62 protein-coding genes (1 of these 62 only partly in view) are annotated in these 54,498 nt (G+C 56.2%); 39 read left to right on the top strand and 23 right to left on the bottom strand.

Annotated elements, in window-relative coordinates:
• Window positions 1-632, top strand: the 3' end of a protein-coding gene (gene glpK, locus FJW00_RS11110) for a glycerol kinase GlpK (protein ID WP_009088036.1). 880 nt of this gene lie to the left of the window's left edge; the window shows 632 of its 1,512 coding nt (coding positions 881-1,512); its start codon lies beyond the left edge, outside the window; it ends in the stop codon at window positions 630-632.
• Between the two features lie 96 nt (window positions 633-728).
• Window positions 729-1,739, top strand: a complete 1,011-nt coding sequence (gene glpX, locus FJW00_RS11105) for a class II fructose-bisphosphatase (RefSeq protein WP_009088038.1) — start codon at window positions 729-731, stop codon at window positions 1,737-1,739.
• On the opposite strand, the gene emrD is transcribed toward glpX, so the two are convergent.
• On the bottom strand, window positions 1,729-2,922 hold the full coding sequence (gene emrD, locus FJW00_RS11100) for a multidrug efflux MFS transporter EmrD (RefSeq protein WP_082668189.1): 1,194 nt from the start codon (window positions 2,920-2,922) through the stop codon (window positions 1,729-1,731). The two genes, glpX and emrD, sit on opposite strands and share 11 nt — an antisense overlap.
• Window positions 2,923-3,195: 273 nt before the next feature.
• On the opposite strand from emrD, the gene fpr reads away from it, so the two are divergent.
• The gene (gene fpr, locus FJW00_RS11095) at window positions 3,196-3,942 is read left to right on the top strand and encodes a ferredoxin--NADP(+) reductase (protein WP_140924095.1); all 747 of its coding nucleotides are present in this window, start codon (window positions 3,196-3,198) and stop codon (window positions 3,940-3,942) included.
• Here fpr and FJW00_RS11090 read toward each other — a convergent pair.
• The gene (locus FJW00_RS11090; RefSeq protein ID WP_009088044.1) at window positions 3,933-4,367 is read right to left on the bottom strand and encodes a DUF805 domain-containing protein; all 435 of its coding nucleotides are present in this window, start codon (window positions 4,365-4,367) and stop codon (window positions 3,933-3,935) included. The genes fpr and FJW00_RS11090 overlap by 10 nt on opposite strands.
• Before the next feature lie 96 nt (window positions 4,368-4,463).
• Here FJW00_RS11090 and FJW00_RS11085 point away from each other — a divergent pair, with 96 nt between their 5' ends.
• Both FJW00_RS11085 and tpiA read left to right on the top strand, forming a co-directional pair.
• Window positions 4,464-5,054 (top strand): DUF1454 family protein, encoded by a 591-nt coding sequence (locus FJW00_RS11085; protein WP_009088047.1) that lies wholly within the window; start codon window positions 4,464-4,466, stop codon window positions 5,052-5,054.
• A gap of 120 nt (window positions 5,055-5,174) precedes the next feature.
• Complete coding sequence (gene tpiA, locus FJW00_RS11080; RefSeq protein ID WP_009088051.1) at window positions 5,175-5,942, top strand: triose-phosphate isomerase; 768 nt, start codon at window positions 5,175-5,177, stop codon at window positions 5,940-5,942.
• Between the two features lie 26 nt (window positions 5,943-5,968).
• Here tpiA and FJW00_RS11075 read toward each other — a convergent pair whose 3' ends face one another.
• The 6 genes from FJW00_RS11075 to cpxP all read right to left on the bottom strand — a co-directional run bounded on the left by FJW00_RS11075 (window position 5,969) and on the right by cpxP (window position 11,457).
• Complete coding sequence (locus FJW00_RS11075) at window positions 5,969-6,742, bottom strand: CDP-diacylglycerol diphosphatase (protein ID WP_009088053.1); 774 nt, start codon at window positions 6,740-6,742, stop codon at window positions 5,969-5,971.
• A gap of 151 nt (window positions 6,743-6,893) precedes the next feature.
• Entirely contained in the window at window positions 6,894-7,883 is a 990-nt protein-coding gene (locus FJW00_RS11070; protein WP_009088055.1) for a sulfate ABC transporter substrate-binding protein, read from the bottom strand.
• Window positions 7,884-8,026: 143 nt separating this feature from the next.
• The gene (gene pfkA, locus FJW00_RS11065; RefSeq protein ID WP_009088057.1) at window positions 8,027-8,989 is read right to left on the bottom strand and encodes a 6-phosphofructokinase; all 963 of its coding nucleotides are present in this window, start codon (window positions 8,987-8,989) and stop codon (window positions 8,027-8,029) included.
• A 205-nt stretch (window positions 8,990-9,194) separates the two neighbouring features.
• Window positions 9,195-10,097 carry a CDF family cation-efflux transporter FieF gene (fieF, locus tag FJW00_RS11060; RefSeq protein WP_140924093.1) on the bottom strand — a complete coding sequence of 301 codons (903 nt, stop codon included), beginning with the start codon at window positions 10,095-10,097 and terminating at the stop codon, window positions 9,195-9,197.
• A 240-nt stretch (window positions 10,098-10,337) separates the two neighbouring features.
• Complete coding sequence (locus tag FJW00_RS11055; RefSeq protein WP_003851267.1) at window positions 10,338-10,493, bottom strand: con-10 family general stress protein; 156 nt, start codon at window positions 10,491-10,493, stop codon at window positions 10,338-10,340.
• 454 nt (window positions 10,494-10,947) lie between these two features.
• Window positions 10,948-11,457 carry a cell-envelope stress modulator CpxP gene (cpxP, locus tag FJW00_RS11050; RefSeq protein WP_046100843.1) on the bottom strand — a complete coding sequence of 170 codons (510 nt, stop codon included), beginning with the start codon at window positions 11,455-11,457 and terminating at the stop codon, window positions 10,948-10,950.
• A 148-nt stretch (window positions 11,458-11,605) separates the two neighbouring features.
• Between cpxP and cpxR the strand changes: the two genes are divergently transcribed.
• The 3 genes from cpxR to trmL are packed head-to-tail and all read left to right on the top strand — an operon-like array spanning window position 11,606 to window position 14,190.
• Window positions 11,606-12,304 (top strand): envelope stress response regulator transcription factor CpxR, encoded by a 699-nt coding sequence (cpxR, locus tag FJW00_RS11045; RefSeq protein WP_009088062.1) that lies wholly within the window; start codon window positions 11,606-11,608, stop codon window positions 12,302-12,304.
• Entirely contained in the window at window positions 12,301-13,680 is a 1,380-nt protein-coding gene (cpxA, locus tag FJW00_RS11040) for an envelope stress sensor histidine kinase CpxA (RefSeq protein ID WP_009088064.1), read from the top strand. Before cpxR ends, cpxA begins: the two co-directional genes overlap by 4 nt.
• Window positions 13,681-13,716: 36 nt before the next feature.
• A complete protein-coding gene (gene trmL, locus FJW00_RS11035; protein ID WP_009088065.1) occupies window positions 13,717-14,190 on the top strand; it encodes a tRNA (uridine(34)/cytosine(34)/5-carboxymethylaminomethyluridine(34)-2'-O)-methyltransferase TrmL in 474 nt (157 codons plus the stop codon).
• Here the strand turns inward: trmL and cysE are convergent.
• The 5 genes from cysE to FJW00_RS11010 form a co-directional block, all read right to left on the bottom strand.
• Window positions 14,187-15,008, bottom strand: coding sequence for a serine O-acetyltransferase (gene cysE, locus FJW00_RS11030; protein ID WP_009088067.1), 822 nt, complete (start codon window positions 15,006-15,008; stop codon window positions 14,187-14,189). The two genes, trmL and cysE, sit on opposite strands and share 4 nt — an antisense overlap.
• A gap of 68 nt (window positions 15,009-15,076) precedes the next feature.
• On the bottom strand, window positions 15,077-16,093 hold the full coding sequence (gene gpsA / locus FJW00_RS11025; protein WP_181405375.1) for an NAD(P)H-dependent glycerol-3-phosphate dehydrogenase: 1,017 nt from the start codon (window positions 16,091-16,093) through the stop codon (window positions 15,077-15,079).
• Complete coding sequence (gene secB / locus FJW00_RS11020) at window positions 16,093-16,563, bottom strand: protein-export chaperone SecB (RefSeq protein ID WP_009088070.1); 471 nt, start codon at window positions 16,561-16,563, stop codon at window positions 16,093-16,095. Before secB ends, gpsA begins: the two co-directional genes overlap by 1 nt.
• Before the next feature lie 38 nt (window positions 16,564-16,601).
• Window positions 16,602-16,856, bottom strand: coding sequence for a glutaredoxin 3 (grxC, locus tag FJW00_RS11015; RefSeq protein ID WP_008926942.1), 255 nt, complete (start codon window positions 16,854-16,856; stop codon window positions 16,602-16,604).
• A gap of 26 nt (window positions 16,857-16,882) precedes the next feature.
• The gene (locus FJW00_RS11010; protein WP_140029944.1) at window positions 16,883-17,314 is read right to left on the bottom strand and encodes a rhodanese-like domain-containing protein; all 432 of its coding nucleotides are present in this window, start codon (window positions 17,312-17,314) and stop codon (window positions 16,883-16,885) included.
• A 252-nt stretch (window positions 17,315-17,566) separates the two neighbouring features.
• Here FJW00_RS11010 and envC point away from each other — a divergent pair, with 252 nt between their 5' ends.
• From envC to FJW00_RS10990, 4 genes are all read left to right on the top strand, one after another.
• Window positions 17,567-18,868, top strand: coding sequence for a murein hydrolase activator EnvC (gene envC / locus FJW00_RS11005; protein ID WP_140924088.1), 1,302 nt, complete (start codon window positions 17,567-17,569; stop codon window positions 18,866-18,868).
• A 3-nt stretch (window positions 18,869-18,871) separates the two neighbouring features.
• On the top strand, window positions 18,872-19,774 hold the full coding sequence (locus FJW00_RS11000; protein WP_058957365.1) for a divergent polysaccharide deacetylase family protein: 903 nt from the start codon (window positions 18,872-18,874) through the stop codon (window positions 19,772-19,774).
• Between the two features lie 103 nt (window positions 19,775-19,877).
• Window positions 19,878-21,107 carry a glycosyltransferase gene (locus FJW00_RS10995; protein WP_140924086.1) on the top strand — a complete coding sequence of 410 codons (1,230 nt, stop codon included), beginning with the start codon at window positions 19,878-19,880 and terminating at the stop codon, window positions 21,105-21,107.
• Complete coding sequence (locus FJW00_RS10990; RefSeq protein ID WP_140924084.1) at window positions 21,100-22,011, top strand: hypothetical protein; 912 nt, start codon at window positions 21,100-21,102, stop codon at window positions 22,009-22,011. The genes FJW00_RS10995 and FJW00_RS10990 overlap by 8 nt, the downstream gene beginning before the upstream one ends.
• 28 nt (window positions 22,012-22,039) lie before the next feature.
• Here FJW00_RS10990 and tdh read toward each other — a convergent pair whose 3' ends face one another.
• Together tdh and FJW00_RS10980 are read right to left on the bottom strand one after the other, a co-directional pair.
• Window positions 22,040-23,068, bottom strand: a complete 1,029-nt coding sequence (gene tdh / locus FJW00_RS10985) for an L-threonine 3-dehydrogenase (RefSeq protein WP_140924082.1) — start codon at window positions 23,066-23,068, stop codon at window positions 22,040-22,042.
• 10 nt (window positions 23,069-23,078) lie between these two features.
• Window positions 23,079-24,275 carry a glycine C-acetyltransferase gene (locus FJW00_RS10980; RefSeq protein ID WP_140924080.1) on the bottom strand — a complete coding sequence of 399 codons (1,197 nt, stop codon included), beginning with the start codon at window positions 24,273-24,275 and terminating at the stop codon, window positions 23,079-23,081.
• 230 nt (window positions 24,276-24,505) lie between these two features.
• Between FJW00_RS10980 and rfaD the strand changes: the two genes are divergently transcribed.
• The 11 genes from rfaD to coaD all read left to right on the top strand — a co-directional run bounded on the left by rfaD (window position 24,506) and on the right by coaD (window position 35,755).
• Window positions 24,506-25,438: an ADP-glyceromanno-heptose 6-epimerase gene (rfaD, locus tag FJW00_RS10975; protein WP_009088090.1), complete on the top strand. Its 933-nt coding sequence runs from the start codon at window positions 24,506-24,508 to the stop codon at window positions 25,436-25,438.
• Window positions 25,439-25,455: 17 nt separating this feature from the next.
• Complete coding sequence (gene rfaF / locus FJW00_RS10970; RefSeq protein ID WP_140924077.1) at window positions 25,456-26,511, top strand: ADP-heptose--LPS heptosyltransferase RfaF; 1,056 nt, start codon at window positions 25,456-25,458, stop codon at window positions 26,509-26,511.
• On the top strand, window positions 26,499-27,476 hold the full coding sequence (gene rfaC, locus FJW00_RS10965; RefSeq protein WP_140924075.1) for a lipopolysaccharide heptosyltransferase RfaC: 978 nt from the start codon (window positions 26,499-26,501) through the stop codon (window positions 27,474-27,476). Before rfaF ends, rfaC begins: the two co-directional genes overlap by 13 nt.
• Entirely contained in the window at window positions 27,473-28,549 is a 1,077-nt protein-coding gene (locus FJW00_RS10960; RefSeq protein WP_140924073.1) for a glycosyltransferase family 9 protein, read from the top strand. The genes rfaC and FJW00_RS10960 overlap by 4 nt, the downstream gene beginning before the upstream one ends.
• Before the next feature lie 9 nt (window positions 28,550-28,558).
• Complete coding sequence (locus FJW00_RS10955) at window positions 28,559-29,548, top strand: glycosyltransferase family 8 protein (protein ID WP_140924071.1); 990 nt, start codon at window positions 28,559-28,561, stop codon at window positions 29,546-29,548.
• A gap of 325 nt (window positions 29,549-29,873) precedes the next feature.
• Window positions 29,874-30,860 (top strand): glycosyltransferase, encoded by a 987-nt coding sequence (locus FJW00_RS10950; RefSeq protein ID WP_223812786.1) that lies wholly within the window; start codon window positions 29,874-29,876, stop codon window positions 30,858-30,860.
• 73 nt (window positions 30,861-30,933) lie between these two features.
• Complete coding sequence (rfaQ, locus tag FJW00_RS10945) at window positions 30,934-32,010, top strand: putative lipopolysaccharide heptosyltransferase III (protein WP_009088099.1); 1,077 nt, start codon at window positions 30,934-30,936, stop codon at window positions 32,008-32,010.
• Window positions 32,003-33,136 (top strand): glycosyltransferase family 4 protein, encoded by a 1,134-nt coding sequence (locus FJW00_RS10940; RefSeq protein WP_140924069.1) that lies wholly within the window; start codon window positions 32,003-32,005, stop codon window positions 33,134-33,136. Before rfaQ ends, FJW00_RS10940 begins: the two co-directional genes overlap by 8 nt.
• Window positions 33,137-33,228: 92 nt before the next feature.
• Window positions 33,229-34,503: a lipid IV(A) 3-deoxy-D-manno-octulosonic acid transferase gene (gene waaA / locus FJW00_RS10935; protein ID WP_009088102.1), complete on the top strand. Its 1,275-nt coding sequence runs from the start codon at window positions 33,229-33,231 to the stop codon at window positions 34,501-34,503.
• A complete protein-coding gene (locus FJW00_RS10930; RefSeq protein WP_140924067.1) occupies window positions 34,503-35,279 on the top strand; it encodes a glycosyltransferase family 2 protein in 777 nt (258 codons plus the stop codon). The genes waaA and FJW00_RS10930 overlap by 1 nt, the downstream gene beginning before the upstream one ends.
• Window positions 35,276-35,755 carry a pantetheine-phosphate adenylyltransferase gene (gene coaD / locus FJW00_RS10925; protein WP_046100859.1) on the top strand — a complete coding sequence of 160 codons (480 nt, stop codon included), beginning with the start codon at window positions 35,276-35,278 and terminating at the stop codon, window positions 35,753-35,755. Before FJW00_RS10930 ends, coaD begins: the two co-directional genes overlap by 4 nt.
• Here the strand turns inward: coaD and mutM are convergent.
• From mutM to radC, 4 genes are all read right to left on the bottom strand, one after another.
• Complete coding sequence (gene mutM / locus FJW00_RS10920) at window positions 35,752-36,561, bottom strand: bifunctional DNA-formamidopyrimidine glycosylase/DNA-(apurinic or apyrimidinic site) lyase (protein ID WP_009088108.1); 810 nt, start codon at window positions 36,559-36,561, stop codon at window positions 35,752-35,754. The genes coaD and mutM overlap by 4 nt on opposite strands.
• A 69-nt stretch (window positions 36,562-36,630) precedes the next feature.
• On the bottom strand, window positions 36,631-36,798 hold the full coding sequence (gene rpmG / locus FJW00_RS10915) for a 50S ribosomal protein L33 (RefSeq protein WP_001051798.1): 168 nt from the start codon (window positions 36,796-36,798) through the stop codon (window positions 36,631-36,633).
• Between the two features lie 20 nt (window positions 36,799-36,818).
• Window positions 36,819-37,055, bottom strand: a complete 237-nt coding sequence (rpmB, locus tag FJW00_RS10910; protein WP_006121249.1) for a 50S ribosomal protein L28 — start codon at window positions 37,053-37,055, stop codon at window positions 36,819-36,821.
• Between the two features lie 240 nt (window positions 37,056-37,295).
• Window positions 37,296-37,952 (bottom strand): RadC family protein, encoded by a 657-nt coding sequence (radC, locus tag FJW00_RS10905; RefSeq protein WP_140924065.1) that lies wholly within the window; start codon window positions 37,950-37,952, stop codon window positions 37,296-37,298.
• Between the two features lie 180 nt (window positions 37,953-38,132).
• Here radC and coaBC point away from each other — a divergent pair, with 180 nt between their 5' ends.
• From coaBC to slmA, 3 genes are all read left to right on the top strand, one after another.
• Window positions 38,133-39,353 carry a bifunctional phosphopantothenoylcysteine decarboxylase/phosphopantothenate--cysteine ligase CoaBC gene (gene coaBC, locus FJW00_RS10900; RefSeq protein ID WP_033736105.1) on the top strand — a complete coding sequence of 407 codons (1,221 nt, stop codon included), beginning with the start codon at window positions 38,133-38,135 and terminating at the stop codon, window positions 39,351-39,353.
• Window positions 39,331-39,789, top strand: coding sequence for a dUTP diphosphatase (gene dut, locus FJW00_RS10895; protein ID WP_140924063.1), 459 nt, complete (start codon window positions 39,331-39,333; stop codon window positions 39,787-39,789). The genes coaBC and dut overlap by 23 nt, the downstream gene beginning before the upstream one ends.
• Window positions 39,790-39,907: 118 nt before the next feature.
• Window positions 39,908-40,504, top strand: a complete 597-nt coding sequence (slmA, locus tag FJW00_RS10890) for a nucleoid occlusion factor SlmA (protein ID WP_140924061.1) — start codon at window positions 39,908-39,910, stop codon at window positions 40,502-40,504.
• A 28-nt stretch (window positions 40,505-40,532) separates the two neighbouring features.
• On the opposite strand, the gene pyrE is transcribed toward slmA, so the two are convergent.
• Window positions 40,533-41,174: an orotate phosphoribosyltransferase gene (gene pyrE / locus FJW00_RS10885; protein WP_009088114.1), complete on the bottom strand. Its 642-nt coding sequence runs from the start codon at window positions 41,172-41,174 to the stop codon at window positions 40,533-40,535.
• A gap of 49 nt (window positions 41,175-41,223) precedes the next feature.
• Complete coding sequence (rph, locus tag FJW00_RS10880; protein ID WP_009088115.1) at window positions 41,224-41,940, bottom strand: ribonuclease PH; 717 nt, start codon at window positions 41,938-41,940, stop codon at window positions 41,224-41,226.
• 150 nt (window positions 41,941-42,090) lie between these two features.
• Here rph and FJW00_RS10875 point away from each other — a divergent pair, with 150 nt between their 5' ends.
• Window positions 42,091-43,275, top strand: a complete 1,185-nt coding sequence (locus FJW00_RS10875; protein WP_140924059.1) for a NupC/NupG family nucleoside CNT transporter — start codon at window positions 42,091-42,093, stop codon at window positions 43,273-43,275.
• A 35-nt stretch (window positions 43,276-43,310) separates the two neighbouring features.
• Here the strand turns inward: FJW00_RS10875 and FJW00_RS10870 are convergent, their stop codons facing one another.
• Window positions 43,311-43,736: a DUF3574 domain-containing protein gene (locus FJW00_RS10870; RefSeq protein WP_140029957.1), complete on the bottom strand. Its 426-nt coding sequence runs from the start codon at window positions 43,734-43,736 to the stop codon at window positions 43,311-43,313.
• Window positions 43,737-43,893: 157 nt separating this feature from the next.
• On the opposite strand from FJW00_RS10870, the gene FJW00_RS10865 reads away from it, so the two are divergent.
• The 4 genes from FJW00_RS10865 to FJW00_RS10850 all read left to right on the top strand — a co-directional run bounded on the left by FJW00_RS10865 (window position 43,894) and on the right by FJW00_RS10850 (window position 47,438).
• Window positions 43,894-44,757, top strand: coding sequence for a YicC/YloC family endoribonuclease (locus FJW00_RS10865; RefSeq protein WP_140924057.1), 864 nt, complete (start codon window positions 43,894-43,896; stop codon window positions 44,755-44,757).
• A 168-nt stretch (window positions 44,758-44,925) separates the two neighbouring features.
• Window positions 44,926-46,146 carry a tyrosine-type recombinase/integrase gene (locus FJW00_RS10860; protein WP_140924055.1) on the top strand — a complete coding sequence of 407 codons (1,221 nt, stop codon included), beginning with the start codon at window positions 44,926-44,928 and terminating at the stop codon, window positions 46,144-46,146.
• Window positions 46,146-46,859, top strand: a complete 714-nt coding sequence (locus FJW00_RS10855) for a hypothetical protein (RefSeq protein WP_140924053.1) — start codon at window positions 46,146-46,148, stop codon at window positions 46,857-46,859. The genes FJW00_RS10860 and FJW00_RS10855 overlap by 1 nt, the downstream gene beginning before the upstream one ends.
• A gap of 372 nt (window positions 46,860-47,231) precedes the next feature.
• Window positions 47,232-47,438 (top strand): helix-turn-helix transcriptional regulator, encoded by a 207-nt coding sequence (locus tag FJW00_RS10850; protein ID WP_096072318.1) that lies wholly within the window; start codon window positions 47,232-47,234, stop codon window positions 47,436-47,438.
• A 30-nt stretch (window positions 47,439-47,468) separates the two neighbouring features.
• Here FJW00_RS10850 and FJW00_RS10845 read toward each other — a convergent pair whose 3' ends face one another.
• Window positions 47,469-47,657 (bottom strand): toxin-antitoxin system HicB family antitoxin, encoded by a 189-nt coding sequence (locus FJW00_RS10845; RefSeq protein ID WP_140924051.1) that lies wholly within the window; start codon window positions 47,655-47,657, stop codon window positions 47,469-47,471.
• A gap of 135 nt (window positions 47,658-47,792) precedes the next feature.
• Between FJW00_RS10845 and FJW00_RS10840 the strand changes: the two genes are divergently transcribed.
• The 8 genes from FJW00_RS10840 to FJW00_RS10800 form a co-directional block, all read left to right on the top strand.
• Window positions 47,793-47,972, top strand: a complete 180-nt coding sequence (locus FJW00_RS10840; protein ID WP_115764400.1) for a host cell division inhibitor Icd-like protein — start codon at window positions 47,793-47,795, stop codon at window positions 47,970-47,972.
• On the top strand, window positions 47,965-48,321 hold the full coding sequence (locus FJW00_RS10835; protein ID WP_140924049.1) for a hypothetical protein: 357 nt from the start codon (window positions 47,965-47,967) through the stop codon (window positions 48,319-48,321). The genes FJW00_RS10840 and FJW00_RS10835 overlap by 8 nt, the downstream gene beginning before the upstream one ends.
• Before the next feature lie 28 nt (window positions 48,322-48,349).
• Complete coding sequence (locus FJW00_RS10830) at window positions 48,350-48,631, top strand: hypothetical protein (protein WP_140924047.1); 282 nt, start codon at window positions 48,350-48,352, stop codon at window positions 48,629-48,631.
• The gene (locus FJW00_RS10825) at window positions 48,628-49,005 is read left to right on the top strand and encodes a DUF5375 family protein (protein WP_140924045.1); all 378 of its coding nucleotides are present in this window, start codon (window positions 48,628-48,630) and stop codon (window positions 49,003-49,005) included. The genes FJW00_RS10830 and FJW00_RS10825 overlap by 4 nt, the downstream gene beginning before the upstream one ends.
• Window positions 49,006-49,014: 9 nt before the next feature.
• Window positions 49,015-51,687 (top strand): TOPRIM and DUF927 domain-containing protein, encoded by a 2,673-nt coding sequence (locus FJW00_RS10820; RefSeq protein ID WP_140924042.1) that lies wholly within the window; start codon window positions 49,015-49,017, stop codon window positions 51,685-51,687.
• Window positions 51,688-52,053: 366 nt separating this feature from the next.
• Window positions 52,054-52,329, top strand: coding sequence for an ogr/Delta-like zinc finger family protein (locus FJW00_RS10815; protein ID WP_094121039.1), 276 nt, complete (start codon window positions 52,054-52,056; stop codon window positions 52,327-52,329).
• A 17-nt stretch (window positions 52,330-52,346) separates the two neighbouring features.
• A complete protein-coding gene (locus FJW00_RS10810; protein WP_140924040.1) occupies window positions 52,347-53,159 on the top strand; it encodes a phage polarity suppression protein in 813 nt (270 codons plus the stop codon).
• Between the two features lie 530 nt (window positions 53,160-53,689).
• Window positions 53,690-54,498 (top strand): RNA-directed DNA polymerase (locus FJW00_RS10800; RefSeq protein WP_140924036.1); only part of this gene is annotated, 809 nt, incomplete at its 3' end.

Here is a 54,498-nt window from a genome sequence, read left to right as displayed (position 1 = left end):
CCTGTGGCCCGCGTGGTGAAGTGAACTATGCGCTGGAAGGGGCGGTGTTCATCGGGGGCGCCTCGATTCAGTGGCTGCGCGATGAGATGAAGCTGATCAGCGATGCCGCTGACTCTGAATACTTTGCGATGAAAGTGAAAGATACCAACGGCGTCTACATGGTGCCGGCATTCACCGGTCTGGGCGCACCTTACTGGGACCCGTATGCCCGTGGCGCGATCTTCGGTCTGACGCGCGGTGCGAACGCTAACCACATCATCCGCGCCACGCTGGAGTCGATTGCTTATCAGACCCGCGACGTTCTGGAAGCGATGCAGAACGATGCGAACACCCGTCTGCAGGCGCTGCGTGTGGATGGGGGCGCGGTGGCCAACAACTTCCTGATGCAGTTCCAGTCTGACATCCTCGGCACCCGTGTTGAGCGTCCGGAAGTGCGTGAAGTTACGGCGCTGGGTTCAGCATATCTGGCGGGTCTGGCCGTCGGCTTCTGGCAGGATCTGGATGAAGTCCGTGCAAAATCGGTGATTGAGCGTGAGTTCCGTCCAAGCCTGGAGACCACCGAACGTAACTTCCGCTATGCCGGCTGGAAAAAAGCCGTCGCCCGCGCGCAGGCGTGGGAAGAAGAAGAGTAATACCGGGGCCCGCGACGGTCTGCGTCGCGGGCCTTTTCCCCGCCCCACTCTCCCGCTGTGTTACACTGCCTGTCTGTTTTTTGTCAGGCAGAGACCATGAAACGAGAACTTGCCATTGAATTTTCCCGCGTAACCGAAGCTGCCGCTCTGGCGGGCTATCACTGGTTAGGGCGCGGCGACAAAAATGCGGCCGATGGCGCGGCTGTTCATGCCATGCGTCACGTCCTCAACTCCATTGAGATCGACGGCCAGATTGTGATCGGCGAAGGCGAAATCGACGAAGCCCCGATGCTCTATATCGGTGAAAAAGTCGGCACCGGTCGCGGCGACGCGGTCGATATTGCGGTCGATCCGATTGAAGGCACCCGCATGACGGCGCTGGGTCAGGCTAACGCGCTGGCCGTCATGGCCGTGGGCGACAAGGGCAGTTTTCTCCATGCACCCGATATGTACATGGAGAAGCTGATTGTGGGACCGGCCGCCCACGGGGCAATCGATCTCGACCTGCCGCTGGAAACCAACCTGCGTAATATCGCTATCGCGATGAACAAGCCGCTGTCGCAGTTAACCGTGTCGATTCTGGCAAAACCCCGCCATGACGCGGTGATTGATCAGCTGCAGCAGCTGGGTGTGCGGGTCTTCACCTTCCCGGATGGCGACGTGGCCGCCTCCATTCTGACCTGCATGCCGGACAGCGAAGTGGATGTGATGTATGGCATCGGCGGTGCGCCGGAAGGCGTGGTCTCTGCGGCCGTCATCCGGGCGCTGGACGGCGATATGCAGGGCCGGCTGCTGGCGCGTCATCACGTTAAGGGCGACAGCGCGGAAAACCGTCTGCTCGGCGAGCAGGAGCTGCAGCGCTGTGCAGAGATGGGGATTGAGGCGGGGAAAAAGCTGACGCTGAGTGAGATGGCGCGCAACGACAACGTGGTCTTTGCCGCCACCGGCATTACCAGTGGCGAGCTGCTGAAAGGCATTACGCGTCAGGGCAATATCGCCACCAGCGAAACCCTGCTGATTCGCGGTAAATCACGCACCATCCGCCGTATCCAGTCGATTCACTATCTTGACCGCAAGGATCCGGCGCTTCATCCGTTTATCCTGTAACCGCCTGGTTGCCGCGCTCCGGCTGACGTGAGAGCGGCAACCAGCAGAGCAGCATCACCAGCGCCGTGAAGAACATCAGCATCCCCAGGCTGAACTGGTCGCGCTGCGGCATCATCGCTGACAGCCAGGCGACCAGACCCGATCCGAGGTTCATCAGCCCGCCAATCAGCGCGCCCGCGCTACCCGCCAGCCAGGCATAAGGCTCCATAGCGCCAGAGGTTGCCAGCGGAAAGAGCATACCGGCACCAAAAAAGAAGAGCGCGGCCGGCACCAGCAGGGTCCAGATATTCATCACGCCGAACCACGCCGGGATCCACATCAGAATGCCCGCCAGCAGGCAGCTGTTCACGCCCCACCACATCAGGCTATGCCAAGAGCCCTGCTCGCGTCCGGCAAACCAGGCGCCAAAGAAGGCCGCCGGAATCGGCAGAATAAACAGGATACTGACAGTCAGGCTGTGCAGGCCCAGCACGCCGCCCAGTAATACACCGCAGCTCGACTCAAATACCGCAATTCCGGCGAGCGCACCAATCAGCAGCACGATATAGCGGACGAAATTCGCGTCGCTGAGCAGACGGACATAGCGTTTAAAGAAGGGCGTCACTTCCGCACTCTGCGGCCGGGTCTCCGGCAGCCAGCGCGCCATCGCGCCGGTTACCGTCAGGCAGAGCAGCAGCAGGAAGGCAAAGCAGGCATGCCAGCCAAAGAGCTGGGTCAGCAGCGCGCCAATCACCGGTGCCAGCAGCGGGCTGACCAGAATGCCCATATTCAGCAGGCTGTTAGCACGGCGCAGCGCGTGACCCTCATAGAGATCGCGCGGCATGGTGCGGGCCATCACGCCAGCCACGCCGGTTCCCAGCCCCTGCACGGCGCTGCCAAGCACCAGCATATCCAGCGAGGTCGCCATCAGCGCGGTCACCGCCCCGATCATAAAGATCAGCATGCCTGCCAGGATCACCGGGCGCCGCCCCACGCTGTCCGACAGCGGGCCGTAGATCAGTTGCGATCCGCCATAGGTCATCAGATAGGCCGCCATCACGCGTTGCAGCGCGCCATCCCGCACGTTCAGCGCATCGGCCATTACCGCCATGGCCGGAACATAAATGGTCTGCGCCATCTGACCCACGGCCACCAGCACAATGAGCATCACCAGCAGCGGGCGATTTTCCAGTTTCGTCATCATGGTTATACAAAATATCTTTCTGTGAAAGGAGGTTAAAACAGCGGTTCACCCGCCGGACATCTTATTATGGCGGGCAAAATATCAGGATTAGGTGACAAAGCGAGAGGCAGACGAAAAGGTCCTGGCTTGCGTCTGTCAAGTTTATGCACCAGCCTGTAAAGGGAATGCAACAGTTTGTCGATTCGAGCCTTTGCGAGGGCGCAGGCTGGCAATCGCGCCGGGCAGCCGCGAAAATAGTGACCTGCCTGAATCATCAACAACCAGGGAGTGAGTATGGCTGAGTGGGTCAATGCTGAAGTTAAGGAAGTCAAAAACTGGACGGATGCGCTGTTCAGTCTGCGGGTGACGGCACCGGTCGATCCCTTTATCGCCGGGCAATTTGCCAAACTGGCGCTGGAAATTGAGGGGGAACGCGTGCAGCGCGCTTACTCCTACGTCAACGCGCCGAAAGATGATCTGCTGGAGTTCTATCTGGTTACGGTGCCAGAGGGCAAGCTCAGCCCGCATCTGCAGGCCCTTCAGCCAGGCGATCAGGTGATGGTCACCAAAGAAGCCGCGGGCTTCTTTGTGCTGGATGAGGTTCCGCCCTGCAGGACGCTGTGGATGCTGGCGACCGGCACCGCTATTGGTCCTTACCTGTCGATGCTGCAGCAGGGCGAAGGACTGGAACGCTTTGAAAATATCGTGCTGGTACATGCCGCACGTTATGCGGCCGACCTGAGTTTTTTACCGCTGATGCAGCAGCTGCAGCAGCGTTATCGGGGCCAGCTACAGATTCAGACGGTGGTAAGTCGCGAAGAGATTGCCGGGTCGCTGACTGGCCGGGTGCCTGCGCTGATTGAGAATGGCGAGCTGGAGCGGGCCACCGGTCTGACACTGGATGCAGAGAGCAGCCATGTGATGCTGTGCGGTAACCCGCAGATGGTGCGTGATACTCAGCAACTCCTGAAAGAGACACGTGAGATGCGCAAACACCTTAAGCGTAAGCCGGGACATATCACCAGCGAACATTACTGGTGAGCCGTTGAGCGGTATCGCACCGGCTGGGTCGCCGGGCCAAACCGGTTAGCGCCGGGGGAGCCGCGAAAAACGCCGAGGTCGAGCAGCAGGCCCGCCAGTAAAACAAAGGGAATGGCGCGTCCCAGCAGCCAGGGCAGGATGCCCGCCAGCATGCTCCAGTTCCCCACCACCAGCAGCCAGGCCACGATTACCAGCAACCCCCAGTAGCCGGGACGATCGCGATCGTGCAGCCGTTTGACGATCACTGCGCTGGCAGGCCACAGCAGGCAGACCACGCCAAAGGCCGCCATCTGGGTATCGAGCCAGTCGTTAGCCGCCAGCACGAAGAGCAGTGTCGTTGTCAGCAGCCAGACCGCCTGCCAGATCCAGAAATCACGTCGTCCCAGCCGGCCGCGCCAGGAAAAACACCATTGTTGTAACGTCATGCTTTATCATCCGGAAAAGAGAGCTGCCGCGCTTTTGACCTCGCGGATAAAAACCGTTTTAATTTGCGCCTGAGTTTACGGGACAGGATCGACAAAATGAAGAATTTGCCTGGCGCACTGCTGTTATCGTTTGCGCTGACGGTTCCGGTCTTTGCCGCCGATCCGCCACCGCAGGAGCGAACCGATGCGCTGCCTCCCGCCCCCTATCTGCTGGCGGGTGCGCCCACCTTTGATATGACTATCGGCCAGTTTCGCGAAAAGTATAATCTGGCCAATGCCGCGCTCATCCTGCCGGAGTATCGCGCTATTGATAATCGCGGTGACAAAAGCAACCTGACGCGGGCTGCCAGCAAAATCAATGAGACGCTCTACGCCTCTACGGCGCTGGAGCCCGGCACCGGCAAAATCAAAACGTTGCAGATTACCTGGCTGCCGTTACCTGGCCCGGATCAGAGCGCCTCGCAGCAAAAGGCGCTGGCCTACATGACCGCCCTGCTGCGCTTCTTTGTGCCGGGATTAAGTGCCGAAGAGGGGCGTAAAAAGCTGGAGGCGTTGCTGAATGCCGGCAAGGATTCACCCTACTATGCGCAGGTCGACGGCGCGCTGCGATTTGTCGTCTCTGACAGCGGTGACAAGGGGCTGACCTTTGCGATTGAGCCGGTCAAACTGGCGCTCGCCAGCCCCTGATGATGTGGCCGAAAATGACGAAAAGCAAAGCCATCGCAACATTTGATCTCTATACTGTCTGGCAGACAACGCTGCCGGCTGGCAGCGATTTTTCATGTATCGCGTTATGCGGAGGATAGAATGCGACATCCACTGGTTATGGGTAACTGGAAGTTGAATGGCAGCAAGCAGATCACAGCTGAACTGATCGCCGGTCTGCGCAAGGAACTGTCTGGCGTTGACGGTTGTGGCGTTGCCATTGCACCGCCGGCACTCTATCTCGAGCAGGCAAAACACGCCCTCTCCGGTAGTCACATTGCACTGGGTGCACAGAACGCAGACGTTAACCTGTCTGGTGCCTTCACCGGTGAAGTTTCCGCAGAGATGCTGAAAGATATCGGCGCGAAATATATCATTATCGGCCACTCAGAGCGTCGTACTTACCACAAAGAGAGCGACGAGTTCATCGCTAAGAAATTCGCGGTGCTGAAGTCAGTGGGTCTGGTTCCCGTGCTCTGCATCGGTGAAACCGAAGCAGAAAACGAAGCGGGTAAAACCGAAGAAGTCTGCGCTCGTCAGCTGGATGCCGTGCTGGAAACCCAGGGCGCTGAAGCGTTCAACGGTGCGGTCATCGCCTATGAGCCCGTCTGGGCTATCGGTACCGGTAAATCGGCGACCCCAGCGCAGGCTCAGGCCGTGCACAAATTCATCCGTGACCACATCGCGAAGAAAGATGCGGCAGTCGCGGAGCAGGTCATCATTCAGTACGGCGGCTCCGTTAACGACAAAAATGCGGCAGAGCTGTTCACCCAGCCTGACATCGATGGTGCGCTGGTTGGCGGTGCGTCACTGAAAGCTGACGCGTTTGCAGTCATCGTGAAAGCGGCGGCGGCGGCAAAAAGCGCCTAAGCGTTGATGCACAGATTAAAGGCGGCTTAAGCCGCCTTTTTTATGGGCGCAATCAGCTGGCAGCTATGATCCTGCACCTCCTCCGCCGACCCGCTATTCAGCAGCAGCCAGTTTCGCTCTACCGCCATCAGCACCAGTCGCCCGTCGCTTAACTGCGCCAGCGCCAGTCCATATTTCCCCATCTCTGTGCGCGCCTGTGGCCGCTCACTGGCCAGACGGATAAAAGCACTCTGCTGCGCCAGTTCGGCTGGCGTCAGGGCACGCAGCCAGTAGTGATGCTGACGCAGCGTGCTGCGCTGCCACTGGCCGTTAAGCTGCGGCGTCAGCGTATCAAGTTGCCGACGCACATCGGGGCGCAGGCAGGAAAGATGAATATGAAGCTGGTTCTGGGTGCGGCCATACTCTGAATTAATAGCCAGCGACAGAACCCGGTCGTCAATCGGCGAGCCATGCCGCTGGGCTAACAGATAGCGTTCATGCCAGGCAAAGGCAAAATAGTTGGGTGTGGCGGGCTGAAGTAAGCGCGGGCTTTCTATGCCCGTGATCCTGTCGAGCGGAATCAGCAGAAACTGCAATGGCCCATGGATATCTTTCAGCATGGCATAACGATGTGGCCGATCGACACGCTGACAGGGCGCAGGGTTGCCACTGCTCTGCTGGTGGGGCACACATTTCTCGCTGACGATCTGCCACAGCGCATCACTGTTCTTTTTAAAATGCAGTGCGGCCGCCAGCATCCCCGCAATGACCAGCACCAGCAGGATCGCCATCCCGCGGGCTGCATGACGGTGTATCGGCATAACAACGCTTCCTGAGTGGCTTCGCAGCCTGCATCCTCGCCTGGCGGGAAAAGAATGTCACGGGGAATTCTGGCTGATAGCGCAGCAGGGGTGGAGAAGAGAGAGGTGTCGCGTTAAGCGGTCAGCGCAGAGATGCGCTGACCGCCATGCCTTACGGTTTCATGACCTGGTCATAGCTGCCGCCATCGGCGAAGTGGGCTTTCTGAGCCTGTGTCCAGCCACCAAACTTGTCCTGAATGGTGAACAGTTTCACGGGCGCAAAGGTGCTGGAAAATTTCTTCGCAATCTCAGCATCACGCGGACGGTAGTAGTTCTGCGCAGCAATCGTCTGGCCTTCCGGCGAATAGAGGTATTTCAGATAGGCGTCCGCAACCTTACGCGTACCCTTTTCGTCCACCACCTTATCGACTACCGACACGGTCGGCTCAGCCAGAATAGATTCACTCGGCGTCACAATCTCGAACTTATCTTTGCCCAGCTTGTTCACCGCCAGATAGGCTTCGTTTTCCCAGGCGATGAGGACGTCACCAATGCCGCGCTCAACGAAGGTGTTGGTCGCGCCACGCGCACCGGAGTCCTGCACCTCAACGTTTTTAAACAGCGCTCTGACGTAAGCCAGCGCTTTAGCCTGATCGCCATTGTTGTGATCCAGCGCCCAGCCCCAGGCCGCCAGATAGTTCCAGCGTGCCCCGCCGGAGGTTTTCGGGTTAGGGGTGATGACAGAGACACCTGGTTTGATCAGGTCGCTCCAGTCATGAATGCCTTTGGGATTGCCTTTGCGTACCAGGAAGACAATGGTCGAGGTGTAAGGAGCGGAGTTGTCCGGCAGGCGCTGAAGCCAGTTTTTATCAATACGCCCGCGTTCTGCAATGGCATCGACATCGGATTGCAGGGCCAGCGTCACCACATCCGCCCGGATGCCGTTAATTACGGAGGTTGCCTGCTTGCCGGAGCCGCCATGGGACTGACGCACCACGACGTTGTCGCCGGTTTCCTGTTTATAGTGCGCACTGAACGCTTTGTTGTACTGTTCGTACAGCTCACGCGTTGGATCGTAGGACACGTTAAGCAGCTGAATGTCTTTTGCCAGAACGCTGGTTGAGGCCAGCAACAGGGTAACGCCGATACTCCACTTGTTCATTACGCACTCTCCCAATGTCGTTATGGGCGTAGCGTGACATAAACCAATACAGAGCTTAAAGAATTAAAAATAAGTGGTTATAACTGTGGGGAATATAGGCTGGCGATGCCGGGGCGTGCGGTAACGCACACCCCGCAGGGGGATCAGTAGAGTTTTTTCGCGGTGTCGAGCCAGTCGCGCTTAAACGGACGCTTCATGTTTTCAATCGCGTCGATGATGTCGTGATGCACCATCTTCTCATTCTGAATACCAACACAACGACCGCCGTAGCCCTGCATCAGCAGCTCAATGGAGTAAGCGCCCATGCGTGACGCCAGAATACGGTCATAGGCACAGGGCGCGCCACCACGCTGAATATGGCCCAGCACGGTGGAACGGGTTTCGCGTTTGGTTTCTGTTTCGATAAAGCGCGCCAGATCGTCGATATCGCAGATATGTTCGGTAATCGCCACGATAGCGTGCTTTTTCCCTTTGGCGATGCCCGCTTTGATTTCCGCAACCAGCTCTTCACGGGTATAAGGGAATTCCGGCAGCACGATGAACTCACAGCCACCCGCAATGGCCGCCGCCAGCGTCAGATCGCCGCAGTAGCGGCCCATCACTTCAACGATGGAGATACGCTGATGCGACGAAGAGGTATCACGCAGGCGGTCAATGGCCTCCACCACGGTTTCCAGCGCCGTAAAGTAACCGATGGTGTAATCCGTTCCGGCAACGTCGTTGTCGATGGTGCCCGGTAAGCCGATGCAGGGGAAGCCCATTTCGGTCAGACGTTTCGCCCCCATGTAGGAGCCATCGCCGCCGATCACCACCAGCGCGTCAATGCCGCGCTTTTTCATGTTCTCGATGGCCACCTGGCGAATATCTTCATTACGGAATTCAGGAAAGCGCGCAGAGCCCAGGAAGGTGCCGCCGCGGTTGATCATGTCGGAGACGCTGTAGCGATCGAGATTGATCATGCGGTCTTCGTACAATCCCAGATAGCCATCATAGATCCCAAAAACTTCCAGTCCTTCACTCAGCGCGGAACGCACGACTCCACGAATAGCTGCGTTCATGCCTGGGGCGTCACCGCCGCTGGTTAATACACCAATTTTTTTGATCATGACAACCTCTGGATTTTTAAAACGAAGGGTTAATCCTGCCTGTCGATCGCTGCTGAACATCATTAAAGGCCAGCGCGACATGTGATGGCAGATAGTATATCAAAGGCTTGCTGCTGAATTGATTCAGGTCAGACAACTTTTCACTATTTTTTGCAGCAATGTTAGCGTTACGTCGTCCCTTACGTATCAAATTGATTCGTTTAGGTTAAAAACCTGGAGAATCCTCCTTCTCGAACGGTACCACAGAACAGGGGTCCTGATGGATAATTACGTCTGACCCGGGAAATGCGTCGCGTAACGCCCTCTCAACCTGATCGGCCACACGGTGCGCCTGCACCAGGGGCAGCTGGTCTTCAAGCTCCAGATGCAGCTGAATAAATTTTGTCGGGCCGGACTGGCGGGTACGCAGATCGTGCACCCCCTGCACCTGGGGCCAGTTCGTCGCCAGCGTCAGAATCTGCTGACGCTCCTCTTCCGGCAATGCGCGATCCAGCAGGGACTGCACTGCGTCGTAGCCCATACGCAACGCGCTGTAGAGAATAAAAATGCCGATTCCCAGCGCGAACAGGGCATCTGCCCTTGCAAAACCATAGCTGCTCAGCACCAGCGCGATCAGAATCGCGCCATTCATAATGACATCGGACTGATAGTGCAGCATGTCAGCCCGAATGGCCTGACTGCGGGTTTTCCGCACCACCCAGCGCTGAAAGGCCACCAGTAACAGGGTTGAACTCAGCGCGACAATCGTCACCACAATCCCGACACCGGGAGCCCGCAGAACATCCGGCGACGCCAGATGTTGCAGGCCGGTCAGGAACAGAAACAGCGCCGAGCCCGAAATAAACATGCTCTGAGCCAGTGCCGCCAGCGATTCCGCTTTACCATGCCCGAACGTATGATCTTCATCGGCGGGCTGCAGCGCATAACGCACCACCAGCAGATTCGTGAGTGACGCGGCAATATCAACCAGCGAGTCCACCAGCGAAGCGAGCAGACTCACCGAACCGGTGTACCACCAGGCAAAGATTTTCACGATCAACAGCACCGACGCGAGAAGGGTAGCGGCCAGCGCAGCACGCTTTACCAGTCGGCCATAAGAGGGTTGCATGCCGGATCCCCTGCACCCCATCATCAGATGAGGCGTATTCAGATGGAAGAAAGGCTGAAGTTTAACACCCTGAGGCGGGCAGTGCTTAAGGAGGCGCAACGGAGAGAGGTTCTTTACGGCGGGGGCAACCGATAAAAACAAGCCCCGGCCTTTGAAAAGGACGGGGCAGCGTGTTATACACATCAGTTACATCAGTGCCAGACCCTCAGTTTCTGGTCTGTTCAGGAAACGTTGCAGCTGTTACTTTTTGCCGCCTTTCTTACCGGCTTCTGATGCTTTTTCACGATCGTTTTTAAAGTTTCCGCCGCCGCTGTTCTGGCCGCCTTTTTTACCGGCTTCAGAGGCCTTTTGCGGATTATCTGCGAAATTACCTGAACCACCACGATGCTCTGCCATAATTTACTCCGTTAATAGATTCATTCGGGATTACATAATGTGGTTGTTGCTCCCTGAGACTTCGCGAAATCACTTCACTTCCCTGCAGTGACAGGATTAAGTGTAGATAAAGCCAGGGCGCCAGCAAGCGCAACGGTAAAATCCCTATCTTACTGAAAAATAGTATTTATTTTTCCGAACAGCCGAATAAATATACTCTTTTCAACGGGTTAAAATATTTTTTCCCTGTTTTGCCTTGCCGGTGCGCTTAAACGCAACCAGAACCCCGGTCAGTTCATCTTTCAGCAACTAAAAGCCGGTAAAGGGCCAATAGCGCTAACAAAACCGGGGTTTTGTTGTGCGGTGATGATTCGGGTCAAAACAGAAAAAGTGAAAAAAAGATAAAAAAAACCCCCGCCATCATGGCGGGGGAAGACAGGGATGTGTCTATGGCAAGGAAAACAGGGATACTATGTTACTGGTTACTGCTGGTACTACTCACTGCCTGCAGCGATGAGGCCGACTGCAAATTCGAAAACTGGCGCAGCTCGTTCAGCCGCCGCTGGTAGTTCTTCTGTAACGTGGCCTGCTGGGCCGGCGTTAACAGCTGAAACATCTGATTCTGTACGCGTGCCATCTCAACCTGCTGTTCAACCTGAACTCTGGCGATAATTTCCGCTCTGTTGCGGATGGCCGCTTCGTTAAACTGGTCTGCAGTCACTAACTCATGAAGTGCTGCGATATCGTCAATATGAACCACCGGGCGATCATGTCGGGCCTGTTGCATCAGGTCACGCATCTGCTGACGTTGCTCTTCAGTCAGCTCAATGCCATCGAACATGTGGCTTTGCGGATTTTGCGTCATACTGCCTGTCGGAAATCCGCCATGATGCATCTCGTCAATCGTCGTCGCATCTTTAGCACCTGCACTGGCGATACTCAGGGTCATCGCTGAGGCAAGGACGACGGCGGTTAATTTGCGCATCGTGTACTCCAGTTCGTTCCGTTTTGCGATTCAACGAGAGCCAGTGTACGGCGACAGCTGCAAACATCCGTCAGGGGGTGTAAAACTACGTAAAGCGATGGATAGGTGCGCCAGGAACACGGTATTTTGCCTGCGGAGGGCTACAAAAATGAATAAAATCCTGTTGGTAGATGACGACCGCGAATTAACTTCGCTTTTGAAAGAACTGTTAGAAATGGAAGGGTTTGAAGTGGTAGTGGCCAGCGATGGTGAACAAGCGCTGAACCTGCTCGACAACTCTATTGATCTGCTTTTACTGGATGTCATGATGCCGAAGAAAAACGGTATCGACACCCTGAAAGAACTGCGACAGCAACATCAGACTCCCGTCATCATGCTGACCGCGCGCGGCAGCGAGCTGGATCGCGTGCTGGGCCTCGAACTGGGTGCAGATGACTATCTGCCTAAGCCGTTTAACGATCGTGAACTGGTGGCCCGTATCCGCGCGATTCTGCGGCGTTCGAACTGGAGTGAACAGCAACAGCAACACGATAACAGCTCACCGACGCTGGAAGTGGACTGCCTGCGTCTCAATCCCGGTCGTCAGGAGGCCAGCTTTGATGATGTGACGCTGGATCTGACCGGCACGGAATTTACCCTGCTCTATCTGCTGGCGCAGCATCTGGGCCAGGTGGTCTCACGCGAACACCTGAGTCAGGAAGTGCTGGGCAAGCGTCTGACGCCGTTTGACCGCGCCATTGATATGCATATCTCCAATCTGCGTCGCAAGCTGCCTGAGCGCCGTGATGGTCATCCCTGGTTTAAAACGTTACGCGGCCGCGGCTATCTGATGGTTTCGGCATCATGATTGGCAGTCTGACCACCCGCATCTTCGCTATCTTCTGGTTAACCCTGGCGCTGGTGCTGATGCTGGTGCTCATGGTGCCCAAACTCGATTCACGTCAGATGACCTCGCTGCTGGAAAGTGAACAGCGGCAGGGCATCATGATTGAGCAGCACGTCGAAGCCGAACTGTCACAGGATCCCCCTAACGATCTGATGTGGTGGCGTCGTCTGTTTCGTGCTGTCGAAAAATGGGCACCGCCAGGTCAGCGGCTGCTGTTAGTCACCAGCGAAGGTCGGGTGATTGGCGCGCAACATAACGAAATGCAGGTGATCCGTAACTTTATCGGCCAGTCTGACAATGCCGATCATCCGCAGAAAAAGAAATATGGTCGGGTGGAGCTGGTCGGGCCTTTCTCCGTGCAGGATGGCGAAGACAACTACCAGCTTTACATGATCCGTCCCGCCAACAGCTCCCAGCTCGATTTTGTCAATCTGCTGTTTGACCGCCCGTTACTGCTGCTTATCGTGACGATGCTGATCAGCTCCCCGCTGCTGCTGTGGCTGGCCTGGAGCCTGGCGCGCCCGGCGCGTAAGCTGAAATATGCCGCCGATGAGGTGGCGAGCGGAAACCTGCGCCAGCATCCGGAACTGGAGTCAGGCCCGCAGGAGTTTCTGGCCGCCGGATCGAGCTTCAACCAGATGGTGAGTGCGCTGGAGCGGATGATGACCGGTCAGCAGCGCCTGCTATCGGACATCAGTCATGAACTTCGTACGCCGCTGACCCGCCTGCAACTGGCAACCGCACTGCTGCGTCGTCGCCAGGGTGAAAGTAAAGAGCTGGGACGCATTGAGATGGAGGCGCAACGCCTTGATGGCATGATCAACGACCTGCTGGTGCTCTCGCGCACACAGCACAAGAATGCGCTGGTCAGCGAAGCGATGAAGGCCAATCAGTTGTGGAATGGGGTGCTGGAAGATGCCCGTTTCGAAGCTGAGCAGATGGGCAAGAAGATGGATATCCCCTATCCTCCGGGCCCGTGGCCGCTCTATGGCAATCCGCACGCTCTGGAGAGTGCGCTCGAAAATATCGTGCGCAATGCGCTGCGCTATTCACACACTCACATCAGCGTCAGCTTCTCCGTCGATATTTCCGGTATCACGGTTCACGTCGATGATGATGGTCCTGGCGTAAGCCCGGAAGATCGGGAACAGATTTTCCGTCCCTTCTACCGGACCGATGAAGCGCGCGATCGCGAATCGGGCGGCACCGGGCTGGGCCTGGCCATTGTCGACACGGCCGTGCAGCAGCATCGCGGCTGGGTGAAAGCCGATGACAGCCCACTGGGCGGTCTGAGACTGACCCTCTGGTTACCGCTCTACTCCTCCGGTCGTCAATAATTTGTTATGCTTCGGCCCCTGTCATCGGGGGCCTTAATGCTTAACATTGTCTTGTTTGAACCAGAAATTCCGCCGAATACCGGCAATATCATCCGCCTGTGCGCCAACAGTGGCTTTCAGCTTCACCTGATCCAGCCGCTTGGCTTCGCCTGGGATGACAAGCGCTTACGCCGCGCCGGGCTGGATTACCATGAATTTACGGCCATCAGATTCCATGCGGATTATGCGGCGTTTCTCGCCTCAGAGGCACCAGAACGTCTGTTTGCGCTGACGACCAAAGGCACGCCTGCACACAGTGCTGTGACGTATCAGGCGGGCGATTATCTGCTGTTCGGACCGGAGAGCCGTGGACTGCCGGCTGAGATCCTGGCGGCGTTACCCGCGCAGCAGAAAATCCGCATCCCGATGCGGGCAGAAAGCCGCAGCATGAACCTGTCGAACGCCGTTTCGGTAGTGGTGTATGAAGCGTGGCGCCAGCTGGATTATGCCGGCGCGCTGATTAAGGACTAGATGCCGTCGCCGAACTGAAAACCCGCCAGGCTGCCGTTGAAGTGCTGATCCATATCCATTGATGGCTTATCGCTGCCTGGCTTGCCGACGATACGGGCGGGTACGCCTGCTGCCGTGGTGTGCGGCGGCACAGGCTGCAACACCACTGAACCGGCACCGATTTTTGCCCCCCGGCCCACTTCAATGTTGCCGAGCACTTTCGCACCGGCTCCAATCATGACCCCTTCACGGATTTTAGGATGACGGTCGCCGCTGGTCTTACCGGTGCCGCCCAGCGTCACCGACTGCAGGATAGAGACATCGTTCTCCACGACTGCAGTTTCACCAATCACGATGCCTGTGGCGTGGTCGAGCATGATACCGTGACCAATGCTGGCAGCGGGATGAATGTCGACTGCAAACGAGACGGAGATTTCATTCTGCAGATAAACCGCCAGCGCACGACGGCCCTCATTCCACAACCAGTGGCCGATGCGGTACGCCTGCAGGGCGTGAAACCCTTTAAGGTAGAGCAGCGGGGTGGAGTATTTATCGACTGCCGGGTCGCGCTGACGCACCGCCTGAATATCGTAAGCCGCTGACAGTATCATCGACGGGTCTTCACGGTAGGCTTCTTCGACGATTTCGCGGATGGCGATGGCGGGCATAATCGGATTTGCCAGCTTGTTAGCCAGCATATAACTCAGTGCGCTACCGAGATTTTCATGCTTAAGCAATGTCGCGTGAAAGAAGCTGGCCAGCATCGGCTCACAATCAGCCAGGGCTCGCGCTTCTGCTTTGATATTATTCCAGACCAGTTCTAACTCATCAGACGACATTGCTGCTTTCTCCCGATAAAAAAAGCGCCTGAATGGGCGCTGCAGGTGATGATGCTACGCGTCCTGCGTTAGCCAGTGCTGTTTTCGTCCTTCCTTGTTCGTCCCAGCAGGCTCAATGCTGCATCTCTCGCCGGTTTTTCGCAATACAGCACCTGATAAATCTGCTCGGTAATCGGCATTTCCACGCCGAATCTTGAAGCCAACGCTTTGACTTCTTTGGTGTTTCTGTAGCCTTCTACAACTTGTCCGATAATGCGTTGCGCGCTATCTACATCTTCGCCCTGGCCCAGCATCATGCCAAACCGGCGGTTACGCGACTGATTGTCCGTGCAGGTCAGGACCAGATCGCCCAGGCCCGCCATCCCCATAAAGGTGGTGGGATCGGCACCCAGTGCAGCACCAAGCCGGCTCATCTCAGCCAGTCCACGGGTGATTAGTGCGGTTCGCGCGTTGGCGCCAAATCCGATACCGTCAGAGATCCCGGCTCCGATAGCAATCACGTTTTTCACCGCGCCGCCCAGCTGGACACCGACAAAATCGGGGTTGTTATAAACGCGGAAACTTTTACCGCAGTGCAGCTTCAGCTGCAGATCGTCAGCAAACTGCGCATCCGTTGCGGCCAGGGCAATGGCCGTCGGTAAGCCTGCGGCCAGCTCTTTGGCGAAGGTCGGCCCGGAGATCACGGCCAGCGGGATGGAGTCGCCCAGAATCTCACGCGCCACATCCTGCAGCAGGCGCCCGGTCTCTTTTTCCAGCCCTTTGGTCGCCCAGACAATCCGCGAGTCAGACCGCAGATGAGGCTTAATCTGTTGCAGTACGTCGCCAAAGACATGGCTCGGCACCACGATCAATATGTCGCGGCTGGCTGCAATGGCTTTTTGCAGGTCGGGTTCAGGAGAGAGGTTATCGGGAAACGGAACGTCAGGAAGGAAAGCCGTGTTGCAGCGGTCGGTCTGAAGCTGCGCCAGATGTGCCGGGTTATGTCCCCACAACAGTACCGGATGGCCATTACGGGCCAGCGTAATCGCCAGAGCGGTGCCGTAGGAGCCGGCACCGATGACGCTAATCGAAGCGTGAGTGGTCATCAGGCATCCTGATGTTGTTGAGCACCTTCTTCACCCTGCTGCTGCTGCAGATAGTTCATGAACAGTGCATCAAAGTTGACCGGTGCCAGGTTCAGCTGCGGGAAGGTGCCACGTGATACCAGGCTGGTAATGCATTCACGGGCATACGGGAACAGGATGTTCGGGCAGTAAGCCCCCAGGCAATGTGCCATCTGCGTTCCTTCGATACCGCTGATGGTGAAGATACCGGCCTGCTGAACTTCACACAGGAAAGCGGTCTCTTCACCCACGTTGGCGGTTACAGTCACACGAAGTACCACTTCGTAAACATCGTCAGCCAGCTGAGAAGATGCAGTATCCAGATCCAGTTTGACGTCCGGTTCCCACTCTTTCTGGAAAACCTGCGGGGCATTAGGCGCTTCAAAAGAGATGTCTTTCGTGAAGACGCGCTGAATCTGGAATTGCATTTCGTTCGTGTTATGTTCTGACATGTGACCAAATCCTATGTATGAGATTGTCCGGCGTAAACTTACGCCTGCAGTAAGGGATCTAAACCTTCGCGATTATCGAGTGCGAATAAGTCATCGCAGCCGCCAATGTGCTGCGCATCAATAAAAATCTGAGGCACGGTGGTGCGGCCACTACGCTTGATCATCTCTTCGCGTTTCGCCATGTCTCCATCAATGGGGATCTCCTGGAACGACACGCCTTTTTGCGTTAACAGCGCTTTCGCCCGATGGCAGTAAGGACAGGTGGCCTTGGTATACATTTCAACATTTGCCATGCTACGCACCTCTGTCAGGTTACAGGTTATTTACCGCGAACTAACGGCAGATTTTCGCCGCTCCAGCCGCTGATGCCATCTTTCAGAACAAAGACCTGCGGGAAGCCAGCAGCACTCAGATGTGCAGCGGAATCAGACGCGCTTTGTCCGGTTGCACATACCACAATTATGGGCTGCGCTTTGTGCTTTTCCAGTTCGTCTGCGTTGCCTTTTTTAATCTCAGCGGCTGCCACATTCAGCGCACCTGAAATATGCCCTCTGCGAAAATCGTCGCGCGAACGCACGTCGACAACCACCGCGTCCTCTTTGTTAATCAGGCGGGTCGCTTCACCGCGGCTGATCGTTTTTACCTTAGAGAACATTCCTTTAACGGTAGTCACAATCACCAGAATGAGTAAAACGACCCATGCGAGACTCAGGATGGGGTGATTGCTTGCAAACTGCATAATTTCTTGCATGAGGGGTAACGACTCCAGACCGGGCTAATAAGCTAAAACAAGGGTTCTGAGTATACCTGCGCCACTTCGCATGTACAGATGCTATGCGGCGAGAGTATCGATTTGTGCGCCATTTTCCAAAAAAAGTGGCTGAATAGCAAAAATGGCGTAAGGCTTAATCCATCTCATTGTGAAAGCGGACATAACTGGTAAAGCAAATGCCGGTGGGGAGCACTGGTAAGCGGCGATTCATCGTGGAATAATCATTGGCCTATGAAGGGAAAAACTACCGTTTTGCACACAAGGACCCGTTCCAGCGGCGAAAATCGGCCGTTGTTCACACCGTTGTCCACCCTCTCCCTCAGCCTGCTTTGCGCGGGAGCCCTGTTGTTGCCAGCTGTGGCACAGAGTGCGGAAAACAGTAAATCTCAGCTGCAATCTATTCAGCAGAACATTGCTGAAAAAGAGAAAAGCGTTAAGGCGCAGAAAGTGCAGCGCAGCAAATTACTGGATCAGTTGCAGAGTCAGGAAAAAATCATCGCCCAGGCGAGCCGTCAGTTGCGCGAAACCCGCAACAGCCTCACCGCCCTGAATAACGATATTAAACAGCTCACCACCTCCATCGCCCGGCTTGAGAAGCAGCAAAGCCAGCAGGAAAGCCTGCTGTCGCAACAGCTTGATGCCGCATTTCGTCAGGGCCAGCACAACGGTATACAGCTGTTGATGGGCGGAGAAGAGAGCCAGCGCAGCGAGCGTATTCTGGCCTATTTTGGCTATCTGAACGCGGCGCGCCAGAAAAGTATCGCCTCACTGCAACAGACACGTCAGGACCTGGATCAGCAACGCGCCACGCTGGAGCAGAAGCAACAGCAGCAGAAAGCACTATTAGCTCAGCAGCAGGGCCAGCAGCAGAAGCTGCAACAGGCGAGCGACGCGCGCAGGAAAACCCTTACGTCGCTGGAAAGCGCGCTGGAAAAAGATCAGGCCGATCTGGTCGAGATGCGTCAGAACGAAAGCCGTCTGCAGGATAAGATCGCCCGGGCAGAACGGGAAGCGCGTGAGCGCGCGGCGCGCGAAGCCCGTGAGGCAGAAAAAGTGCGTCAGCGCCAGGCGCAGGCCAAAGCCAAAGGCTCCAGCTATCAGCCGACCCAGAGCGAACGCGAACTGGTTGCCCGTACCGGAGGACTCGGTCGCGCGGGCGGACAGGCGTTGTGGCCGGTGCGCGGACGCATCGAACATCGCTTTGGTGAACAGCTGCAGGGGGAACTGCGCTGGAAAGGCCTGGTGATTGATGCGCGGGAAGGCACCGAGGTGAAAGCCATTGCCGACGGGCGGGTTCTGATGGCCGACTGGTTGCAGGGTTACGGTCTGGTCGTAGTGCTGGAGCACGGTAAAGGCGACATGAGCCTCTATGGCTACAACCAGAGTGCACTGGTGAGCGTGGGTACACAGGTGAAGGCAGGACAGCCTATCGCCCTGGTGGGCACCAGCGGGGGGCGCGGTACCCCGTCGCTCTATTTTGAAATCCGACGTCAGGGACAGGCTGTCAATCCACTCCCGTGGTTAGGAAAATAAGTTTTGCTGCAACGTCGAAAAATCTCCGTTTTATTCAGCGCGCTGCTGTTCAGCTTCGCGGCGCAGGCAGGCAAGCTGGCTATTGTTATCGATGATGTGGGCTACCGGCCTGCCGAAGAGAACAAAGTTCTGCAGATGCCGCAGGCGATTTCAGTGGCTGTTCTGCCCAACGCACCCCATGCACGGGAGATGGCTACCAGAGCCCATCAGGGTGGACACGAAGTATTGATCCATCTGCCGATGGCGCCACTCAGCAAACAGCCACTGGAAAAAGATACGCTGACCCCGGAGATGAGCAGCGAAGAGATCACCCGCATTATGCGCAATGCGGTCAGCAACGTGCCTTACGCAGTCGGCCTGAACAACCACATGGGCAGCAGGATGACCTCGAGCCTTTCCGGTATGCAGAAGGTAATGCAGGCGCTGAATCACTATAACCTCTACTTCCTGGATAGCATGACCATCGCCAATAGCCAGGCGATTCCTGCCGCACAGGGCACTCAGGTCAAAGTTCTGAAACGCCGGGTGTTCCTGGATGACAGTCAGGATATTAATGCTATCCGCCAGCAGTTCAGCCGGGCGGTGAAGCTGGCACAGCGCGACGGGTATGCCATTGCTATCGGTCATCCCCACCCCAACACCGTTCGGGTGCTGCAGCAGATGCTGCCCTCGCTGCCCGCAGACATTACGCTGGTTCGCCCCAGCCAGTTGCTGAACGAAACACGCCACAGCGGCTCACGGACGCCAGCGGTTCCGGTGAAACCGGCGAAACCGCGCTTCCAGCCAGCAGAACTGTGTAAAGTGAAACAGCCGCTGGCGCCGGTTCCGGCGACCCGGGCGTTAACGGTGGTAGGCGAAAGCGTGAGTCACAGCCCGCTGTTTAGCACCCTGAAAAGTCTGTTCTGAATTTGCCATGAATGCTAAGTGCTAAGCTTAAAGTTCAATTGCAGGTAAAAATTACTATAATCCCGGTCGGGCGATAACATGCGGTGCGGGAATAGTAAGACGGATGACGATTAATAAACAAAAAATCCTGCTGCTGGATAACGGCAGAGAGTGGGGAGGCGGCACCAACAGTATGCTGGAGCTGCTGAAACGTATCGATCGTCAGAAATTTGATATTACCTGCTGCTTCTATCACAACTACAGCCGTGGCAACGACGAAACCATTGAGGCCACGCTTAACGCGCTGGCCATTCCGGTCTTTTTTATCCCGCAGATCAGGCAGCCGCGCTGGGCAAAATTTGTCAAAGAGGCCGTGCGGGCGCTGCTGTTTTTTAATAAAAAGCTGAAGAAGCGGGCTATCGATGAGATCGATACACGCTGGCGCATCATGCCTAACGCCAGCAAAATCAACTCCCTTCTCCAGCTGGGAAAATTCGACACGCTCTACATGAATAACCAGCCCAGCACCAATGTGGAGGGCTATCTGGCCGCGCGCAGCCTGGATGTGGCGGTGGTGCAGCATTGCCGTATCGACCCGGTGCTGGAACCACGACTGGTCAGCATGGTGAACCAGGACTGCCAGGCGATTATTGCCGTGTCGCAGGGGGTAAATAAGACGCTGATCAGCCACGGTGTTGATGCGGAACGCTGTTTTACCGTCAACAATGCGATCGACATCCACCAGCCTTTACCTGACCGCCTCGACGTTCGCCAGCGTTTTAAACTCTCCCCGACCACCTTTGTGTTTGGCACCATCGGCTCACTGATATTACGTAAATCCAATCATCACATTCTGCAGGCGCTGGGCCGTTTCAAACGGGCTCATCCCGACGCGGACTGGCGGATGGTGATTGTTGGTGCCGGCCCGGAACTCCAGCACCTGCTGCAACTCGCAACGGCGGAGAATATCCAGCAGCATGTGGTCTTTACGGGCTTTCAGAACAATGCGCTGGATTACCTCACCGCCTTTGATGCGTTTATTCTTGCCTCACGCAGTGAGGGCTTACCTCGGGTCGTGCTGGAGGCGATGCTGGTGAATACCGCCGTCATCGGTTCCCGTGTGGTCGGTACTGCCGAATTGATTAGTCATGACGAAACCGGGTTGCTGTTCGATTATGGCAACGTGGTGCAGCTGACCCAGCACTTAACCGCGCTGTGGCAGGATGCCGGCTTACGTCAGCGCCTGATCAATGCGGCAGCGAAACGCGTTCGTGAACAGTACGCCATTGAAACCTACATCAGCGGCGTTGAAAATATTCTGCAAAGTGTCGCTAATAAGAAACCTCATGCTTAATTTTTTAAATCCCCGTTATCGCCATATCCGGGCGAGCCATAACCTGCCTTATTCGCTAAAAGAAGTTCAGGGCTCGGTACCGGTTACCTCTGTTGTGATCCCCTGCACGGGCGCGGACTATATCGAAGAGGCGCTGCTCAGTGCCGATTTTGCGGCGCGCTTTGCCACGCAGGCAGAGGAGATTGTGATTGTTAGCGATCAGCCTGCCGACGCCTTTGGCAGCCTGCCCGCTAAAACCCGCGTGGCCACGCTGGATGTACCGCATCGCGAAGAGCACTATCGCTACAAGCAGATCTATCGCAGTCGCTTAATCAAACTGCAGGCCCCGTTGCAGGCAAAAGGCGACGGCATTCTGATGATCGATTCCGACCTCAATCTGCTAAAGATGCCGGAGATCATGATGAAACCTAGCCATCTCTACTCCAGCTTTCGTCAGGGGAAAATGATTGCCAAGCTGGCTGATGCGCCGCAGGAGGCGATTCCTGCCTACTACCCGCACAGTATCCGGCCTTATCTGGTGGATCACGTTAACGGTGCCTATCTGGCGGCGACCCGTGAGGTCTGGCAGCGTATTTCACCGCTGTGGCTGACGCTGTTCAATGACACCTGGCATCTGATGAACGACAGTCAGCCGCCGACCGATCAGCTGCCGCTCGCGGTGCTGCTGGATATGCTGGACATTAAAACCGTCAATCTGGGCGAATGGGCTAACTGGCCGGTCTCCAAGAAAATCGGCGGTCAGTCTGCGGTGATCCCGGCGGAAGTGGTCGGCGCACACGGCGGCTTTCCGCTGTCGGAATGGCAAAAATATCTGGCCGATCCGCAACAGCCGCTCCACTTTAAAGGCCAGGATTACACGCGCAAGGTGCGCTACCTGACCGACGAAGAGAAGAAGCAACGCTAATTATCCGGCCGCTGCGGCGGCCGGTGTGTTAATCCCAGCTCAGTATTACCTTTCCCGAACGTCCTGAACGCATCTCATCAAAGCCCTGCTGGAAGTCGTCAATCCCATAGCGATGCGTAATGACCGGCGTTAAGTCGAGACCGGACTGGATCAGCGCCGCCATTTTGTACCAGGTTTCAAACATCTCCCGGCCATAAATACCCTTGATAAAGAGCCCTTTGAAGATCACCTGATTCCAGTCGATAGCCATCTCACCCGGCGGAATACCCAGCAGGGCAATCCGCCCGCCGTGATTCATTACGTCGAGCAGCGCGCGAAACGCAGGAGGCGCACCGGACATCTCCAGTCCGACATCAAATCCTTCCGTCATCCCCAGCGAATGCATGACGTCGCGCAGATTTTCATGGGCCACATTGATCGCGCGGGTGACGCCCATTTTTCGCGCCAGCGCCAGTCGGTAGTCATTGATGTCGGTGATCACGACGTTACGCGCGCCGACATGGCGGCAGACCGCCGCGGCCATGATGCCGATAGGCCCCGCGCCGGAGATCAGCACATCCTCGCCAACCAGATCGAACGACAGCGCGGTATGCACGGCATTACCAAACGGGTCAAAGATCGCGGCCAGCTCATCGGAAATGTTGTCGGGAATTCTGAAGGCGTTAAAGGCCGGGATGACCAGATATTCCGCAAAACAGCCCTGACGGTTAACCCCCACGCCCATGCTGTTCCGGCACAGATGCGTTCGCCCGGCGCGGCAGTTGCGGCAATGCCCGCAGGTGATATGCCCCTCTCCCGACACCCGATCGCCAGGCGTAAAGCCCTTTACCTCCTGACCTGTTGCTACGACTTCACCCACATATTCATGACCGACGATCATCGGCACCGGAATGGTTTTGCGCGACCAGTCATCCCAGTTGTAGATGTGGACATCGGTGCCGCAGATAGCGGTTTTACGGATTTTAATCAGCAGGTCGTTGTGGCCCGGCTCAGGAACCGGCGCATCAGTCACCATCCAGATGCCCGCTTCCCTCTTCAGTTTGGCGAGTGCTTTCATAACGGACTCCTCAGGCGATGACGCCCAGCTGTTTGCCGATACGGGTAAAGGCGGCCACCGCACGTTCCAGCTGCTGCTGGGTATGTGCCGCAGAGATTTGCGTGCGAATGCGAGCCTGCCCTTTTGGCACGACCGGATAGAAGAAGCCGGTAACGTAGATGCCTTCCTGTTGCAGCAGGTGGGCAAACTGCTGAGCGACGCTGGCCTCACCCAGCATCACCGGAATAATGGCGTGATCGGCCCCGGCCAGCGTAAAACCCGCTGCGGTCATCTGCTGCCGGAAGAAACGGGCGTTATCCCGGAGACGCTGACGCAGCCCATCGCCTTCGCTGAGCAGATCCAGCACCCGCAGCGAGGCGGCCACAATCGCCGGAGCCAGCGAGTTGGAGAAGAGATAGGGACGGGAACGCTGGCGCAGCCACTCCACCACTTCCGCTTTTGCTGCGGTGTAGCCACCGGAGGCGCCGCCCAGCGCTTTGCCCAGCGTGCCGGTAATGATGTCAACCCGGCCCATCACGTCACAATATTCGTGGGTGCCACGTCCGCCATTCCCGACAACACCCACCGCGTGGGAATCATCCACCATCACCAGCGCAGAGAACTCTTCAGCCAGGTCGCAGATGGCGGGCAAATTGGCGATGACCCCATCCATGGAGAAGACGCCATCGGTGGCGATCAGGATATGGCGTGCACCTTTATCACGCGCCTGCTGCAGGCAATCCCGCAGCGCCGTCATGTCGTTGTTCGCGTAGCGGTAGCGCTGTGCTTTGCAGAGCCGGATGCCGTCGATGATGGAGGCGTGATTCAGCGCATCGGAAATAATGGCATCCTCTGCATCCAGCAGCGTTTCAAACAGGCCGCCGTTGGCGTCAAAGCAGGAGGAGTAGAGAATGGCATCTTCCATACCGAGAAACGCGGCCAGCCGCTTTTCCAGCTGCTTATGGCTGTCCTGCGTGCCACAGATAAAGCGCACCGACGCCATGCCAAAGCCATGCGTATCCATCCCCGACTTCGCGGCCTGAATCAGCGCCGGATGATTGGCCAGGCCCAGATAGTTATTGGCGCAAAAGTTAATCACTGCCGGACCGTGATCTACTGCTATCTCTGTCTGCTGGGCAGAGGTGAGGATCCGCTCCTGTTTAAACAGCCCTTCCTGACGTGCATCATCCAGTTGCTGACGAAGTTGTTGATAAAATTGCGCAGGCATCATTGCTCTCCTCAGATGGCAAAAACCTGGCATATCTTACTGAACAGGGCGCTTCTTCACGATAAAACACCCAACAGAATGTCATTTTTGCAGCATAGTTCACGCCACGAGGTGGCAGCCCTGTGGCGTTACAGAGTCATCTGGCTGTCTGCACCCTGATGAAATGTTATGATGTGAGGTATTCGTGTGTGAAACCTCCTGTTTCACCCCACAACATTGAAGGTAACAACATGATTATCGTAACTGGCGGCGCAGGAATGATTGGCAGCAACATCGTCAAAGCGCTGAACGATCGCGGTCACACCGACATTCTGGTGGTGGATAATCTGAAGGATGGCACTAAGTTTGCCAATTTAGTCGACCTGGATATCGTCGATTACATGGACAAAGAAGAGTTTCTGATGAGCGTGATCGCGGGCGACGATTTAGGCCCGATTGAAGCGGTATTCCATCAGGGTGCCTGCTCCTCCACGACCGAGTGGGATGGCAAGTACATGATGGAGAACAACTATCAGTACTCCAAAGAGCTGCTGCACTACTGCCTGGAGCGCGAGATCCCGTTCCTTTACGCCTCTTCTGCAGCGACCTACGGCGGCCGCAATGAAAACTTCATCGAAGAGCGTCAGTATGAGCAGCCGCTGAATGTGTATGGCTACTCCAAAATGCTGTTCGACCACTATGTTCGTCAGATGCTGCCGGAAGCGAACTCGCCGGTGTGTGGCTTCCGCTACTTCAACGTCTATGGGCCGCGTGAAGGCCACAAAGGCAGCATGGCAAGCGTGGCGTTCCATCTGAACACCCAGATCAGCAACGATGAAAATCCAAAACTGTTTGAAGGCAGTGACGGCTTCAAACGCGATTTCATCCACGTTGATGATGTGGCAGCCGTAAACCTGTGGTGCTGGGAAAACGGCGTCTCCGGGATCTACAACTGTGGCACAGGCCGCGCCGAATCGTTCCAGGAAGTGGCCGACGCCGTGCTGAAGTTTCATCAGAAAGGGCAGATTGAGTACATCCCGTTCCCGGAAAAACTCAAAGGCCGTTATCAGGCTTACACCCAGGCCGATCTCACGAAGCTGCGTGCCGCGGGCTATGACAAGCCGTTTAAAACGGTGGCGCAGGGCGTCGCTGACTATATGGTCTGGCTGAATCGCAACGCATAAAGGAAGCTGCTCCGGCGATGAAAATTCTGGTAATCGGCCCGTCGTGGGTCGGCGATATGATGATGTCGCAAAGTCTCTATCGCACCCTCAAGGCCGAACATCCCGATGCGGTGATAGACGTGATGGCACCGGCATGGTGCCGTCCCCTGCTGTCACGCATGCCGGAGGTCAGTCAGGCGCTGGCCATGCCCCTGGGCCATGGCGCGCTGGAACTCGGCGAGCGTCGCCGGCTGGGCAAGGCACTGCGCGACAGCCATTATGACCGGGCCTACGTGCTGCCTAACTCCTTTAAGTCGGCGCTGGTTCCCTTCTTTGCCGGCATACCACGTCGCGTCGGCTGGCGGGGGGAGATGCGCTATGGCCTGCTGAACGATCTGCGGGTGCTGGATAAAGCCGCGTTCCCGCTGATGGTTGAGCGCTACGTGGCGCTGGGCTACGACACGCCTGTCGCCTCGGCGGCGCAGCTGCCGCAGCCGCTCCTGTGGCCCAAGTTGCAGGTTGAAGAGCGGGAGATGCGGGAAACGGCCGCACAGTTTCAGCTCACCGCAACGCGTCCGATCATCGGTTTTTGTCCGGGCGCGGAATTTGGCCCGGCCAAACGCTGGCCGCACTATCACTACGCCGCCCTGGCCCGCCAGCTGATCGCCGAAGGCTTTCAGATCCTGCTGTTTGGCTCCGCCAAAGATCGCCCGACCGGTGAAGAGATCATCGCGGCACTGCCGGAAGAGAGTCGCAGTCACTGCCGCAATCTGGCGGGTGAAACCCAGCTGGAGCAGGCGGTCATCCTGCTGGCGCAATGCCGCGCCGTGGTCAGTAACGACTCCGGCCTGATGCACATCGCCGCCGCGCTGGATCGTCCGCTGGTGGCACTCTATGGACCCAGCAGCCCTGACTTTACGCCACCGCTGGCCCGCCAGGCGCGCATTATTCGCCTGATTAGCGGCTATCACAAAGTACGTAAGGGCGATGCCGAACAGGGGTATCACCAGAGCCTGATTGATATTCAGCCTGAGCGCGTTCTTCAGACGCTGAATGAACTCCTTGCGCCGCAGGAGGTGCCATGCACGTCCTGATTGTTAAAACGTCCTCAATGGGGGATGTGCTGCATTCGCTGCCGGCTCTGACCGATGCGATGCATGCCATTCCCGGCATCCGTTTTGACTGGGTAGTGGAAGAGAATTTCGCCCAGATCCCTGGCTGGCACCCTGCCGTGGATCAGGTGTTACCGGTCGCGATTCGCCGCTGGCGCAAACACTGGTTTGGCAGTCAGCAGCGTGAAGAGCGCGTGCAGTTTAAGCGCGCGTTACAGTCGCGCGAGTACGATATCGTGATTGATGCTCAGGGGCTGATCAAAAGCGCCGCGCTGGTGACCCGCTTATCCAAAGGGGTAAAGCACGGGCAGGATAGCCGCAGCGCGCGTGAACCTTTTGCCAGCTGGTGGTATGACGTCCGCCATGAGATCAGTAAACGCCAGCACGCCGTTGAGCGGACGCGCGAGCTGTTCGCCAAAAGCCTGGGCTATGAAAAGCCGCAAACCCAGGGTGACTACGCGATTGCCGGGCATTTTCTGCATCATCTGCCCGCGGATGCGCATCACTATCTGGTCTTTCTGCATGCCACAACGCGTGACAACAAGCACTGGCCGGAATCCCACTGGCGACAGCTGATTGAGCAGATGCAGCCCAGCGGATTGCGGGTGAAGCTGCCCTGGGGGGCCGAGCATGAGCATCAGCGTGCGCTGCGCCTGGCTGAAGGTTTTGAGCATGTCGAGGTGCTGCCTAAGCTGACGCTGGAAGCGATCGCCCGACAGCTGGCAGGCGCGCGGGCGGTGGTCTCTGTGGATACCGGATTAAGCCATCTGACCGCCGCACTGGATCGTCCTAATCTCACGCTGTATGGCCCGACCGATCCGGGTCTGATTGGCGGCTACGGGCAGAACCAACAGGCGCTGAGCGCCCCGAATCACAATCTGGCGGAGCTGACGGCTGACGCCGTGGCAGAGAAACTGCAGGCCGTTATCGGGAAAAATGCGCCATGAACTATGTGCTGATCTATCTGCTGCTGCTGCCTTTCCGCACCCTGATGCGGCTCTTTTACCGGCCCACCGGCCGCAGTCTGGTGATTCAAACGGCGAAGATCGGGGATTTTATTAACATCACCCCGATGCTGCGCGCCCTGGGTCAGTCTGAACTGCTGATCAGCAAATCGGTAGAGCCGCTGGCGCGTCACGATGACACGGTCAGCCGCTATTTTCTGATTGAAGAGGCAAAGCGCAGCTTTTTTGCCAAAATCAGACTCGCCTTCACGCTGATGAACCGTTATGACCATGTTTATCTGGTTCAGCCCAACAGCGTTAACCTCTTTTTCGCGGCGCTGTGCAATGCACCGAACAAACAGTTTCTGCGCACCTATGTGCGTAAATCCTATCATGCGATCTTCTATCGCAGCGCCAGCGGCATCGTCGACCACGCGAAAACGGATTTGACGCTCGACAGCTATCTGAAGCTGATTGATCGGGACTACCGCTACACCGATTTTCCCAAGCACGCCACGTCACCACTCTGGCAGCCGCCTGCGCCTCCTGCCGCGCTGCTGCATCCGCGCAGCGGGATTAAGATCGGCATCAGCATTTCTGCCGGGAATCGGGCTAAAACCATTCCTGCCGCCATCTGGCAGCAGCTGATGGCGTCGCTGGCTGAGCTGCCCTGCACCTTTTATGTCTTTGGTCCACCAGCCGAGCAGCCGTGGCTGGATGAATTACTGAGTCTGACCGGCCCGCAGGAGAATATTGTCAGCCTGATTGGCGCGCTGAAGCTGGAAGAGGTGCCATGGGCCATCTCGCAGATGGATTTTTATATTTCATCGGATTCCGGTAATGCTTATATTGCTGACGCCCGACAGATACCGGTCATTATGCTCTATGGCCCCTGTGAGATCAGGGAACAGCGCCCGGTTAATAATGTCCTGTTTATCGGACCAGACAATATCGCCGCATCGACCTTTGTTTTTGCCACGCGATTTAAGTTTGATCAGCCTGCTGAAAAATTATTCGGGCTGGATGCCGACAAACTGACTAGAATACAAACGTTTATTACTCATAATCTGGAATAGTGAAGCGTAATGGCAATTACCCCTCTTGCTGATGCCGTTCAGCAAAGTCAGCTGCTGGTCAACACGCTTGCGGATGCGGATGATAATCCGGTTCACGTTGCGTTTGGCATCAACCACGCTTACGCGCGTGGTCTGGGTATTACGTTGTTTTCACTTCTCAGCCATCACCCCGACACCGCTTTCCACGCCCATATTTTCTCTGACTCGCTGCAGGAAGAGGATGTGGAAAAGCTGCGCTCAATGGCGTCGGGCCATCGTCTGGCCATCACCCTGCATATTTTTAACAGTGCCTGGGTCGATCAGTTGCCGGCGGTCGGGCGCTATCCCAAAAGTATCCATTACCGCTTTCTGATCCCTGAAACGGTGGCGCGCTACAGCGATCGGGTAATCTACATCGATGCGGACACGCTGGTCGTCGGCGATTACTCCCCCCTGTTCACGCTGGATATCACGGACTACACGCTGGCAGCCTGCAACGATACCCCGCGTGCGCGTCATAACCAGTGCGCGCGACTCGGGCTGCAGCGCCATGACTATTTCAACTCCGGCTTTATGCTGATCAATATTCCACGCTGGCTCGCCAGGCAGACTACCGCGCGGATTACTGAGGTTCTGGTGACCCGGGGCGCAGCCTTCGGTTTTCCTGACCAGGATGCGCTGAATATTGTGCTGGAGGATGAGGTGCTGATCCTGCCGGATCGCTACAACTATATCTACGACATCATCGCGAACAAGGTCTGGGACCACTCCCGCGTACCCGCTGACACCGTGATGATTCACTACACCGGTAAGTGTAAGCCCTGGCATGCCTGGGCCGGCAGCGACCTGTCCCTGCTCTACTACAGCTATTACCAGCGCTCGCCCTGGGCTTCTCAGCCGCTTGATTTACCCAGACATTATAAAGAGATGAAGCGCTTTGCCCGTATCAAGTGGCATCAGAAGCAGTATGCAGAAAGCGTGAGCTGGATGATGCATTACGTCAGGCTCAAATTTTTTTAGTCAGCGCTCTCCACCTGTCAAACCGCTCCGGGCGCGGTGACTGCCGCGCCATCTTTTCCCTCTGACCCCACCGCTGTCTGCCAGATCCTTTTGAAAATGCTGCTGATAAACCCCAGGCACACTATGCTGTTTACCGGCGCGGCCGCGTTGCGTAAAAAAGAGGCAGATAGTGCATTATTACGCGCGCGCGTGGTTTTTCGTGAAGCAGGGAGGCGACACCGTTTTATAATCGTGGATTAATGTATGCCATTCTGCTGATTTGGAAATGATTTATGACGAGGCAACGCCCTTTGACAGTGAACAGAATGCTGGTGCAGATATTGTCATGAGTACTTCTCCTCTGCTGAGTATCATTACCCCGATGTACAATGCGGGCAGCATGTTTGATGAGTTCATGCAGGCACTGCTGGCGCAGACGCTGACCTCGCTGGAGATCATCATCGTCGATGATGGTTCTACTGACGGCTCAGGCGAGCGCGCTGACCACTATGCAGAACATCACTCCCACATTCGCGTGATTCATCAGGAAAATGGCGGCGTGTCGCGCGCCCGTAACGCCGGGCTGGCGATAGCGCGCGGCAAATATGTCACCTTTCCGGATGCGGATGACACCATGCAGCCCGGGATGTACCAGACGCTGGTGACGCTGGCGGAAACGGACAATCTGGATGCGGCACAGTGCAACGCCGAATGGTTTTTCAAACACAGCCAGCGGGTAAAACCCCTGATACCACTGGATCGCCTGCGCAGCACGCCGGTGCTAAGCGGCGCTGACTGGCTCAATACCGCGCTGAAAACCCGCCGCTATATGCATGTGGTCTGGCTGGGCATCTACCGCCGGTCGCTAATCGAGCAGCACCAGTTGCAGTTCGAGCCGGGCCTGCATCATCAGGATATTCCTTGGACCACCGAGTTTATGCTGCTGGCAAAACGCGTGCGTTACACCGATGCGGTGCTCTACCGCTACTATATGCATGACGCGTCAATCAGTAACCGCAAACGCACCGGCGAGCGCAACGTCGAATATCAGCGCCACTACCTGAAGATTGCGCGGCTGCTGGAAGAGATTAATATCCGCTATCGTGACCGCGTGCGGATCTACCCGTCGTTTCACGCTCAGGTGACGCATGAAGCGCTCAGTGTCTGCCATAGCGTGAGACGTGAGCCTGATGCCCGCGCACGCCAGGCGATCATCGCCGATCTGTTCGCGACCCGGACACACCGGCGCATGTTACGCAACGCCCGCGGCATTAAGCAGTGGTATCAGTTGCTGCTGTGGCTGGGACGGCTCTATCGCTGGCGCGATAAATAACCCCTGAGGCTGGCTTTATCCTAAAAAGCGTTTGCCCTACAATCGGTTCACTGAAATCTGAGAACCTTTGTTTATGGCCAGCCTGACTCCAGCAAACATCTCTCCAAAACGTATTTTACTGATTAAGCTGCGCCATCATGGCGACATGCTGCTCACCACGCCCGCCATCAATGCGCTGCATGCGCGTTATCCGCAGGCCAGTATCGACGTGTTGCTCTATCAGGAGACACGCCCGATGCTGGAAGCGCATCCGGCTATCCGCCATCTGCACGTCATCGACCGGAAATGGAAGCAGGAGGGCACCTGGCGCAAGCTGGGCCATGAACGGGCATTAATCCGTGCCGTCCGTGACGCCCATTATGACCTGGTGATTAATCTGGCAGACCAGTGGCGTGCGGCGCTGATCACCCGGCTCTCCGCTGCGCCGGTGCGCATTGGTTTCGCCTTTAAAAAACGCGATAACGTCCTGTGGCGATGGTGTCACAACCGGCTGGTCCCGACGCATAATCACAGCAGACTGCATACCGTTGAGCAGAACATGTCCGCGCTGGCCCCGCTCGGTATCAGCAGCGACAATGCGCGCGTTTCGATGCACTACAGTGACGCTGACCAGCAGATCGTGCTGACCCGCCTGTCAGAACATCAGGTGACCACCCCCTATATCGTGGTTCAGCCTACCTCACGCTGGGGCTTTAAATGCTGGGAAGAGGAGAGCGTGGCCGCCACGGTCGATGAGCTGGCACGGGCTGGACGGAAGGTGGTGCTGACCGCCGGGCCGGACAAACAGGAGCTGGCGATGATCAACCGCATCCGCGCGCTGTGCGCCTCGCCGGATGTCGTGTCGCTGGCGGGTCAGTTTACGCTGCCGCAGCTGGCGGCGCTTATCGATCACGCCACGCTGTTTATCGGGGTCGATTCTGCGCCGATGCACATGGCGGCGGCGCTGGAAACGCCCTGTATCGCCCTGTTTGGCCCGACCAAGCTGCAGCACTGGCGGCCATGGGGGAACAACAACCATGTCATCTGGGCGGGGGATTATGGTCCACTGCCCTCACCCGATTCTATCGACACCCGAACGGATCAGCGTTATCTGTCAGCCATTCCGGTGAAGGATGTGGTCGCGGCGGCGAGGAGCTTCCTGAATGAGTGAGTTAAGGCTGGCGATTGTCCGGCAGAAATACCGGCCGGATGGCGGTGCTGAGCGTTTTATCTCCCGTGCGCTGGAAGCCCTGGGCAGCGAACAGCTCGATCTCAACATCATTACCCGCAGCTGGCAGGGCACGCCCAATCCGGACTGGCATCTCCATATCTGTAATCCTGCAAAGCTGGGCAGGGTTTCCCGCGAGCGCGGCTTTGCCCGTGCCGCACGCGCCTGCTGGGAGCGTGAAAAATTCGATATTGTGCAGAGTCATGAACGCATCGCTGGCTGTGACATCTTTCGCGCGGGTGATGGCGTGCATCGCGTCTGGCTGGAGCAGCGCGCCCGCATCGTCTCACCGTGGCAACGACTGAGCGCAACCCTCAGTCCCTATCATCGCTACGTTCTGCAGGCGGAAGCGGAGATGTTTGATTCGCCGACGCTGAAAGCGGTGATCTGCAATTCAGAGATGGTTAAGCGCGATATCCTGCGCTGTTTCTCACTCGACGCCGGAAAAATTCACGTCATCCATAACGCTATTGATGCCCGTCGTTTTCAGCCTGCCACGGAAGCGACCCGCCATGCGACCCGCCATCAGCTGGGGCTGCCGGATGCGGCCACCGTACTGATTTACGTCGGCTCCGGCTTTGAGCGCAAAGGGCTGAAAGCGGCAATTCAGGCGCTGGCAGCCAGTGACCGTTACCTGATTGTGGTGGGTCAGGATAAACAGCTGCAGCGTTATCAGCAGCTGGCTAACCAGCTGAACTGCCTGGATCGCCTGCGCTTTGTTGGCGTACAGCAGGATGTGCAGCCGTTTTATCACGCGGCGGACGGCCTGCTGCTGCCCACGCTCTACGATCCTTTTCCTAACGTGGTGCTGGAGGCGATGGCCTGCGGCCTGCCGGTTATTACCAGCACCGGCTGCGGGGGTGCTGAGTTTATTACCGCCGGTCAGGAGGGCTTCGTCTGTGATGCGCTGGATATCAACGGATTAAATCAGGCCGTTTGCGCCATTCCGCTGCTGACGGAAGATTCACGCATGGGTGATGCGGCCCGGCGTAAAGTTGAACCCTATGGCCCGCAACGGCTGGCACAGGCGCTGACTTCGCTTTATCAACAGGTATTGAGTACCAACTGACAATCCGGGATGAGTGCATGCGGGGTTTCTGATAACATGCCGCCATCTGATTTTAACCTGTTTTTAGACGCGAACCTGCTGTAACGGTAACTATGACGACCATTTACACCGCATTGCTCTACTTTATTCAGCCACTGATTTGGCTGCGCCTGTGGCTGCGCGGTCGTAAAGCACCGGCGTATCGCAAACGCTGGGCGGAGCGCTATGGCTATTGCGTTGGCAAAGTGAAGCCCGACGGCATTGTGCTGCATTCGGTTTCCGTGGGGGAAACCCTGGCCGCGGTGCCGCTGGTGCGCGCGCTGCGTCATCGTTACCCGACCCTGCCGATTACCGTCACGACCATGACGCCAACCGGCTCTGAGCGTGCACAGTCAGCCTTTGGCAAAGATGTGCACCATGTCTATCTGCCTTACGATCTGCCCGGATCGATTAATCGTTTTCTGGACACGGTCAACCCCCGGCTGGTGATCATCATGGAAACCGAGCTGTGGCCGAACATCATCCGCATTCTGCATCAGCGTAACATTCCGCTGGTGATCGCCAACGCGCGTCTCTCAGCCCGATCCGCCAAAGGCTATCGCAAGCTGGGTAAATTCATGCGCAGGCTGTTGCAGAGCATCACGCTGATAGCAGCGCAGAATAGTGAAGATGGCGACCGCTTCCTGGAGCTGGGCCTGAAACGCTCTCAGCTGGCGATCACCGGCAGCCTGAAGTTTGATATTTCTGTCACGCCAGAACTGGCCGCCAGAGCCGTCACGCTGCGTCGCCAGTGGGCGCCACGCCGTCCGGTCTGGATTGCCACCAGCACCCACGAAGGCGAAGAGGCCATTGTGCTGGATGCCCACCGCCGCCTGCTGCAGACATTCCCTGATCTGCTGCTGATTCTGGTTCCGCGTCATCCTGAGCGCTTTAACGATGCGCGTGAACTGACCCAGTCGCGCGGCTTCAGCTTTATTCTGCGCAGCAGCGGCGAGATCCCCTCGGGCTCCACCCAGGTGGTCATCGGCGACTCGATGGGTGAACTGATGCTGCTTTACGGCATTGCCGATCTGGCGTTTGTCGGCGGCAGCCTGGTGGAGCGCGGCGGACACAATCCGCTGGAGCCTGCAGCGCACGCGATTCCGGTCCTGATGGGGCCACATATCTGGAACTTCAAAGATATCTGCGGCAAATTGCAGGAAGGCCAGGGACTGATTACTGTCACCGACGTGTTCTCGCTGGAAAAAGAGGTCACCAACCTGTTGCAGGATGATGACTATCGTCGTTATTACGGCCGTCATGCCGTGGACGTGCTGCACCAGAACCAGGGTGCGTTACAGCGTCTGCTCCAGTTACTTGAACCGCATTTACCTCCACGGGCTCACTGATGTCAGCACGCCAGCGTCTTTCAGTCGTTATGATCGCCAAAAATGAAGCGGAACTGCTGCCAGACTGTCTGGCTTCAGTCAGCTGGGCGGATGAGATTATCGTGCTGGATTCAGGCAGTGACGATAACAGTGCCGATATTGCCACGCAGGCTGGCGCGAAGGTCTACCACAGCGATGACTGGCAGGGGTATGGCATCCAGCGCCAGCGCGCGCAGCACTATGCCACCGGCGATATGATTCTGATGATCGATGCCGATGAGCGCGTCACACCGGAACTGCGCGCGGCGATTGAGCAGGTGCTTATCGCGCCGCCGGGCCGCACGATTTACAGCCTGGGCCGCAGCAATCTGTTTCTGGGGCGCTTTATGCGCCACAGCGGCTGGTACCCTGACCGCGTGATGCGGCTCTATCCGCGCACCTTCCGCTACAATGATAATCTGGTGCATGAATCGCTGCAGCGTGACGGCGCACCGGTGGTGGCGTTACCCGGCGATTTACAGCATCTGACCTGCCGCGATCTGATCGTTTTTCAGCGTAAGCAACTGGCCTATGCCGAAGCCTGGGCCACGGAACGCCACCAGCGTGGTAAGCGTTGCGGTCTGTTCTCCCTGTTCGGTCATACGCTGGGCGCGTTTGTGAAAACGCTGCTGCTGCGCGCCGGTTTTCTCGACGGAAAGCAGGGCTGGATACTGGCGGTGGTCAACGCACAATATACCTTTAACAAATATGCCGCCCTCTGGGCGCTGAATCAGGCTGCGAAAAAAGGGCAGGTATGAGCACGAAAGCCATCTATCCCGGAACATTTGATCCTGTCACCCTTGGCCATCTCGACATCGTGACGCGGGCCGCACAGATGTTTGATCAGGTTATTCTGGCCGTTGCCGCCAGCCCCAGTAAAAAGCCGCTGTTCAGTCTGGAGGAGCGCGTGGCGCTGGCGAGTGAAATGGTGGCCCATCTGCCCAACGTTAAGGTGGTGGGATTCAGCGACCTGATGGCCAATTTTGCGCGAGACCAGCAGGCGAATGTGCTGGTGCGCGGATTGCGTGCGGTGTCAGACTTTGAGTATGAAATGCAGCTGGCGCAGATGAATCGTCACCTGCTGCCGACGCTGGAGAGCGTTTTCCTGATGCCGTCTGAGGGCTTCTCGTTTATCTCCTCTTCGCTGGTCAAAGAGGTGGCGCGTCACGGTGGTGATGTCTCCGCCTTCCTGTCCGCGCCCGTCCATCAGGCGTTGCTGGCTAAGCTGGCTTAGTGCTGGCAGCGGGGGCACCAGTAGGTGCTGCGCTGCCCATGCCTGCCGCTGATAATGGGTGTCCCACAGGCCCGGCAGGGTTCACCTGCCCGGCCATAGACCTGCAGCTGCTGCGCAAAATAGCCCGGTTTACCGTCGCTCTGTAAGAAGTCCCGCAGCGTGGTTCCGCCCTGCTCAATGGAACGTAACAGCACCGCCTTGATGGTATTGACCAGCAGCTCTGCTTCCGCCTGCGACAGACTGCCGGCGGCACGATCGGGCAGGATCCCGGCGGTAAAGAGTGACTCGCTGGCGTAGATGTTGCCCACCCCCACCACGACTTTGTTATCCATCAGCCACTGCTTAATCACCGTTCGCTTGCCGCGTGACTTCTCAAACAGGTAAGCCGCGTCAAACTGGTCGCTCAGTGGCTCCGGTCCCAGATGCGCCAGCACGCTGCTGCCTGCCAGTTCGCTGCTCCAGAGCCAGGCACCAAAACGCCGCGGATCGGTGTAGCGCAGCACTTTGCCGTTGCTCATCACCAAATCAACATGGTCATGCTTCTCCGCAGGCCGCTCTTCCGGCAGCACGCGCAGGCTGCCGGACATGCCCAGGTGGATAATGATCCAGCCATGCGGCAGCTCCAGCAGCAGATATTTCGCCCGGCGCTGCACGCTGAGCACCGGCTGATCGCTTAGCGCATGGATCTCCTGTGAAACAGGCCAGCGCAGACGGGAATTACGCACCACGGCGTGAAGGATGGTTTCACCCACCAAATGCGGCTCGATACCGCGCCGGCTGGTTTCAACCTCTGGCAACTCTGGCATACCCTCTCCTCAGCGTTTTACACAAACAAAAAACCCGGCCGGAGCCGGGTTTTTAGCAGAACACTAAAATTACTTAATTTTAGCTTCTTTGTAGATCACATGCTGACGTACAACCGGATCGAACTTTTTCAGTTCCAGCTTCTCTGGTTTAGTACGTTTGTTCTTCGTGGTGGTATAGAAGTGACCTGTACCAGCAGAGGAAACCAGCTTGATCTTCTCACGAATACCTTTAGCCATGATTCAGTTCCTTAGTACTCTTAGTACTTCTCACCACGGGCACGCATGTCGGCTAACACCGTATCAATGCCCTTTTTATCAATAATACGCATACCTTTTACAGATACACGCAGAGTAACGAAGCGCTTCTCGCTCTCAACCCAAAAACGGTGTGAGTGCAGGTTCGGAAGGAAACGGCGTTTCGTCGCGTTCATTGCGTGGGAACGGTTGTTACCGGTCACCGGACGCTTTCCAGTTACCTGGCAGACTCGTGACATGTCTATTCTCCAAAAATCAAATCAGCTCGAGCTTTAAAAATTAGGTTTTGGCCGCCTCGTCAGGCTTGCAGCCCGCCAGGCGAGTTCCATGGAACCCGCTAAGCTGGCCTAACCGCCAAACCCGAGATTCTCAAAGGTGGCGTAGTATACGCCGCTCAGCCCAAGTGCTCAAGTCCCGAACAGATAAAGATCCCGAATGATCGGGCAAAAAGCCGCCACCTGGCGCGAATTTTCCCGCTATCAGAGCCATCCCCGCTCAGCAAAGGAGACATATTCGCCATGACCTATCACCAGATGATCGAGCAGGCGGATGTCGAGAAGCTGGCAGGCTTCGCTGACTTTATGGGTTACCTGGCGGTCAGCCCGGCTCGGTTCTACCATGCCCGACGGATGATTATGCGCCAGAATCAGCGCGGCGGCGTTGAGCTTCAGCGCCTCCCGGACGATCTCGCGTGGGTGCACTTCCACACTGTTAATCGACCCCGAGAACATTTTTTGTGCCCGCAGCACCCGGTGCTGATTATCCAGAAAGAGCGCCATAAAGATCTCGCGCTCCTGATGGGCTAATAAACTTTGCAGATACTGGCGGGTGATCTGGGGATTTTCCATGACGCTTTCGCGCGCCAGCTTGCTGGCGAAGAAACGCTTCGCCAGTTCGGCAATCGCGTGCAGCTGGGCCAGTTTGGCATCACCAACGCCTTTTATGTTACTGAAAGCCGCCTTGCCCGATGTCATCAGCTGATAAAGTGAGCCAAACTCCTGCAGCATCTGTCCGGCCAGCTCAATGACGTTCTGCCCGGGCGAGCCGGTGCGGAGAAAAATGGCCAGCAGTTCGGTATCGCTGAGGGCATGCGCGCCCAGCTTCTGCAGTTTTTCCCGTGGTCCACTGTTTTTCATGTCTGCTCTCCCTGAGATCAACCTCAGCATGACCCAGCCATGCCCGGGGTGCCATCAGCGCAGCCACAATCTTCGAGGCGGTTCGCAAACGCAGTCCGTGAAAAGGCGCATCCGCACTTTTGTGATAAAGTCCGTGCATTCGCCGCCCCGTGCGGCAGAGAGCTTAGTGAGGCCAACATCATGATGGGATTAGCCGGCAAAAAAATTCTTCTTGGCGTAAGCGGCGGCATTGCTGCTTATAAAACTCCGGAGCTGGTGCGCCGCCTGCGCGATCGCGGTGCCGATGTCCGCGTCATGATGACGCAGGGCGCGAAGGCGTTTATTACGCCGCTCAGCTTACAGGCCGTCTCCGGCTATCCGGTGTTTGACGATCTGCTCGACCCGGCGGCGGAAGCCGCGATGGGTCATATTGAGCTGGCAAAGTGGGCCGACCTGATTGTACTGGCACCGGCGACGGCTGATCTGATAGCCCGTATTACCGCCGGTATGGCAAACGATCTGGTGACCACCGCCGTGTTAGCGACCGCCTCGCCCGTGGCCGTGGTGCCCGCCATGAACCAGCAGATGTATCGCGCGGCGGTGACGCAGCACAACCTGGAGCAGTTACAGGCGCGTGGCGTGCTGATCTGGGGACCGGACAGCGGCAGCCAGGCCTGCGGCGATGTCGGCCCCGGCCGGATGCTCGATCCGCTGGCGATTGTTGACCATGCGGTCACGTGGGCCACCCCCGTCAACGATCTGCAACATCTCAACATTATGATTACCGCCGGTCCGACCCGTGAGGCGCTGGACCCGGTGCGCTACATCACCAACCACAGCTCCGGAAAAATGGGGTTTGCGATTGCCGCCGCCGCCGCCCGACGCGGCGCAACGGTCACGCTAGTCAGCGGCCCGGTCACGTTGTCTGCCCCTGCCGGCGTGCGGCGCATTGATGTCACCAGCGCGCTGGAGATGCAGGCTGCCGTGATGGGTGAGATAGATAAACAACATATTTTCATTGCAAGCGCAGCCGTGGCAGACTACCGGGCAGCCGATATTGCGGCCGATAAAATCAAGAAACAGGGCGGCGATGATACCGTCACGCTGAACCTGATAAAGAATCCCGACATTGTTGCCGGCGTCGCCGCACTTCAGGAAAACCGGCCATTCGTCGTTGGATTTGCTGCTGAAACACAGAATGTGGAAGAATACGCCCGGCAAAAACGGGTGCGCAAGAATCTGGATCTGATCTGCGCTAACAACGTCGCTCAAACCGGACAGGGGTTTAATAGCGACACCAATGCTCTTCACCTTTTTTGGCAGGATGGAGAAAAGCGCTTACCGCTCAGCGATAAGTCTCTCCTTGGCCAACAATTAATAGACGAGATTGTCAGCCGTTATGATGAAAAAAATAGACGTTAAAATCCTCGATGCGCGCGTCGGCAAAGAATTTCCGCTGCCGACCTACGCCACGTCAGGTTCCGCTGGGTTAGATTTACGCGCCTGTATTGATGATGTTCTCGACATCGCACCGGGCACCACGACGCTGGTTCCGACCGGTCTGGCGATTCATATTGCCGATCCCGATCTGGCTGCGGTCATCCTGCCGCGCTCCGGCCTTGGCCATAAGCATGGCATCGTGCTGGGCAACCTGGTCGGTCTGATTGACTCCGACTATCAGGGACAGCTGATGGTTTCCGTCTGGAACCGCGGTCAGGAAAGCTTCCCACTGCAGCCTGGCGACCGCATGGCGCAACTGGTCTTCGTTCCGGTAGTGCAGGCGGAATTTAATCTGGTAGAAGAGTTTGACGCCAGCCTGCGCGGCGAAGGCGGCTTCGGCCACTCAGGCCGCCAGTAACCCGTATTACCGACTTTCACTTACGCCCGTTATTTTTCCTCATCGCCATGAGACGCGTTCTTGTGGCAGATGCGTAGGTGTTGCCTGTTTCAGGTGAATTTCAGGGGTTTTTAAGGTCATGGCAGAAAAAAAAGTCGTGAAGCGAAATCGTCGTGAAGAGATTTTGCAGGCGCTGGCGCAGATGCTGCAGTCCGGTGATGGCAGTCAGCGTATTACCACAGCCAAACTGGCAGCCAACGTAGGCGTATCCGAAGCGGCGCTCTATCGTCACTTTCCCAGCAAAACACGGATGTTCGACAGTCTGATCGAGTTTATCGAAGACAGTCTCATTACCCGCATCAATCTGATCCTCAAAGATGAAAAAGAGACCATGACGCGACTGCGTCTGATCGTGCAATTGATTCTGGGTTTTGGTGAGCGTAATCCGGGACTGACGCGCATTCTGACCGGTCATGCGCTGATGTTTGAGCAGGACCGGCTGCAGGAACGCATCAACCAGCTGTTTGAGCGGATTGAAGTGCAGCTGCGACAGGTCATGCGTGAGCGTAAAATGCGTGAGGGTGAAGCCTTTCAGGCTGATGAAGCACTGCTGGCGAGTCAGCTGCTGGCCTTCTGTGAAGGCTTACTGTCGCGCTATGTCCGCTCGGAGTTTCGCTTCAGTCCTACCGCAGACTTCGATAGCCGCTGGCCACTTATCGCGGCCCAGTTGGTCTGAGCAAAGGCGGGCATCACGCCCGCCCGTGTTAAATCCCGTACGCCTGCTGATAGGCACGCACCTGAGCCAGGTGATCGGCCATCTCCGGCTTCTCTTCCAGCCACGTAATCAGGTCTGCCAGCGTAATAATCGCCGTCACCTTACAGCCATAATCACGTTCCACTTCCTGAATGGCTGACATGTCACCGCGGCCACGCTCCTGACGATCAAGCGAAACCAGCACGCCCGCCAGCGTAGCGTTGTGCGCGCCAATGATATCCATCGACTCACGAATCGCCGTACCTGCGGTGATCACGTCATCAACCAGCATCACTTTGCCCTGCAGCGGGCTGCCCACCAGCAGGCCGCCTTCGCCGTGATCTTTGGCTTCTTTGCGGTTGAAGCAGTAAGGCACGTCGCGGTCATGATGATCGGCCAGCGCCACCGCGGTGGTGGTCGCAATCGGAATACCTTTGTAGGCCGGGCCAAAGAGCAGATCGAAATCGACAGCGCCATCCACCAGCGCCTGCGCGTAGAAGCGTCCCAGCAGCGCTAAATCCCGTCCGCTGTTAAACAGACCGGCGTTAAAGAAATAGGGACTTTTACGTCCGGACTTTAAAGTGAACTCACCGAACTTCAGCACCTGTTTGTTCAGGGCGAATTCAATAAACTGACGCTGCCAGGCTTTCATTTCTCACTCCTCAAATAAAGAAAAGGCGACTCTGTGGTCGCCTGTTACATCAACTGTTCAGTGCCGCTTTCTGCGCCTGAATTAACTCCTCAATTCCGCCGCGTGCCAGCGCCAGTAGTGCCAGCAGTTCTTCATGGCTGAACGGCTCGCCTTCGGCGGTGCCCTGAACCTCAATCATGCGGCCATCTTCCATCATCACGACGTTCATGTCGGTTTCTGCGGCTGAATCTTCCACATACTCCAGATCGCACAGCGCTTCGCCCGCCACGATCCCTACGGAAATAGCGGCGACCATGCCTTTCATCGGATTGGCTTTCAGCTTGCCGCTGGCGACCAGTTTGTTCAGCGCGTCGGCCAGCGCCACACAGGCGCCGGTGATGGACGCGGTGCGGGTGCCGCCATCGGCCTGGATCACGTCACAGTCGAGTGTAATCGTGAATTCTCCCAGCGCTTTCAGATCGACGGCGGCGCGCAGTGAGCGGGCAATCAGACGCTGAATTTCCAGCGTGCGGCCACCCTGCTTGCCTTTTGCGGCCTCACGCGCCATGCGGCTGTGGGTCGAACGCGGCAGCATGCCATATTCAGCTGTTATCCAGCCCTGGCCCTGCCCTTTAAGGAAACGCGGAACCCCTTCGTCTACGGAGGCAGTGCAAAGCACTTTCGTTTCGCCGAACTCCACCAGAACGGAACCCTCTGCGTGTTTGGTGTAATTGCGGGTCAATGTGACTGGACGCACCTGCTGTGCGCGACGGCCTGCTGGACGCATGGGTTATCTCCGGCTTGCTAATGATTGGCTGCGCATTATACGGACTTCCATGCCCGCTGTCTCTTGCGCTGGTCGGGCGCAGGCTCCAGATGAAATTCCGCGCCAGCTGTGGCTAAATGCGCGTTCCTTTCACTCTGATTAAAAAGACATATGGCCGCCATTCTTCATTTCCTGCTGGCGCTGGTGGTGATTTTCGCCCTTGCGCTGCTGGTCAGTCATGATCGTAAACAGATTCGCCTGCGCTTTATTATTCAACTGATTGTGGTGGAAGCCGCGCTGGGTTGGTTCTTCCTTCACTCTGCCGGAGGGCTGGCGCTGGTCAGTTCGTTCGCCGGCTTCTTTGAGACATTGCTGGGCTTCGCTGCACAGGGCACGGAGTTCGTGTTTGGCGGCATGAGTAAACAGGGGCTGGCCTTTATTTTCCTCGGCGTGCTCTGCCCGATTGTCTTTATTTCCGCGCTGATCGGCATATTGCAGCACTGGCGTATCCTGCCGCTGCTGATCCGTATTTTCGGGACGCTGCTGTCGAAAATTAACGGTATGGGCAAGCTGGAATCGTTCAATGCCGTCAGCACGCTGATTCTCGGTCAGTCGGAAAACTTTATCGCCTACAAAGGGATCCTCGGTGATATCCCGCCGCGCCGGATGTACACCATGGCGGCGACCGCGATGTCTACCGTGTCGCTGTCGATTGTCGGCGCCTACATGTCGATGATCGAAGCAAAGTATGTGGTTGCCGCACTGCTGCTTAACATGTTCAGCACCTTTATCATCCTGTCGATCATCAACCCGATGAAACAGCAGGATGAGCAGCCTATCGCCCTGGAAAAACTGCATGAAGATCAGAGCTTCTTTGAGATGCTCGGCGAGTACATCCTGGCGGGTTTCAAAGTGGCCATGATCATCCTGGCTATGCTGATTGGCTTTATCGCCCTGATTGCTGCCGTTAACGCGCTGTTCGCGGCGCTGTTCGGGTACAGCTTCCAGCAGCTGCTCGGCTATCTGTTCTATCCGCTGGCCTGGCTGATTGGCATTCCCAAAGCCGATGCCCTGCAGGCGGCCACTATTATGGCGACCAAGCTGGTGGCAAATGAGTTTGTGGCGATGATCGAGCTGCAGAAGGTAGCGGCAGGTATGAGCGCACGCGGACTGGGGATTCTGTCGGTCTTTCTGGTCTCCTTCGCCAACTTCGCCTCAATCGGCATCGTGGCGGGGGCGATAAAAGGCCTGAACGAGACGCAGGGTAATGTGGTGTCCCGCTTTGGCTGGAAGCTGGTTTACGGCTCTACGCTGGTCAGCCTGCTTTCTGCGTCCTTTGCCGGTCTGTTTATCTGATGATACAGGGGCGGTGGCTCTGCCGCCCCTTCGCCCTAGAACCCGACACAGACGGGCGCATCCACCCGCATGACCGACTCCTGATGAAAGCGTTTTTTATAGAGGCTGCGTAGCGCCTCAATATCATGGTTGATGGCGGGATCGATGCCGTGGATCAGCAGCAGCGCTTTACTGTTCTCTCTTGCCAGCTTCCCGTTTTCCCCTAGCCACTGACCTTTAGCGTCATAAACCGACAGGCCCGCTTTAAAGCGTGGCGTGACCTCATTGTCCACGAAGTTCATCCAGTCGAGTGAGCTGACCGTACCGCCATCGGGCTTGCTCAGTCCAAACCACAAGGTGGTCTGCATCATCATGTCGCCACCCGCGCAGATTGGTTGCGGTTTAGTGGGTGCCGGATGGCGAGTCTGGCAACCTGACAGCAGCAGCGCCAGCATAACGGGAAGAGCAATCACGCGAGACATCGATCAGTAATCCTCACACAGGGGGTCAGTGGTCATCATAAGTGGCTGTCACTGAAGGCGTAAAGCGTTCGTTATTGCCCTGTGAGACGCTTATGCCTGTTATGCCGTGGCTCGCCTCGCTATACTTCACCCATCTTTCCGTAAAAGAGTGCCACTTATGATCCGCAGTATGACCGCTTATGCCCGCAGCGAAGCCAAAGGCGAATGGGGCAGCGCCGCCTGGGAGCTGCGTTCCGTGAACCAGCGTTATCTGGAAACCTACATCCGCCTGCCGGAACAGTTTCGCGGGCTGGAGCCGGTTATCCGCGAGCGCATTCGCCAGCGTCTGACGCGCGGGAAAATCGAGTGCAACCTGCGTTATGACGCCGATCCCAGCGCACAGGGCGAGCTGATGCTGAACGAAACGCTGGCAAAACAGCTGGTTCAGGCCGCTAACTGGGTCAAAATGCAGAGCGATGAAGGTGCGATTAATCCGCTGGATATTCTGCGCTGGCCTGGCGTGATGTCTGCCCAGGAGCAGGATCTGGATGCCATCAACACGCAGTTATTGCAGGCGCTGGACAATGCGCTGGATAACTTCGTTGCGGCTCGCGAAAGCGAAGGCACCGCGCTGAAAGCGATGATTGAACAGCGTCTGGAAGGCGTTTCACAGGAAGTCAGTAAGGTTCGCGCACAGATGCCTGAAGTGATCAAATGGCAGCGCGAGCGCCTCATCGCTAAGCTGGAAGATGCGGAAGTCCAGCTGGAAAATAATCGCCTTGAGCAGGAGCTGGTGATGATGGCGCAGCGTGTTGACGTCGCTGAAGAGCTGGATCGTCTGGATGCGCACGTTAAAGAGACTTACAACATCCTGAAAAAGAAAGAGGCCGTGGGCCGTCGTCTCGATTTCATGATGCAGGAGTTTAATCGCGAATCAAACACGCTGGCGTCAAAATCGATTAACGCCGATATCACCGCTTCAGCCATTGAGCTGAAAGTGCTGATCGAGCAGATGCGCGAGCAGATTCAGAATATCGAGTAATTTCTCACTTACTTTCACATGACGTCATAACAACAATAAAACCCGTTACTTACGGGTTTTATTGTCTCATTAAGAATCATCACTTCTCGCAAAACCTCGCGCTTTTACTGTACCATCTGGTGTACCAATTATCTTTTTACCGTTATCGGTTTGGTACAAGCAGGCAGAATGGGAAAGCTAACAGACATACAGATAAAAGCCTGGCTCAAGTCTCAGGAACGGTTTGAAGGACGCTCTGACGGAAACGGATTGTACCTTTGCTACCGCAAAGAGTTCTCAATACCCAAATGGCGCTTTCGCTACAGCTACGGAGGCAAAGCCCGTGCGATGTGGATCGGTTCGTACGGGGATCTATCCTTAGCAAAAGCGCGCGAACGGGCCAGAGAGCTATCGGCAAGAGTAGCTTTAGGCTATGACGTCGCCGGAGAGAAGCAGGAGCGTAAAGCCTCTACGCTTGCCAAAATCGAGAAAGAGAAGAATGCTCGTCGTGTTTCTGACCTTGCGATTGAGTACTACGAGAAACAAATTGTTGGACGCTGGAAACACCCCGATATTCTTCGCAGGCGCATTGAAAAAGATATCTATCCTCACATAGGCAACATAAAGGTTGAAGACGTTAAGCCTGGTGATATTGATAAAATGTTGCAAAGCATTGTTCAACGCGGCGCGCCAACTATCGCTAATGATGTATTACGTTGGATAAAGCGCATATTCAACTATGGTATAAAACGTCACTATCTGAGTGTTAACCCAGCGGCAGCCTTTGATAACAATGACGCAGGTGGGCAGGAAAAAACCAGAGATCGTTTTCTTTCAGAAGAGGAAATTACGTTACTTTTTCGCGCGATGAAAATAGCTAAAGGATTTAGCCGACAGAATGAAATAACTTTTAAGCTACTTTTACTTCTTTGCTGCAGGAAAATGGAACTGTGCTCAGCTAAATGGGAAGACTTTGATCTTGAGGAAGGTATCTGGTATTTAAAAAACACTAAAAACGGCGACAACCTGGATATCCCTCTTCCTAAACTATCTTTAGCTTGGCTGAATGAGTTAAAGCAACTTTCTTTAGGCAGTGAATGGGTTCTGCCAGCCAGGAAAATGCAGAACAGGATGATACCTCATATTGCCGAAAGTACACTTCCAGTTGCGCTGGCAAAGCTTAAACCGCATATGGAAGGAGTTGAAGGCTTTACTATCCACGACTTCAGACGAACTGCCAGAACCCACCTGGCCTTTTTAGGTATCGACCCAGTGGTGGCAGAGCGTTGCCTTAATCATCGCATTAAAGGTGTTGAAGGTATCTATAATAGACATAATTACTTTCATGAAAGAAAATTAGCGCTTGATAAACTGGCTGACTTTCTAGCAGAAATAGAGGCGAAGTTATAATGGATTTTAGTTTCTCAAAAGGTAGCTCCATTGAAAGGCTAACCCACTACCCCCAAATTGAAATAAAGGAATTGGCCAGGGCATTAGCCAATGTTGATCCTAACCTTAGAAACGATGAGTTACCGAAAGATAAAAACAGTATTATCAGTGATTATTGTGTATATCTAATTAGAGTTAACAGGAATTTACACGCTATCCTTAAATCACAAGGAAAGCAAAATGAACTGGATATACTTTATCCTAAAGCAATCGCGACCAATAGCCCCGTAGAGGCAAACATCCTTTTCTCATCTTGCTTCATTCTTCTTGAAAAAGATGTAACTCCCGATTTTTTGATTGAAAGATGCGCTCAAGCTTTGAGTCAAACATATAAAAAGTATGGTGAATCACTCATTTTTCAGTGTGGCGGCGAAAAGGCAGTTTTAATCGCTAAAGAAAATGTTCAGGACAAGCGTGGTGCCCACAAGAAAAACGAGGAGAATGCATCTCTTCATAAAATTATAGGGTTGCTCGCGATCAATCTCGCTATGGAAAAATCAGCCAGTGGATCGACAAAGTGGATTAACAATGCTGGTTCCCCAAGCATCGAACCTTTGCACAGATTGTTGAGCGATTATGCGAAATCTAATGGCATAAGCCAAAAAGGGATGGGTAAATCTTCTTTTTACGACAAGCTCAGAGCATCTCTTAACTCACTTTATGATGAGGAGTGACGTTTTGTTGCCTGCTCTTAGGATGCATTGATATCTCTTCCGGTATCGAAATGTGCCAAACAATGCCCAGGCATTACCTTCGATTGCCCTTTAGTTGCCAATATTGGCCAATAGTGTCGAACCTAAGTGTTTATAAAGGGCAATGAGGTGCAATGAAGTGCAATACAAATCTCATTAAAATAAGTCACTTATAAATCATAAGTTTAAAAGCCCTCACCTTCCCTCTCCAACAGTAATGAATCGATGGAATTCATTTTTTTTGATGGAATTTTTATCTTCTTTATGGAATTCCACTTTCAGTGGAATTCATCAATGTGTCTCCATTAATCTCATCCCACACCACTTGTACTCATTGAGATAGGAGATCCTAATTTGAAGCACACACCTTACGGAATCATCCCTGAAACCGGATTTATCAGACAAAAACAGTTGATGCATTGCCTGCCGTTTTCGTCAGCAACGCTATGGCGACGGGTTGCATCTGGATCATTTCCGAAGCCAGTAAAAATTTCCGCTCGTATTACTGCCTGGCGCGCTGAGGAGGTAAAAGAATGGATAGGGCAGCAGCGTGCACATTGATCAATATGCGGCGACGAGTCACCGCAAAAATCATCCTTTAGGTTCAATGCCACGACGCCTAAGTTCTTCTCTTGCAACCTCCTTGAACCAGTTGCCGAGTGTGGTTTGGTCTTTGGCAGCTTCAAGATCGAGTTGCTCTCTTAGCTCTGGATTGATGCGGATCTGGAAGGTGGGCGATTTGCCACCGGTTTTAGGAGTGCGATCTTTAATTCTTGACATTGTACGTACCTTTAACTTTAATAAGAACGGTAAGGTACGTACCTTATATAACAAAGCATTTGAAAACAAGCGGCTCTGCAAGGTACTCGCAATACCTCGCAAAGCCTGACCATAAATGAACTTGGGAGTACCCCTATGGCTGCATCAAAGTCTACCTGGATCTTCGCGGCAATCAACCGCTCTCAATTGTCCTGCCGCCCCGTCATGCTGCGTATTACTGCCATTGACGAGCGCAGCGCCCGCAGCCGAATGGCGGCTGATTACATTCTGCTCTTTGCGGGCCGCCTACCCGTCCACGGAGGCCGTCATGCGTGAATATCCACAGCGCGGCGAACGCTGGCAGCATTCGCAGGGCTGGACGGTGACGGTACTGCGCTTTACCGATGCACCTGCGTCAGTCGCATCCGTTAACCCTGAGTTCAGTCACGAGGTGCTGTATCGCTACGACAGCGACGGTCAGGTGACCTCCTCCCCTCTGGCGTGGTTTGAGGAAAACTATACCCGGCTTGCCGGTGCACCACATCGTCTCACCGTCACGACCGGAGACAACGGCGGGTTCAGCCCGTTTAATCTGCATCCCACGGTGAAGTATGAGCGCTGGCGGGAGCGGGCTGCACAGCAGCCTGCGGAGCCTGACGACGGCCACTACTCAAAATTCCTCTGACACACAGCCAGCTTTAACGGAGTAAATCATGACAGTTTCAATCGGGCACAACGGTGCTCAGGGCATCCCCTTGCCTGAAAACGATACTTTTGCCGCCTTTACCTACGGCCTGCCGGAAGACGCTTTTGAGAAGCTGACCCGCGCAAAGGAAGCCTGCGACCTGCTCCAGCTCCTTTTTTCCGAGTACTCCTGTCCGGGTTCATTCAGCGCGCACAGCGTGCCCGGCCTGGCCGCACTGATGGACTACCTGCGCGCCGATCTGACCGACGTCACGCGCTGCTGCGCACTGATTGAGGAGGACCGTGCATGAAAAAGCCACAGGTATCCGTGTTCCCGCCCGAGCTGACAACGGCACTGTACCGCCGCGCCATCGCTTCCGCATGGCGGGCCAGGCATCTGGCCGACACCGGCAGCGAAATGCGCGGCCCGCACCGCATGACGGTGGAGCGCATTGAGATGGCCATCGCCCTGCATATTGAGAGCGCGATGGTTAACGAGTATGGCGAAGCGCACGGCGCTGCGGCGGCGCTGGCCCTGCTTACCGACATGGTGGAGCCGACGCTCCTGACCGCGCCGCCCGCTCTGACGGCGCGCGGGTGTGAGGTGATGGAAGGGCTTTACGCCACGCTTCCGGCGGCGTTTGAATCGTTCTGCGACACCGGCGCGTCGCTGTACCGGCATTAAGGAGGCGTTATGACAGTACATTCCGTATCAGACATCACAGCGGCGGCGCGCGGCCGCTGGCCGGTCATTCTTCAGATGCTGGGCGTGAACGTGCCCGACGGCGGCAGGCACGGCCCCTGCCCTAAGTGTGAAGGTAAAGACCGTTTCCGCATGGATGACCTTGAGGGCCGGGGTACGTGGATTTGCAGCCACTGCGGCCACGGTGACGGCCTTGACCTGGTGAAGCTGGTCACGGGCAAAGGGGTAAAGCAGGCTTCGCAGGCGGTGGCAGAGGTGCTGGACGTGCGTGACGTGCAGGCCCTGCCGGTTAAGCCCGCCAGAGAAAAAGCCCCGAAGCGCGACATGGCCGCTACCGTCGGTGCGCTGGTGAAGGCCAGCCACAGCGGTGAAAGTGCCTACCTCGCAGGCAAAGGCTTTGCCGGTTATCCGGCCTGCCTGACCGGCAGCGCACAGCGCATCGGCGGCACGGCCTTTCCGGCAGGTTCCCTGCTGCTGTCGCTGACCACGGCAGATGGCGCGGTGACCGGCGCACAGCTGATTGCCCCCACGGCGGAGAAAAGCCTGCTACCCGGCAGCACCATGAAGGGCGCATTTGTGGCGATCAACCCGCTGCCGTCTGAGCCGCCCGTGCAGGTGGTCATCACCGAGGGCTACGCCACGGCGCTCACGGTAAGCCAGCTGACCGCCGGGTGCGTGGTGGCCGCGATTTCGGCGGGCAACCTGCCGAACGTGGCGCAGGCGCTACGGGCGCGCTGGCCGGAGGTGAAAATCATCATCGCCGGTGACAACGATTTTCAGGATGCGGGTGAGAACCCCGGCAAGGCGTTTGCGGAGAAGGCAGCAAAAGCCGTCAGTGGCTGGGTGAGCCTGCCGCCGGGCGAAATCAAAGCCGACTGGAACGACTTTCACCGGGATCACGGCGTGACCCGCGCCCGCGAAGCCTTCCGTAACGGTCTGGTGCTGTGCGGTGAGGGCCGCACGCAGCTGCCGCACGGGTTCCGGCTGACGCAGGAATATCTCTGGTACGAGAAGCAGGTGCAGCGCAGTGGCGAAACCGAAATACAGAACGTGAAAATCTGCAATCCGCTGCGCGTCACAGCCATCACATGCGATGCCGACGGCGGCAACTTTGGCCGCCTGCTGGAGTGGGAGGACACCTGGGGCGAGCGCCGCCGGTGGGCCATGCCGATGGAGATGCTGAGCGGCAGCGGCGAGGAGCTGCGCCGGGTGCTGCTGGTCAACGGCCTGTCGTACATCAGCACCACCGGCGAGGCCCGCGCGCGCCTGATGGAGTACATCTCGCTGTGCAAGCCGGAGCGCCGCGTGACCTGCGTGAGCCGCACCGGCTGGCACGGTCAGGTTTACGTCCTTCAGGACGAGGTGAGCGGCGACGGCGCAGACGGCGTCATTCTCCAGACCACCTCCGTGCAGGGCCGCGACTTCCGCGTGTCCGGCACCGTGGAGGAGTGGCGCGAGCACGTGTCGCGCTTCTGCACCGGAAATTCCCGCGTGGCGTTTGCGGTCAGCCTCGCCTTTGCCGCCCCGCTGCTGCGGCTGGTTGGCATGGACGGCGGCGGCTACCACCTCAAGGGGGAATCCACTGACGGCAAGACCACCACCATGAAGGCGGCCACCTCCGTGTGCGGCGGGCCGGACTACTGGCAGACGTGGCGCGCTACCGGCAACGCGCTGGAGGGCTGCGCCAGCCGCCGCAACGACGCGGCCATGATGCTCGACGAAATCCGCGAGGTAGACGGGCGTGAGGCGGGCAACATCGCCTACATGCTGGCAAACGGTCAGGGCAAGGGCCGTGCCGGTACGGACGGCGAGCTTCGTACACGCAAGCAGTGGCGGCTACTGTTCTTCTCCACCGGCGAACTGTCGCTGACCGAGCACGCCGCGAAGGCCGGTGAGCGCACCTTTGCCGGAATGGAGGTCAGGATGATCCAGATACCCAGCGACTCCGGGAAGTTCGGCGTTTTTGAGGAGCTGCACGGCTTTGAGAGCGGCAAGGCGCTGGCCGAACATCTGGAGTGGGCCACGGCCAGCTACTACGGCGCGCCGTTCCGCGAGTGGCTGAAGGCGCTGACCGCCGACCTGAACGGGCTGACGGCGCAGGCCAAAACGCTGCTGAAGGAGTACACCGCCGCCCTGACCCCGCCTGACGCGGGCAATCAGGTGGGCCGCGCGGTCAACCGCTTTGCCCTGGTGGCAATGGCCGGTGAGCTGGCGACCCGGCTGGGTATTACCGGCTGGCAGGCAGGTGAGGCGCTGCGCGCAACCCGCGTATGCCTGAACGCCTGGCTGAAAGACCGCGGCCATACCGCCAACCAGGAAGACATTGCCGCGCTTGAGCAGGTGCGCAGCTTCTTCACGGCCAACCAGTACAGCCGCTTTGCCGACTGGCACGACGAGCGCAACCGCCCCGGCAACATGGTGGGCTGGCGCAGGGTGGAAAAAGGCAATACCGCGCAGGGCACCGAGGCGGCCACGACGTTCTACGTCATGCCGTCCGGGTGGAAGGAAATCTGCAGGGGATTTGACCCGCGCAAGGTGGCGCGCCTCTGCGCCGACCGTGGCTATCTCATGGCCTCCGTCGACGGCAAGCTTCAGACCAGCATCCGCCCGCCAGAGATGAACGTGCGCAGGCTCTACGTCTTCAACAGCGAGGTGCCGGGCTGACGATAAAGGCTTTGCGTGAGTCTTATTTTTAAAGGGTAACAGGTGTAACGGGTGTAACAGCCGCATTAAGTAAGGCCTGCGCCTGTTACACCTCTCTAACTGGTGAGGTGTAACAGGTGTAACGCATCCGTCAGCGCTGTTACACCGTGTTACCCGTCGTGTTACACCGGAAGAATAAGAAAATGTTCTTTTAATTCATGGTTGTAACACCTGTTACCCGTGTTACACCGCTTATAGAAGGTAAGTCAGCCAGCCGCCCTTTTCTGGCAGGCGTTGTGTCAGGCACAGTACACGGCCCGCACATGGTTCACCTGTGCCAGCCCCGGCACAATTGACTTACTAAAAACGACCACACAGGAAAACGAAATGGCCCTGAAATGTCCCGAATGCGGTCAGGTAGCCCATACCCGCACCAGCGCCTACGAAGCCCCGTCCGTAAAGCGCACCTGGTATCAGTGCCAGAACCTCGACTGCTCCTGCACGTTCACTGCGCTGGAGAGCGTCGAGAAAATCATCATGAAGCCGCACAGGCCCAAGACCGCAGAGCCGGAACCGCAGAATGACGTACCGGTTCGCCAGCCGCAGACGCTGGGCCGCTATGGTTCAGCCAGCGCCCGCAAAGACCGCCACGCACAGCCCTGACAGAGAGGAAAAACAGCATGACACAGCAGCAGATGACCGATGAACAGATTCAGGCCGCCGGCAACCGTATCGGCACGGCGCAGGCCAGAGCGCAGCGGCCACTCAAGGAAGCAGGATGGCTCCTGCGGTTACCCGAGGCCGACGTTATCAGTCACACCACCGAGCTGGTGAAGGGGCTGTCCTCTGAATGGCGGTTGCGTATCGAAGACCTCAATACGAAGATGCTGGCCTGGCTGGAGGCAAGACGGGCCGAGAACGCCGCCGCTGAGAACCTCAGCGAGCTGCGCCAGCGTAAGGCCGAAATGGAGCAGGCAAGCCGGGACAACCGGGCACGCTTCCGTGAACTGCTGGGACAGAATGGCGGCAACGTCACGCCGGAGATGAAAATGCTGCGCGCGGAGTATCTGGAGCAGCAGGAAACGGCATCAGACCTTGCCGGGCTGATTGCCGAAAAGGAAAAGCAACTGCCGGTGCTGGCCGACGTGACGGGGCGCAAGGCTAACGCTTACGTATTCTGTCATGAGGGCATCACGGATGAGCGCATTGATACGCTTATTGATGACTTCTTTATCATTCATGGCGCAGAGCTGAGCAGCCTGCTCAGAATGAAGTACAGCCAGTTTGAACGGAATGGCTCAACGCATGCACCGGGCGTTATCGAAGGCGCGAACGATGCCGACACGCTTTACGGCGCATATGTCCAGAACCTGATTAAGCGATGGACGAGCGTAAATCAGCCGCTGATGTTCCGTGATGACGTGCTGAGCGTCAGCGGTGCGCATCCTTTCCGGGGAGCCAGAACCGACCGCCGCAAGCGTAAACTTTTCTGAGCCGAAGACTCAGGAACTCACCGAAGCCCGGTCCGTGCCGGGCTTTTTTACGTCTACTGCGTGAGTGCATGTCTATGCTGCATGAAAATGCATGAGTCTCCGGCCCCCCGGAACGGCAGGCAAGGCCAGCAGCGGCGCGGCTCAGAGCTAATCATGCAGGTGCATGAAAACCGCTGCATTAAGCGGGCAGGCGTGGCGGGGCTACGAGAGCGCGCAGATGGGCAGAATTGCAAAATTACTAAGCCCTACGTTTTCGACGCGAAGTTTGTTCACAACTATAAAGATTTTCTGTAGGGTGATGTATATAGGTAGGCTTGAAGCTATAAGAACGTGGTTTCCTTTAGTATTAATATAAATGTTTGATTTGTTTTAGTTTTAGAATGAGCATACATCTGCATTAAAATCGGTTTTCGTAGTGTAACGGTCACCATTACGGACTTGTTGAGTTATAAAGCAATCAAACCTCGATATCGGTCAAAATGTGACTTAACAAGATAAATAGTTAATTCCAGAAATAAAAAGGAAAATATATGGAGCAACTTTCCTATACGCATAGCAACCTCTATGACTGCATCACATACACTGACCTAATGGAAGATAAGACTTTAATTGATTACTCCAACAGGATCGCCGCATCATTAAGCGCTCAATCAAAGGCAGCAGCAAAGCTTTTCCTAGACAATGGAATAAAAGAGATAAGCATAGCCGGAAAGAAAGGGGTTAAATATAGCAACATCGAAGATAAGCTTATATCAAAACTGCTGGTTAGAAACATAAAAAAAGGCTACAGAATCAGAAAGGTCAACAGGCACGAAATTATAAAGAACCTCATAACGCATTTGAAAGATGGAAGCCCTTACAATATAACTCGCCTTGATATAAGAAGCTTCTACGAAAGCATAGATTTTAATTTTCTTCTCGAGAAAATAACATCAGAAGGCAGAATATCAAGATATAACCTCAATCTTCTTTATAAATACAAAGAATCCTTGAGCAGCAAAAACATACAAGGATTACCAAGGGGAGTAAGCTTAAGCGCCACACTTGCTGAGCTTTGCTTACAGGATATAGATTCTTATTTCCTCAAAAGAAAAGACGTTTTCTTCTATTCACGATTTGTTGATGACATTTTAATTTTGCATCATGGCGATAAAATAACCAAGCAAATTATCATGGACTATTTTTTTGAAAAATTACCAAAAAATCTTAAATTGCATGATAAAGATAAATTAGCATTTCTCAATGTTTCGCGCGCTAGAGACTGCTCGGAAAAAATTCAATTACAATCAGAGCAGCCTTTTAAAATGGACTTTCTAGGCTACGAGTTCAAAATCTATAA

Source organism: Pantoea anthophila, assembly GCF_006494375.1.
Lineage (GTDB): Bacteria > Pseudomonadota > Gammaproteobacteria > Enterobacterales > Enterobacteriaceae > Pantoea > Pantoea anthophila.
This window is presented reverse-complemented; position numbering and strand designations above follow the sequence as displayed.

What these genes read in the sequence shown, in the direction of transcription:
- glpX (WP_009088038.1), top strand. Translation starts at nt 729, where the DNA reads ATGAAACGAGAACTTGCCATTGAATTTTCCCGCGTAACCGAAGCTGCC.
- emrD (WP_082668189.1), bottom strand. Translation starts at nt 2,922, where the DNA reads ATGATGACGAAACTGGAAAATCGCCCGCTGCTGGTGATGCTCATTGTG.
- fpr (WP_140924095.1), top strand. Translation starts at nt 3,196, where the DNA reads ATGGCTGAGTGGGTCAATGCTGAAGTTAAGGAAGTCAAAAACTGGACG.
- FJW00_RS11090 (WP_009088044.1), bottom strand. Translation starts at nt 4,367, where the DNA reads ATGACGTTACAACAATGGTGTTTTTCCTGGCGCGGCCGGCTGGGACGA.
- FJW00_RS11085 (WP_009088047.1), top strand. Translation starts at nt 4,464, where the DNA reads ATGAAGAATTTGCCTGGCGCACTGCTGTTATCGTTTGCGCTGACGGTT.
- tpiA (WP_009088051.1), top strand. Translation starts at nt 5,175, where the DNA reads ATGCGACATCCACTGGTTATGGGTAACTGGAAGTTGAATGGCAGCAAG.
- FJW00_RS11075 (WP_009088053.1), bottom strand. Translation starts at nt 6,742, where the DNA reads ATGCCGATACACCGTCATGCAGCCCGCGGGATGGCGATCCTGCTGGTG.
- FJW00_RS11070 (WP_009088055.1), bottom strand. Translation starts at nt 7,883, where the DNA reads ATGAACAAGTGGAGTATCGGCGTTACCCTGTTGCTGGCCTCAACCAGC.
- pfkA (WP_009088057.1), bottom strand. Translation starts at nt 8,989, where the DNA reads ATGATCAAAAAAATTGGTGTATTAACCAGCGGCGGTGACGCCCCAGGC.
- fieF (WP_140924093.1), bottom strand. Translation starts at nt 10,097, where the DNA reads ATGCAACCCTCTTATGGCCGACTGGTAAAGCGTGCTGCGCTGGCCGCT.
- FJW00_RS11055 (WP_003851267.1), bottom strand. Translation starts at nt 10,493, where the DNA reads ATGGCAGAGCATCGTGGTGGTTCAGGTAATTTCGCAGATAATCCGCAA.
- cpxP (WP_046100843.1), bottom strand. Translation starts at nt 11,457, where the DNA reads ATGCGCAAATTAACCGCCGTCGTCCTTGCCTCAGCGATGACCCTGAGT.
- cpxR (WP_009088062.1), top strand. Translation starts at nt 11,606, where the DNA reads ATGAATAAAATCCTGTTGGTAGATGACGACCGCGAATTAACTTCGCTT.
- cpxA (WP_009088064.1), top strand. Translation starts at nt 12,301, where the DNA reads ATGATTGGCAGTCTGACCACCCGCATCTTCGCTATCTTCTGGTTAACC.
- trmL (WP_009088065.1), top strand. Translation starts at nt 13,717, where the DNA reads ATGCTTAACATTGTCTTGTTTGAACCAGAAATTCCGCCGAATACCGGC.
- cysE (WP_009088067.1), bottom strand. Translation starts at nt 15,008, where the DNA reads ATGTCGTCTGATGAGTTAGAACTGGTCTGGAATAATATCAAAGCAGAA.
- gpsA (WP_181405375.1), bottom strand. Translation starts at nt 16,093, where the DNA reads ATGACCACTCACGCTTCGATTAGCGTCATCGGTGCCGGCTCCTACGGC.
- secB (WP_009088070.1), bottom strand. Translation starts at nt 16,563, where the DNA reads ATGTCAGAACATAACACGAACGAAATGCAATTCCAGATTCAGCGCGTC.
- grxC (WP_008926942.1), bottom strand. Translation starts at nt 16,856, where the DNA reads ATGGCAAATGTTGAAATGTATACCAAGGCCACCTGTCCTTACTGCCAT.
- FJW00_RS11010 (WP_140029944.1), bottom strand. Translation starts at nt 17,314, where the DNA reads ATGCAAGAAATTATGCAGTTTGCAAGCAATCACCCCATCCTGAGTCTC.
- envC (WP_140924088.1), top strand. Translation starts at nt 17,567, where the DNA reads ATGAAGGGAAAAACTACCGTTTTGCACACAAGGACCCGTTCCAGCGGC.
- FJW00_RS10995 (WP_140924086.1), top strand. Translation starts at nt 19,878, where the DNA reads ATGACGATTAATAAACAAAAAATCCTGCTGCTGGATAACGGCAGAGAG.
- FJW00_RS10990 (WP_140924084.1), top strand. Translation starts at nt 21,100, where the DNA reads ATGCTTAATTTTTTAAATCCCCGTTATCGCCATATCCGGGCGAGCCAT.
- tdh (WP_140924082.1), bottom strand. Translation starts at nt 23,068, where the DNA reads ATGAAAGCACTCGCCAAACTGAAGAGGGAAGCGGGCATCTGGATGGTG.
- FJW00_RS10980 (WP_140924080.1), bottom strand. Translation starts at nt 24,275, where the DNA reads ATGCCTGCGCAATTTTATCAACAACTTCGTCAGCAACTGGATGATGCA.
- rfaD (WP_009088090.1), top strand. Translation starts at nt 24,506, where the DNA reads ATGATTATCGTAACTGGCGGCGCAGGAATGATTGGCAGCAACATCGTC.
- rfaF (WP_140924077.1), top strand. Translation starts at nt 25,456, where the DNA reads ATGAAAATTCTGGTAATCGGCCCGTCGTGGGTCGGCGATATGATGATG.
- rfaC (WP_140924075.1), top strand. Translation starts at nt 26,499, where the DNA reads ATGCACGTCCTGATTGTTAAAACGTCCTCAATGGGGGATGTGCTGCAT.
- FJW00_RS10960 (WP_140924073.1), top strand. Translation starts at nt 27,473, where the DNA reads ATGAACTATGTGCTGATCTATCTGCTGCTGCTGCCTTTCCGCACCCTG.
- FJW00_RS10955 (WP_140924071.1), top strand. Translation starts at nt 28,559, where the DNA reads ATGGCAATTACCCCTCTTGCTGATGCCGTTCAGCAAAGTCAGCTGCTG.
- FJW00_RS10950 (WP_223812786.1), top strand. Translation starts at nt 29,874, where the DNA reads ATGAGTACTTCTCCTCTGCTGAGTATCATTACCCCGATGTACAATGCG.
- rfaQ (WP_009088099.1), top strand. Translation starts at nt 30,934, where the DNA reads ATGGCCAGCCTGACTCCAGCAAACATCTCTCCAAAACGTATTTTACTG.
- FJW00_RS10940 (WP_140924069.1), top strand. Translation starts at nt 32,003, where the DNA reads ATGAGTGAGTTAAGGCTGGCGATTGTCCGGCAGAAATACCGGCCGGAT.
- waaA (WP_009088102.1), top strand. Translation starts at nt 33,229, where the DNA reads ATGACGACCATTTACACCGCATTGCTCTACTTTATTCAGCCACTGATT.
- FJW00_RS10930 (WP_140924067.1), top strand. Translation starts at nt 34,503, where the DNA reads ATGTCAGCACGCCAGCGTCTTTCAGTCGTTATGATCGCCAAAAATGAA.
- coaD (WP_046100859.1), top strand. Translation starts at nt 35,276, where the DNA reads ATGAGCACGAAAGCCATCTATCCCGGAACATTTGATCCTGTCACCCTT.
- mutM (WP_009088108.1), bottom strand. Translation starts at nt 36,561, where the DNA reads ATGCCAGAGTTGCCAGAGGTTGAAACCAGCCGGCGCGGTATCGAGCCG.
- rpmG (WP_001051798.1), bottom strand. Translation starts at nt 36,798, where the DNA reads ATGGCTAAAGGTATTCGTGAGAAGATCAAGCTGGTTTCCTCTGCTGGT.
- rpmB (WP_006121249.1), bottom strand. Translation starts at nt 37,055, where the DNA reads ATGTCACGAGTCTGCCAGGTAACTGGAAAGCGTCCGGTGACCGGTAAC.
- radC (WP_140924065.1), bottom strand. Translation starts at nt 37,952, where the DNA reads ATGAAAAACAGTGGACCACGGGAAAAACTGCAGAAGCTGGGCGCGCAT.
- coaBC (WP_033736105.1), top strand. Translation starts at nt 38,133, where the DNA reads ATGATGGGATTAGCCGGCAAAAAAATTCTTCTTGGCGTAAGCGGCGGC.
- dut (WP_140924063.1), top strand. Translation starts at nt 39,331, where the DNA reads ATGATGAAAAAAATAGACGTTAAAATCCTCGATGCGCGCGTCGGCAAA.
- slmA (WP_140924061.1), top strand. Translation starts at nt 39,908, where the DNA reads ATGGCAGAAAAAAAAGTCGTGAAGCGAAATCGTCGTGAAGAGATTTTG.
- pyrE (WP_009088114.1), bottom strand. Translation starts at nt 41,174, where the DNA reads ATGAAAGCCTGGCAGCGTCAGTTTATTGAATTCGCCCTGAACAAACAG.
- rph (WP_009088115.1), bottom strand. Translation starts at nt 41,940, where the DNA reads ATGCGTCCAGCAGGCCGTCGCGCACAGCAGGTGCGTCCAGTCACATTG.
- FJW00_RS10875 (WP_140924059.1), top strand. Translation starts at nt 42,091, where the DNA reads ATGGCCGCCATTCTTCATTTCCTGCTGGCGCTGGTGGTGATTTTCGCC.
- FJW00_RS10870 (WP_140029957.1), bottom strand. Translation starts at nt 43,736, where the DNA reads ATGTCTCGCGTGATTGCTCTTCCCGTTATGCTGGCGCTGCTGCTGTCA.
- FJW00_RS10865 (WP_140924057.1), top strand. Translation starts at nt 43,894, where the DNA reads ATGATCCGCAGTATGACCGCTTATGCCCGCAGCGAAGCCAAAGGCGAA.
- FJW00_RS10860 (WP_140924055.1), top strand. Translation starts at nt 44,926, where the DNA reads ATGGGAAAGCTAACAGACATACAGATAAAAGCCTGGCTCAAGTCTCAG.
- FJW00_RS10855 (WP_140924053.1), top strand. Translation starts at nt 46,146, where the DNA reads ATGGATTTTAGTTTCTCAAAAGGTAGCTCCATTGAAAGGCTAACCCAC.
- FJW00_RS10845 (WP_140924051.1), bottom strand. Translation starts at nt 47,657, where the DNA reads ATGTCAAGAATTAAAGATCGCACTCCTAAAACCGGTGGCAAATCGCCC.
- FJW00_RS10840 (WP_115764400.1), top strand. Translation starts at nt 47,793, where the DNA reads ATGGCTGCATCAAAGTCTACCTGGATCTTCGCGGCAATCAACCGCTCT.
- FJW00_RS10835 (WP_140924049.1), top strand. Translation starts at nt 47,965, where the DNA reads ATGCGTGAATATCCACAGCGCGGCGAACGCTGGCAGCATTCGCAGGGC.
- FJW00_RS10830 (WP_140924047.1), top strand. Translation starts at nt 48,350, where the DNA reads ATGACAGTTTCAATCGGGCACAACGGTGCTCAGGGCATCCCCTTGCCT.
- FJW00_RS10825 (WP_140924045.1), top strand. Translation starts at nt 48,628, where the DNA reads ATGAAAAAGCCACAGGTATCCGTGTTCCCGCCCGAGCTGACAACGGCA.
- FJW00_RS10820 (WP_140924042.1), top strand. Translation starts at nt 49,015, where the DNA reads ATGACAGTACATTCCGTATCAGACATCACAGCGGCGGCGCGCGGCCGC.
- FJW00_RS10815 (WP_094121039.1), top strand. Translation starts at nt 52,054, where the DNA reads ATGGCCCTGAAATGTCCCGAATGCGGTCAGGTAGCCCATACCCGCACC.
- FJW00_RS10810 (WP_140924040.1), top strand. Translation starts at nt 52,347, where the DNA reads ATGACACAGCAGCAGATGACCGATGAACAGATTCAGGCCGCCGGCAAC.